The sequence below is a fragment of the Crenobacter sp. CS_VA4 genome (genome assembly GCF_055597485.1).
In genome coordinates this window covers 1-57,671 of sequence record NZ_JBVMAE010000015.1, presented here as the reverse complement: position 1 = coordinate 57,671, position 57,671 = coordinate 1, and the positions used below count along the sequence as shown (strand labels likewise).

47 protein-coding genes (1 of these 47 running past the window's edge) are annotated in these 57,671 nt (G+C 60.8%); 30 read left to right on the top strand and 17 right to left on the bottom strand.

Features of this window, described 5'->3' with window-relative positions; all coding sequences use genetic code 11:
* From ACZ2IA_RS14950 to kdpE, 11 genes are all read left to right on the top strand, one after another.
* A protein-coding gene (locus tag ACZ2IA_RS14950) for a lactate permease LctP family transporter (RefSeq protein ID WP_470293389.1) crosses the window boundary here: on the top strand, nt 1-760 show its final stretch. 935 nt of this gene lie to the left of the window's left edge; only the last 760 of its 1,695 coding nucleotides appear in the window; its start codon lies off the left edge, out of view; the stop codon is at nt 758-760.
* A gap of 318 nt (nt 761-1,078) precedes the next feature.
* Nucleotides 1,079-2,659, top strand: a complete 1,581-nt coding sequence (locus tag ACZ2IA_RS14945) for an ABC transporter substrate-binding protein (RefSeq protein WP_470293388.1) — start codon at nt 1,079-1,081, stop codon at nt 2,657-2,659.
* Between the two features lie 308 nt (nt 2,660-2,967).
* Nucleotides 2,968-5,826, top strand: a complete 2,859-nt coding sequence (locus ACZ2IA_RS14940; protein WP_470293387.1) for an EAL domain-containing protein — start codon at nt 2,968-2,970, stop codon at nt 5,824-5,826.
* Between the two features lie 13 nt (nt 5,827-5,839).
* Entirely contained in the window at nt 5,840-6,622 is a 783-nt protein-coding gene (locus tag ACZ2IA_RS14935; protein ID WP_470293386.1) for an iron-containing redox enzyme family protein, read from the top strand.
* 391 nt (nt 6,623-7,013) lie between these two features.
* Nucleotides 7,014-7,406, top strand: a complete 393-nt coding sequence (locus tag ACZ2IA_RS14930) for a molybdopterin-dependent oxidoreductase (protein WP_470293385.1) — start codon at nt 7,014-7,016, stop codon at nt 7,404-7,406.
* A gap of 261 nt (nt 7,407-7,667) precedes the next feature.
* Nucleotides 7,668-7,760 (top strand): K(+)-transporting ATPase subunit F, encoded by a 93-nt coding sequence (gene kdpF, locus ACZ2IA_RS14925; RefSeq protein WP_470293384.1) that lies wholly within the window; start codon nt 7,668-7,670, stop codon nt 7,758-7,760.
* Complete coding sequence (gene kdpA, locus ACZ2IA_RS14920) at nt 7,757-9,472, top strand: potassium-transporting ATPase subunit KdpA (protein WP_470293383.1); 1,716 nt, start codon at nt 7,757-7,759, stop codon at nt 9,470-9,472. The genes kdpF and kdpA overlap by 4 nt, the downstream gene beginning before the upstream one ends.
* A gap of 28 nt (nt 9,473-9,500) precedes the next feature.
* Nucleotides 9,501-11,567, top strand: a complete 2,067-nt coding sequence (gene kdpB / locus ACZ2IA_RS14915; RefSeq protein ID WP_470293382.1) for a potassium-transporting ATPase subunit KdpB — start codon at nt 9,501-9,503, stop codon at nt 11,565-11,567.
* Between the two features lie 21 nt (nt 11,568-11,588).
* The gene (gene kdpC / locus ACZ2IA_RS14910) at nt 11,589-12,203 is read left to right on the top strand and encodes a potassium-transporting ATPase subunit KdpC (protein WP_470293381.1); all 615 of its coding nucleotides are present in this window, start codon (nt 11,589-11,591) and stop codon (nt 12,201-12,203) included.
* Between the two features lie 152 nt (nt 12,204-12,355).
* A complete protein-coding gene (locus ACZ2IA_RS14905) occupies nt 12,356-15,031 on the top strand; it encodes a DUF4118 domain-containing protein (RefSeq protein ID WP_470293380.1) in 2,676 nt (891 codons plus the stop codon).
* Nucleotides 15,028-15,741, top strand: a complete 714-nt coding sequence (gene kdpE / locus ACZ2IA_RS14900) for a two-component system response regulator KdpE (protein ID WP_470293379.1) — start codon at nt 15,028-15,030, stop codon at nt 15,739-15,741. The genes ACZ2IA_RS14905 and kdpE overlap by 4 nt, the downstream gene beginning before the upstream one ends.
* A gap of 124 nt (nt 15,742-15,865) precedes the next feature.
* On the opposite strand, the gene ACZ2IA_RS14895 is transcribed toward kdpE, so the two are convergent.
* Nucleotides 15,866-17,500, bottom strand: a complete 1,635-nt coding sequence (locus ACZ2IA_RS14895; protein ID WP_470293378.1) for a diguanylate cyclase domain-containing protein — start codon at nt 17,498-17,500, stop codon at nt 15,866-15,868.
* Nucleotides 17,501-17,887: 387 nt separating this feature from the next.
* On the opposite strand from ACZ2IA_RS14895, the gene ACZ2IA_RS14890 reads away from it, so the two are divergent.
* On the top strand, nt 17,888-18,430 hold the full coding sequence (locus ACZ2IA_RS14890; protein WP_470293377.1) for a DUF1543 domain-containing protein: 543 nt from the start codon (nt 17,888-17,890) through the stop codon (nt 18,428-18,430).
* 51 nt (nt 18,431-18,481) lie between these two features.
* Here the strand turns inward: ACZ2IA_RS14890 and ACZ2IA_RS14885 are convergent, their stop codons facing one another.
* Nucleotides 18,482-18,691: a hypothetical protein gene (locus ACZ2IA_RS14885; RefSeq protein ID WP_470293376.1), complete on the bottom strand. Its 210-nt coding sequence runs from the start codon at nt 18,689-18,691 to the stop codon at nt 18,482-18,484.
* Between the two features lie 219 nt (nt 18,692-18,910).
* On the opposite strand from ACZ2IA_RS14885, the gene ACZ2IA_RS14880 reads away from it, so the two are divergent.
* The 3 genes from ACZ2IA_RS14880 (at nt 18,911) to ACZ2IA_RS14870 (ending at nt 19,673) form a co-directional block, all read left to right on the top strand.
* Nucleotides 18,911-19,108 (top strand): hypothetical protein, encoded by a 198-nt coding sequence (locus tag ACZ2IA_RS14880; RefSeq protein WP_470293375.1) that lies wholly within the window; start codon nt 18,911-18,913, stop codon nt 19,106-19,108.
* Nucleotides 19,109-19,175: 67 nt separating this feature from the next.
* A complete protein-coding gene (locus ACZ2IA_RS14875; protein WP_470293374.1) occupies nt 19,176-19,388 on the top strand; it encodes a DUF7230 family protein in 213 nt (70 codons plus the stop codon).
* Between the two features lie 159 nt (nt 19,389-19,547).
* Nucleotides 19,548-19,673 (top strand): hypothetical protein, encoded by a 126-nt coding sequence (locus ACZ2IA_RS14870; RefSeq protein ID WP_470293373.1) that lies wholly within the window; start codon nt 19,548-19,550, stop codon nt 19,671-19,673.
* 246 nt (nt 19,674-19,919) lie between these two features.
* On the opposite strand, the gene ACZ2IA_RS14865 is transcribed toward ACZ2IA_RS14870, so the two are convergent.
* Nucleotides 19,920-20,183, bottom strand: coding sequence for a hypothetical protein (locus ACZ2IA_RS14865; RefSeq protein ID WP_470293372.1), 264 nt, complete (start codon nt 20,181-20,183; stop codon nt 19,920-19,922).
* Between the two features lie 274 nt (nt 20,184-20,457).
* Between ACZ2IA_RS14865 and ACZ2IA_RS14860 the strand changes: the two genes are divergently transcribed.
* Complete coding sequence (locus ACZ2IA_RS14860) at nt 20,458-20,682, top strand: hypothetical protein (protein ID WP_470293371.1); 225 nt, start codon at nt 20,458-20,460, stop codon at nt 20,680-20,682.
* Between the two features lie 297 nt (nt 20,683-20,979).
* Here the strand turns inward: ACZ2IA_RS14860 and ACZ2IA_RS14855 are convergent, their stop codons facing one another.
* The 5 genes from ACZ2IA_RS14855 to ACZ2IA_RS14835 form a co-directional block, all read right to left on the bottom strand.
* A complete protein-coding gene (locus ACZ2IA_RS14855) occupies nt 20,980-21,858 on the bottom strand; it encodes a metallophosphoesterase (protein ID WP_470293370.1) in 879 nt (292 codons plus the stop codon).
* A gap of 272 nt (nt 21,859-22,130) precedes the next feature.
* Nucleotides 22,131-22,334 (bottom strand): cold-shock protein, encoded by a 204-nt coding sequence (locus ACZ2IA_RS14850; RefSeq protein ID WP_470293369.1) that lies wholly within the window; start codon nt 22,332-22,334, stop codon nt 22,131-22,133.
* 408 nt (nt 22,335-22,742) lie between these two features.
* A complete protein-coding gene (locus tag ACZ2IA_RS14845) occupies nt 22,743-23,000 on the bottom strand; it encodes a hypothetical protein (protein ID WP_470293368.1) in 258 nt (85 codons plus the stop codon).
* Nucleotides 23,001-23,826: 826 nt separating this feature from the next.
* Nucleotides 23,827-23,949 carry a hypothetical protein gene (locus ACZ2IA_RS14840; protein WP_470293367.1) on the bottom strand — a complete coding sequence of 41 codons (123 nt, stop codon included), beginning with the start codon at nt 23,947-23,949 and terminating at the stop codon, nt 23,827-23,829.
* A gap of 217 nt (nt 23,950-24,166) precedes the next feature.
* Nucleotides 24,167-24,472, bottom strand: coding sequence for a hypothetical protein (locus ACZ2IA_RS14835; protein ID WP_470293366.1), 306 nt, complete (start codon nt 24,470-24,472; stop codon nt 24,167-24,169).
* Nucleotides 24,473-25,439: 967 nt separating this feature from the next.
* Here ACZ2IA_RS14835 and ACZ2IA_RS14830 point away from each other — a divergent pair.
* The 4 genes from ACZ2IA_RS14830 to prmB all read left to right on the top strand — a co-directional run bounded on the left by ACZ2IA_RS14830 (nt 25,440) and on the right by prmB (nt 29,553).
* A complete protein-coding gene (locus tag ACZ2IA_RS14830) occupies nt 25,440-26,009 on the top strand; it encodes an aminodeoxychorismate/anthranilate synthase component II (protein WP_470293365.1) in 570 nt (189 codons plus the stop codon).
* Nucleotides 26,010-26,063: 54 nt separating this feature from the next.
* Nucleotides 26,064-27,095, top strand: a complete 1,032-nt coding sequence (gene trpD, locus ACZ2IA_RS14825; RefSeq protein WP_470293364.1) for an anthranilate phosphoribosyltransferase — start codon at nt 26,064-26,066, stop codon at nt 27,093-27,095.
* A gap of 87 nt (nt 27,096-27,182) precedes the next feature.
* Nucleotides 27,183-28,559: a phosphomannomutase/phosphoglucomutase gene (locus ACZ2IA_RS14820; RefSeq protein ID WP_470293363.1), complete on the top strand. Its 1,377-nt coding sequence runs from the start codon at nt 27,183-27,185 to the stop codon at nt 28,557-28,559.
* Between the two features lie 88 nt (nt 28,560-28,647).
* Nucleotides 28,648-29,553 carry a 50S ribosomal protein L3 N(5)-glutamine methyltransferase gene (prmB, locus tag ACZ2IA_RS14815; RefSeq protein WP_470293362.1) on the top strand — a complete coding sequence of 302 codons (906 nt, stop codon included), beginning with the start codon at nt 28,648-28,650 and terminating at the stop codon, nt 29,551-29,553.
* A gap of 64 nt (nt 29,554-29,617) precedes the next feature.
* On the opposite strand, the gene ACZ2IA_RS14810 is transcribed toward prmB, so the two are convergent.
* Nucleotides 29,618-30,238, bottom strand: coding sequence for a LysE/ArgO family amino acid transporter (locus ACZ2IA_RS14810; RefSeq protein ID WP_470293361.1), 621 nt, complete (start codon nt 30,236-30,238; stop codon nt 29,618-29,620).
* A 137-nt stretch (nt 30,239-30,375) separates the two neighbouring features.
* Here ACZ2IA_RS14810 and ACZ2IA_RS14805 point away from each other — a divergent pair, with 137 nt between their 5' ends.
* Nucleotides 30,376-31,281: a LysR family transcriptional regulator ArgP gene (locus ACZ2IA_RS14805; protein WP_470293360.1), complete on the top strand. Its 906-nt coding sequence runs from the start codon at nt 30,376-30,378 to the stop codon at nt 31,279-31,281.
* Between the two features lie 148 nt (nt 31,282-31,429).
* Here the strand turns inward: ACZ2IA_RS14805 and purL are convergent, their stop codons facing one another.
* Entirely contained in the window at nt 31,430-35,398 is a 3,969-nt protein-coding gene (gene purL, locus ACZ2IA_RS14800; RefSeq protein ID WP_470293359.1) for a phosphoribosylformylglycinamidine synthase, read from the bottom strand.
* A 144-nt stretch (nt 35,399-35,542) separates the two neighbouring features.
* Between purL and ACZ2IA_RS14795 the strand changes: the two genes are divergently transcribed.
* The 4 genes from ACZ2IA_RS14795 (at nt 35,543) to pgaC (ending at nt 42,456) form a co-directional block, all read left to right on the top strand.
* Nucleotides 35,543-35,881: a P-II family nitrogen regulator gene (locus ACZ2IA_RS14795; RefSeq protein WP_470293358.1), complete on the top strand. Its 339-nt coding sequence runs from the start codon at nt 35,543-35,545 to the stop codon at nt 35,879-35,881.
* Nucleotides 35,882-36,104: 223 nt separating this feature from the next.
* Nucleotides 36,105-38,543: a poly-beta-1,6 N-acetyl-D-glucosamine export porin PgaA gene (pgaA, locus tag ACZ2IA_RS14790; protein WP_470293357.1), complete on the top strand. Its 2,439-nt coding sequence runs from the start codon at nt 36,105-36,107 to the stop codon at nt 38,541-38,543.
* Nucleotides 38,544-38,545: 2 nt separating this feature from the next.
* Nucleotides 38,546-40,456: a poly-beta-1,6-N-acetyl-D-glucosamine N-deacetylase PgaB gene (gene pgaB / locus ACZ2IA_RS14785; protein WP_470293356.1), complete on the top strand. Its 1,911-nt coding sequence runs from the start codon at nt 38,546-38,548 to the stop codon at nt 40,454-40,456.
* Nucleotides 40,457-40,461: 5 nt separating this feature from the next.
* On the top strand, nt 40,462-42,456 hold the full coding sequence (gene pgaC / locus ACZ2IA_RS14780; RefSeq protein WP_470293355.1) for a poly-beta-1,6-N-acetyl-D-glucosamine synthase: 1,995 nt from the start codon (nt 40,462-40,464) through the stop codon (nt 42,454-42,456).
* Between the two features lie 107 nt (nt 42,457-42,563).
* On the opposite strand, the gene bcsZ is transcribed toward pgaC, so the two are convergent.
* The 5 genes from bcsZ to ACZ2IA_RS14755 all read right to left on the bottom strand — a co-directional run bounded on the left by bcsZ (nt 42,564) and on the right by ACZ2IA_RS14755 (nt 48,989).
* Complete coding sequence (gene bcsZ, locus ACZ2IA_RS14775; RefSeq protein ID WP_470293354.1) at nt 42,564-43,826, bottom strand: cellulose synthase complex periplasmic endoglucanase BcsZ; 1,263 nt, start codon at nt 43,824-43,826, stop codon at nt 42,564-42,566.
* A gap of 538 nt (nt 43,827-44,364) precedes the next feature.
* Entirely contained in the window at nt 44,365-44,481 is a 117-nt protein-coding gene (bcsS, locus tag ACZ2IA_RS14770; protein ID WP_470293353.1) for a cellulose biosynthesis protein BcsS, read from the bottom strand.
* A gap of 42 nt (nt 44,482-44,523) precedes the next feature.
* Nucleotides 44,524-44,835, bottom strand: coding sequence for a cellulose biosynthesis protein BcsS (gene bcsS, locus ACZ2IA_RS14765; protein WP_470293352.1), 312 nt, complete (start codon nt 44,833-44,835; stop codon nt 44,524-44,526).
* A 17-nt stretch (nt 44,836-44,852) separates the two neighbouring features.
* Nucleotides 44,853-47,024, bottom strand: coding sequence for a glycosyltransferase (locus ACZ2IA_RS14760; protein ID WP_470293351.1), 2,172 nt, complete (start codon nt 47,022-47,024; stop codon nt 44,853-44,855).
* Nucleotides 47,025-48,197: 1,173 nt separating this feature from the next.
* Complete coding sequence (locus ACZ2IA_RS14755; protein ID WP_470293350.1) at nt 48,198-48,989, bottom strand: outer membrane protein assembly factor BamD; 792 nt, start codon at nt 48,987-48,989, stop codon at nt 48,198-48,200.
* On the opposite strand from ACZ2IA_RS14755, the gene rluD reads away from it, so the two are divergent.
* The 5 genes from rluD to ACZ2IA_RS14730 all read left to right on the top strand — a co-directional run bounded on the left by rluD (nt 48,988) and on the right by ACZ2IA_RS14730 (nt 56,441).
* Nucleotides 48,988-50,088, top strand: coding sequence for a 23S rRNA pseudouridine(1911/1915/1917) synthase RluD (gene rluD, locus ACZ2IA_RS14750; protein WP_470293349.1), 1,101 nt, complete (start codon nt 48,988-48,990; stop codon nt 50,086-50,088). The genes ACZ2IA_RS14755 and rluD overlap by 2 nt on opposite strands.
* Nucleotides 50,075-50,875: a peptidoglycan editing factor PgeF gene (gene pgeF, locus ACZ2IA_RS14745; RefSeq protein WP_470293348.1), complete on the top strand. Its 801-nt coding sequence runs from the start codon at nt 50,075-50,077 to the stop codon at nt 50,873-50,875. Before rluD ends, pgeF begins: the two co-directional genes overlap by 14 nt.
* A gap of 499 nt (nt 50,876-51,374) precedes the next feature.
* Complete coding sequence (locus tag ACZ2IA_RS14740) at nt 51,375-54,239, top strand: ribonucleoside-diphosphate reductase subunit alpha (RefSeq protein ID WP_470293347.1); 2,865 nt, start codon at nt 51,375-51,377, stop codon at nt 54,237-54,239.
* 498 nt (nt 54,240-54,737) lie between these two features.
* Nucleotides 54,738-55,322 carry a hypothetical protein gene (locus ACZ2IA_RS14735; protein WP_470293346.1) on the top strand — a complete coding sequence of 195 codons (585 nt, stop codon included), beginning with the start codon at nt 54,738-54,740 and terminating at the stop codon, nt 55,320-55,322.
* 33 nt (nt 55,323-55,355) lie between these two features.
* Nucleotides 55,356-56,441, top strand: a complete 1,086-nt coding sequence (locus ACZ2IA_RS14730) for a ribonucleotide-diphosphate reductase subunit beta (RefSeq protein WP_470293345.1) — start codon at nt 55,356-55,358, stop codon at nt 56,439-56,441.
* 452 nt (nt 56,442-56,893) lie between these two features.
* Here the strand turns inward: ACZ2IA_RS14730 and ACZ2IA_RS14725 are convergent, their stop codons facing one another.
* Nucleotides 56,894-57,274 carry a hypothetical protein gene (locus tag ACZ2IA_RS14725; protein ID WP_470293344.1) on the bottom strand — a complete coding sequence of 127 codons (381 nt, stop codon included), beginning with the start codon at nt 57,272-57,274 and terminating at the stop codon, nt 56,894-56,896.
* Nucleotides 57,275-57,347: 73 nt separating this feature from the next.
* Nucleotides 57,348-57,671 (bottom strand): hypothetical protein (locus tag ACZ2IA_RS14720; RefSeq protein WP_470293343.1); only part of this gene is annotated, 324 nt, incomplete at its 5' end.

The following is a 57,671-nucleotide window of genomic DNA, read 5'->3' as shown; positions in this document are numbered from 1 at the left end:
CAAGGCCTGGTCGCCGTTCATCATCCTGACCGTGATGGTGACGATCTGGAGCCTGAAGCCGTTCAAGGCCTTGTTCGCCAAGGGCGGCGCGCTGGAGCACTGGGTGCTGAAGTTCCATGTGCCGCACCTCGATAACCTGGTGATCAAGGTCGCGCCTATCGTCGACGCGGCCAAGCCGTACGAGGCGGTGTTCAAGCTCGACCTGTTCTCGGCCACTGGCACGGCGATCTTCCTGGCCGCGCTGATCTCGATGGCGGTGCTGAAGATGAAGCCGCGCGACGGCGCGGCGACCCTTGTCGAAACCTTGGCCGACCTGAAGAAACCGATCCTGTCGATCGGCATGGTGCTGGCGTTCGCCTTCGTCGCCAACTACTCGGGGCTGTCGTCGACGCTGGCGCTGGTGCTGGCCGGCACCGGCGCGGCGTTCCCGTTCTTCTCGCCGTTCCTCGGCTGGCTCGGGGTGTTCCTGACCGGCTCGGACACCTCGTCGAACGCGCTGTTCAGCTCGCTGCAGGCGACCACCGCGCATCAGATCGGCGTGCACGACACGCTGCTCGTCGCCGCGAACACCACCGGCGGCGTCACCGGCAAGATGATCTCGCCGCAGTCGATCGCGGTGGCGTGCGCGGCGGTCGGCCTGGTAGGCAAGGAGTCGGACCTGTTCCGCTTCACGCTGAAGCACAGCCTGATCTTCTGCGCCTTCGTCGGGTTGATGACCTATGTGATGGCCTACTACCTGCCGGGCGTCGTTCCGCAGTAAGAGTCGCTCACAAACCCCTCCCGGCGTTGTTGCGCTGCCTTGCCGTACGACTTGTACTGTCTGCGGCAGCGCGACGAGCAGGACCGCTTCGCTGGGCTTTGTCAGCGACTCCAAAGTCGCATCAGCCCTGCTTCCGAACGGACCGCCACGGCGGTCCGTTTTTTCATGACGGTGCGCTACAGATCACCCGGATCTATGGTTATGCTGGCGGGGTGGTTGGTGAGAACTGACGATTCCACTACGCTATCGGCTGGCCGCCACGACCCGCCATCGGTTCGGCCAACCTTTACCCAACGATAAGAATCCGCCGGAGAACCCATGCGTCCGACCTCGATCGCCGCCCTTACCCTGCTTGCCCTGCCGCTATTGGCCAACGCCAAGGCGCTGACCGTCTGCACCGACGCCAACCCGGAAGGCTTCGACGTGGTGCAGTACAACTCGCTGGTGACCACCAACGCGTCGGCCGACGTGCTGATGAACCGCCTGGTCGAGTTCGACGCGGCCAAGAGCCGGGTCGTGCCGGGCCTCGCAGAGCGCTGGGACGTCAGCCCGGACGGGCTGAGCTACACCTTCAAGCTGCGCCGCAACGTCGCGTTCCATGCCACCGACTACTTCAAACCGAGCCGGCCGCTGAACGCCGACGACGTGCTGTTCAGCATCGAGCGGATGATCGACCCGAACCACCCCTGGTACAAGACCGCCGCCAGCTACCCGCACGCGCAGTCGATGCAGTGGCCGAAGCTGATCAAGTCGGTCGTCAAGGTCGACGACAACACGGTGAAGATCGAGCTCAACCAGCCGGACGCGACCTTCCTGTCGACGCTGACGATGGGCTTCGCGTCGATCTATTCGGCCGAATACGCCGACAAGCTCCTGGCCGCCGGCAAGACCGCCGAGCTGAACGCCAAGCCGATCGGCACCGGGCCGTTCGTGTTCAAGAGCTTCCAGAAGGACGCGGTGGTGCGCTACGCGGTCAACCCGCAATACTTCGGCGCCAAGCCCAAGGTCGATGCACTCGTCTACGCGATCACCCCGGACGCCACCGTGCGCGCGCAGAAGGTCAAGTCGGGCGAATGCCAGATCGCACTGGCGCCGAAGCCGCAGGACGTGCAGCAGGCGCGCGGCGACGCACGGATCAAGGTGGTGCAGACCCCGGCGTTCATGACCGCCTTCGTCGCGCCGAACAGCCAGCACAAGCCGTTCGACAAGGCCGAGGTGCGTCAGGCGCTCAACTACGCCTTCGACAAGGCCAATTACCTGAAGGTGGTGTTCGAAGGCACCGCCACCGCCGCCAACCGCCCGTTCCCGCCCAACACCTGGAGCTACGATAAGGCGCTGGCCGATTACGCCTACGATCCGGCCAAGGCAAAAGCCTTGCTCGCCAAGGCCGGTTACCCGAACGGCTTCGACACCACCATCTGGGTGAGGCCGACCGGCAGCGTGCTCAACCCCAACCCTAAGGCCGGCGCCGAGCTGCTGCAGTCCGATCTTGCCAAGGTCGGCATCAAGGCGCAGGTGAAAGTGATCGAATGGGGTGAGCTGATCAAGCGCGGCAAGGCCGGCGAGCATGATCTGCTGTTCATGGGCTGGTCGGGCGACAACGGCGACCCGGACAACTTCCTGACCCCGCAGTTCTCGTGCGCGGCGGTGCAATCGGGCACCAACTTTGCCCGCTACTGCGATGCTAAGCTCGACAAGCTGATCTCAGATGGCAAGCGCACCAGCAAGTTGGCCGAACGCAGCAAGCTCTACCATCAGGCGCAGAAGCTGATCAACGATCAGGCGCTGTGGCTGCCGCTCGCCTACCCGACCGCGTTCGCGCTGACGCGCAGCAATGTGAGCGGCTACCGCGTCAGCCCGTTCGGCCGGCAGGACTTCACGGCAGTTAGCGTCAACTGAACCCGTCTTCGTTCCCACCTCGACAGTCGGCCTCATGCCGGCTGTTTTTCTTTGCCACTATTGGCCGTGCCGATGTGATATGCACCTTGTTCGTAATGCGGTAAAAATCTATTCTAATGACATTACCCCATATCCAGCCAGCCGCTATGGCGCCAAACCGCCAGCAACCTGGATTTACGACACGGCAGCCCTTTGACAGCAACCATCCATCATTCATCGAGCCCGGCCACTCTGCCGGGCAGCAAGCCAACGGCCGGCAGCGCCGACTGCTCGTTCAGCCTTTTTCCCTTACGAGGTCGCGCGAAGGCATGATCAGCCAGCATAACAGCACCAATCGTCGTCTTCTCGGCATGGTCTGGCCCTTCGTGCTGGTCGTGGTGCTCCTGGCCGTGCTCAGCATCGGCAGCCTGAACGCGCTGTCCTCGGTGCGCGCCTACGTCGGTGGCGAGAGCCTGTGGTCGAAGGGGCAGAAAGACGCGATCTACTACCTCAACCAGTACGCCGAAACCCGCGACGAAGCCGATTACCAGCGCTACCTGGCCGCCCGTGCGGTGCCGCTGGGCGACCGTCGGGCGCGGCTTGCGCTCGATCAGCCCACCCCCGACCTCGACACCGCGTACCAGGGTTTCCTGCAAGGCCACAATCACCCCGGCGACATTGCCGGCATGATCTGGTTGTACCGTCACTTCCGCGCTATCAGCTACATCGACGAGGCGGTGCAGGCCTGGCGCGAGGGCGACCGTTATATGGGATTGCTGGCCGACGTCGCCGAGGGGCTGCACGACGGCATCACCGCCAACAGCCTGACCCCGGCTCAGCTCACGGCACTGCGTCAGCGTATCCAGACCATCAACGAGGACGTCTCGCCGATCGCCCAGGCGTTCACCGCCTCGCTCGGTGAGGCGTCACGCAAGACCCGCGACCTGCTGTTGTGGATCAACCTTGCCGCGGCGGCGGCGCTGATCCTGCTGGCGGTCTGGCGAACCCGCAAGCTGATCCGGCAGAACGCCGCCTTCGAGCGCGCGCTGCAGTTGAGCGAGGAGCGCTTCCAATTGGCGGTCAGCGGCAGCAACGACGGCATCTGGGACTGGGACATCAAGAACGGCACCATGTACTACTCGCCGCGCTACATGGAATTGCTCGGCTTCGCTCCGGGCGAGCTGACCAATGACATCACCTTGCTCGCCGACTATCTGCATCCGGACGACTACGGCCCGACCATCGCCGCGTTCAATGCCCACTTCAGCGGTCACCCCGGCTACGACGTCGAATACCGGATGCGCACCAAGTCCGGAGGCTATCGCTGGTTCCGCGCCCGCGGCCAGGCGCAGCATGGCGCCAGCGGCAAACCGCTGCGGATGACCGGCTCGTTCACCGACATCACCGACCGCAAGTTGGCCGAAGCGGCGCTGAGCGCCGAGAAGGTACGTGCCCAGGTCACGCTGGCGTCGATCGGCGACGCGGTGATCACCACCGATACCAGCGGTAGGGTCGAATACCTCAACCCGGCCGCCGAAACGCTGATAGGCATCACCGCCGGCGACGCGCACGGCCGGCCGCTGGCCGAACTGTTCCACCTTCTCGACGAAACCACCCGCCAGCACGAGATGCACCCGCTGGCACGGGTATTGGGTGCCAATGGATCGGAAAAAGCGATCAGCAACCTGCTGCTGGTCCGTCCTGATGAAAGCGAAGTGGCGGTCGACATGGTCGGCGCGCCGATCCGTGACAGCGTCGAGGGCATAACCGGCGTGGTGCTGGTCTTCCATGACATGACGCGCGAGCGCCAGTACATCGCCAGCCTGTCCTGGCAAGCCACCCATGACGCGCTGACCGGCCTCGTCAACCGGCGCGAGTTCGAGCAACGCCTGAAGCAGCTGATCGACAACCCGCGCCAGCCGAGCGGCGTACACTCGCTAATGTACCTCGACCTCGATCAGTTCAAGGTGGTCAACGATACCTGCGGTCACGCCGCGGGTGACGAGTTGCTGCGCCAGGTGTGCATGCTGTTGCAGCAGCACCTGCGCAAGAACGACACGCTGGCCCGGCTGGGTGGCGACGAATTCGGCGTGTTGCTGGAAAACTGTCCGCCGGAAACCGCGATCGGCATCGCCGAGGCGCTGCGCAACACCGTCAGCGACCTGCACTTCGCCTGGGGCGGTCGACCGTTCTCGGTCAGCGTCAGCATCGGCGTGGTCCACATCCAGGCGCGGCCGACCTCGCTGGAAGAAGTGCTGCGCGCCGCCGACGTCGCTTGTTATATGGCGAAGGAAAAGGGTCGCAACCGGGTGCAGGTATACCAGACCGACGACTCGGAACTGTCGTTGCGCTACGGCGAGATGGAGTGGGTGAACCGCATCCAACACGCGCTGGAAGAGAGCCGCTTCTGCCTGTACGCGCAGGACATCGCCGCGCTCAGCCACGGCGCACCGGAAAGCGCGCATTTCGAGCTCTTGATCCGCCTTCGCGACGAGCGCGGCGAGCTGGTGCCGCCGATCGCCTTCATCCCGGCGGCCGAGCGTTACAACCTGATGCCGCTGATCGACCGCTGGGTCGTAAAGACCGCCTTTTCCACCCTGGCGGAGCTGTTGGGCGACGAGGCGCCCTGCCCGGTCGCCACCTGTGCGATCAATCTGTCCGGCTCGTCGATCGGCGACGACCAGTTCCTCGGCTTTCTCTACCAGCAGTTCAAGCTCAGCGGCATTCCGCCGAGCCTGATCTGCTTCGAGATCACCGAGACCAGCGCGATCGCCAACCTGTCGAGCGCTTCGCGCTTCATGAACGAGCTGCGCTCGCTCGGCTGTCGGTTCTCGCTCGACGATTTCGGCGCCGGCATGTCGTCGTTTGCGTATCTCAAGCACCTGCCGGTGGATTACCTGAAGATCGACGGCAGCTTCGTCAAAGACATGCTGGACGATCCGATCGATCGCGCCATGGTCGAGGCGATCCACCAGATCGGGCACGTGATGGGCAAGAGCACGATCGCCGAGTTCGTCGAAAATGCGATGGTGATCGAGGCGCTGACCGTCATCGGCGTCGACTACGCCCAGGGCTACGCGATCGGCCGTCCGCAACCCTTTACCCGCGACTTCCTGTTAAGGCGCCGTTCGACGGCGGGCAATGCTGCCGCGCGTCAGGCGCCCAAAGGCAAGAACGTCATTTTCTGAATGGAGACTGTCCGTGAACAAGCAGTTTGTACGTGAAGGTGCGCTGATGGACATCTCCAGCTACCCGGCATGGACCCGGGAGCTGGTGGAGGCCTGCAGCGACAGCAAGAAACGCGTTGTGGAGCACGAACTGTTCAAGACGATGCGCGACGCCTCGCTCGACGAGGCGACGACGCGCCAGTTCTTGATCGGCGTCTGGCCTGTGATCGAACAGTTTCCGCAATACATGGCGATCAACCTGCTGAAAATCCGCTACGGCAATCACCCGGGGCAGGAAATGGCGCGCCGTTACCTGATCCGCAATATCCGTGTCGAACAGAACCACGCCGATCATTGGGTGGCGTGGGCGCAAGCCAGTGGCGTGGACCTCGCCGCCCTGCTCGAGGGCAATGTGCCGGTCGGCAGTGTGTCGCTCAGCCACTGGTGCTGGCACACCTGCGAGCGCGAGTCGCTGGCGGTGGCCATGGCGGCGACCAACTATGCGATCGAGGGCGCCACCGGCGAATGGGCGAGCCTGGTCTGCTCGCGGGACGACTACGAGGACAGCTTCCCGTCCGAGTCGCGCAAGAAGGCGATGAAATGGCTGCGCCTGCACGCCCATTATGACGATGAGCATCCGTGGGAGGCGCTGGAAATTGTCGTCACGCTGCTCGGCCTCGACCCGGCCCCCGGCGAGGTCGACAAGCTGCGCCGGGCCATCTGCACGAGTTACGACTACATGCGGATGACGCTCGACTACAGTCGGTTGGCTGGGGCGACCGCTCGGACGAGTCCGGTGATTCTCCAGGCGGCCTGATCCGGGCCACCCACTTCCCCCGCCCCGGCTGGTGCCGGGGCAAGACTTTTTGACCCGCCTCCGTTCGCCCACCTTCTCTTTTGTCATGAAAGTCATTGCGCATCGTTATATTTTTATTTATATTTCGATCGTTATATCAATAAATATATATCGATTGGCGAACTGCCCGCCCTCGCCCGCGCCACCCTGGGTGGCAAAGGGAAGGCAGAGGTCGCCGCTCCATGGAGAAACTCGGATGCCCCAATTCCGGCGCCTTCTCGCCGCCCTCGCACTTGCCGCCCTGCTGCCGTGCGCTCACGCCATGCCCAATCCCGTCGATGGACCGCGCTTCTCATCGCCGACGTTGACCCTGTCCGGCGACAGCACGCCGTGACAGCCGGTCACCCTCGACGTGGCCGCGCTCAAGGCCTTGCCGGCCGTCATCATTCGGGATGTCACGATTACCGGTCACGCCGGCATGGTGATGCGCAAGCTCGACTCGGTCACCGGAGTAAAGCTGACCACCCTGCTCGAAAAAAGCCGTGCCCTGCCGACCGAGCCAGACAACGCTAAGAAGCTCGCGGTGCTGGCGACGGCCGGCGACGACTATCGCGCGGTATTTTCCTGGCAGGAGCTGTTCAACAGCAAAAACGGTGACGGCGTCATCGTCGCCTACATGATCAACGGCCAGCCGATCGGCGTCGACGAAGGGCCGATCGCGCTGTTCTCGCTCAACGACACCCGTACCGGCCCGCGCCACGTCCGCTGGCTCAAGCGCATCGAGCTCAAGCAGCTCGCACCCTGACCTCTTCTCGTTTTCCTCTTCCCCCCTGTGCGCCACGTCTCGTGGCGCTTTTTTTTTGCGCCGATTTTTACAACTTTTTTATACGGGCCACGGCTCTTTTAACCCGTTTTTTGCGGTGCTTTCCCTACGCTCACGGTGTAATTCAACCACTCTGGAAAACAACATGTCGGACTTGATCTGGCTGGGACTGGGACTCGCGTTCGCGCTGTCCTGCATGGCCCTGGCTCATGCCTACGACGTTCTGTCGCGCAGGAGGAACGTATGACCGCCTGGTATATCTTCGGTGCCTTGCTGTCCCTGGGGCTCGCAGCCTATCTGATCGTCGCGTTGATCAATGCGGAGGATCTTGAATGACTAGCGCCTCTATTTTGCTGCTGATCGTCTTTCTGACGGTGCTCGGCCTGACCGTGAGGCCGATGGGTGCCTGGATGGCGCCGCTGGCCGAAGGGCGTTTCGGCAGTGCCGCCTTCGGACGTTTCGACAACCGCTTGATGCGCCTTCTGGGCGTCGACGGCGATGCCGGCATGGGCTGGAAGCAGTACACCATCGCGCTGATTGTCTTTAATGCGCTCGGCGGCCTTTTGCTTTACGGCCTGCAACGCCTGCAGGGCGGCCTGCCGTTCAACCCGCAGCACCTCGGCGCGGTGTCGGCCGATTCGTCGTTCAATACCGCGGTCAGTTTCGTCGCCAACACCAACTGGCAGGGCTATAGCGGTGAGACGACGATGAGCTATCTGACCCAGATGATGGGTCTGGCGGTGCAGAACTTCCTGTCCGCCGCCACCGGCATCGCCGTCGCCTTCGCGCTGATCCGCGGCTTCGCCCGCCGCGAGACTGCCGACGTCGGCAACTTCTGGGCCGACGTCACCCGCATCACCCTCTACCTGCTGCTGCCGATGGCGTTCATCATGGCGCTGGTGCTGGTCAGCCAGGGCGTGCTGCAGAACCTGTCGGGCTACGTCAGCTACACCGGTTTCGCCGGCCACGCCCAGAGCCTGGCGATGGGCCCGGTCGCCTCGCAGGAAGCGATCAAGATGATCGGCACCAACGGTGGCGGCTTCTTCAACGCCAACTCGGCGCACCCGTTCGAAAACCCGACCGCTTTCTCCAACTTCCTCGAGATGCTGGCAATCTTCATCATCCCGGCCGGCCTGTGCCATGTGTTCGGCCGTCTGGTGAAGGATACCCGTCAGGGCTGGGCGATCCTCGCGGTGATGACGGTGATCTTCGTGGTCTGCGCCATCGGCCTGGCTGTTTTCGAACAACAGGGCAACCCGCTGTTCGGCAAGCTCGGCATCGACCAACTGGCCAGCGCCTTCCAGTCGGGCGGCAATATGGAAGGCAAGGAAGTGCGCTTCGGCATTTCGGCGTCCAGCCTGTTCGCCGCGATCACCACCGCCGCCTCCTGCGGTGCGGTCAATGCGATGCACGACTCGTTTACCGCGCTGGGCGGTATGGTGCCGATGTGGCTGATGCAGCTCGGTGAAGTGATCTTCGGCGGTGTCGGCTCGGGCCTGTACGGCATGCTGGTACTGGCGGTGCTGGCGGTATTCGTCGCCGGCCTGATGGTTGGCCGAACCCCGGAATACCTGGGCAAGAAGATCGAGCCGTTTGAGATGAAGATGGTCGCGCTGGCGATCCTGGTCACCCCGACGCTGGTGCTGCTCGGTACCTCGGTGGCGGTGCTGATGAGCGCAGGGCAAGCTGGCGTCGCCAACCCCGGCCCGCACGGCTTCTCGGAAATCCTCTACGCCTTCTCGTCAGCCGCCAACAACAACGGCAGCGCCTTCGCGGGTCTTTCGGCCAACACCCCTTTCTATAACGGCATGCTCGCCGCCGCGATGTGGTTCGGCCGCTTCGCGATGATCGTGCCGGTGATGGCACTGGCCGGCTCGCTGGCGAAGAAAAAGATCCTGCCGGTCAGCAGCGGCACCATGCCGACCCACGACGCCTTGTTCGTCGTGCTCGTGATCGGCACCGTGCTGCTGGTCGGCGCGCTGACCTATATCCCGGCGCTGGCACTGGGCCCGATTGTCGAGCACCTGGGCCTGTGGGCCGGCCATTAATCGAGGCCATTGAGGAAGAAGACCTATCATGTCCCGTACCGCTTTACCCCTGTTCGACCCGACGCTGACCCGTCCGGCGCTGGTCGACTCGTTCCGCAAGTTGACGCCGCGGGCGCAGATCAAGAACCCGGTGATGTTCGTCGTGTACGCCGTCAGCCTGGTCGCGACCGCCCTATGGCTGCAGGCGCTGTTCGGCCACGGCGAGGCTCCGGCCTGGTTGATCGGCACGATCGCACTGTGGCTATGGTTCACCGTGCTGTTCGCCAACTTCGCCGAAGCGTTGGCCGAAGGGCGCAGCAAGGCGCAGGCCGAAAGCCTGAAAGGACTGAAGAAGACCGCCTGGGCCAAGAAACTGCACGAGCCGCGCTACGGCGCGGACTACCACACCGTGCCCGCCGACGAGCTGCGCAAGGGCGACGTGGTGGTGATCCAGGCGCCCGACGTGATCCCCTGCGACGGCGAAGTGATCGAAGGCATCGCCTCGGTCGACGAGTCGGCCATTACCGGTGAATCCGCGCCGGTGATCCGCGAATCGGGCGGCGACTTTTCGTCGGTAACCGGCGGCACCCGCGTGCTGTCCGACTGGATCGTGGTGCGCGCCACCGTCAATCCGGGCGAGACCTTCATCGACCGGATGATCGCGATGGTCGAAGGCGCCAAGCGCCGCAAGACCCCGAACGAGATCGCGCTGACCATCCTGCTGGTCGGCCTGACGCTGATCTTCCTGCTCGCTACCGTCACCCTGCTGCCGTTCTCGTTGTTCTCGGTGCAGGTCAGTCACAGCGGCAGCCCGATCGGCCTGACCGTGCTGATCGCGCTGCTGGTCTGCCTGATTCCGACCACCATCGGCGGACTGCTGTCGGCGATCGGTGTAGCCGGCATGAGCCGGCTGATGGGCGCCAACGTGATTGCCACCTCCGGCCGTGCGGTGGAAGCCGCCGGCGATATCGACGTACTGCTGCTCGACAAGACCGGCACGATTACCCACGGCAACCGCCATGCGACGAGCTTCCTGCCGGCCGCCGGCGTCACCGAGGCAGCAATGGCCGATGCAGCGCGCTTGTCTTCGTTGGCCGACGAAACGCCGGAGGGCAAGAGCATCGTCGTGCTGGCCCACCGGCTGCTGAAGCTCGAAGGCAGAGACGCCGTGCCGGACGGCGCGACCTTCGTGCCGTTTACCGCTCAGTCGCGGATGAGTGGGGTCAACGTCGGTGAACGTCACATCCGTAAGGGTGCGGCCGACGCGATCCGTCGCTACGTCGAAGCGGCCGGCGGCGAAATGCCGGCATCGGTCAACGCGCAAGTCGACCAGGTCGCCACCCGCGGCAGCACGCCGCTGGTGGTCGCCGAGGGCAGCAAGGTGCTCGGCGTGGTCGAACTGAAGGACGTGGTCAAGGCCAACATCCGTGACAAGTTCGCCCAACTGCGCCAGATGGGCATCAAGACGGTGATGATCACCGGCGACAACCGCCTGACCGCCGCGGCGATCGCCGCCGAAGCGGGTGTCGACGACTTCCTCGCCGAAGCCACACCGGAAGCCAAGCTCGCGCTGATTCGCCAGTACCAGGCCGAGGGCCGGCTGGTGGCGATGACCGGCGACGGCACCAACGACGCCCCGGCGCTGGCGCAGGCCGACGTGGCGGTAGCGATGAACAGCGGTACCCAGGCGGCCAAGGAAGCGGCCAATATGGTCGACCTCGACTCGAACCCGACCAAGCTGATCAAGGTGGTGGAAATCGGCAAACAGATGCTGATGACCCGCGGCGCGCTGACCACCTTCAGCCTGGCCAACGACGTCGCCAAGTACTTCGCGATCATCCCGGCCGCGTTCGCCGCGACCTACCCGCAGCTGGAAGCGCTGAACGTGATGGGGCTGACCAGCCCGGCCTCGGCGCTGCTGTCCGCGGTGATCTTCAACGCGCTGATCATCGTCGCGCTGATCCCGCTGGCGCTCAAAGGCGTGAAGTACCGCGCGCTCGGCGCCGGTGCCCTGCTGCGTCGTAACCTGCTGGTCTACGGCCTGGGCGGCATCCTGCTGCCGTTCGTCGGCATCAAGCTGATCGACATGATCCTCACCGGCCTTGGCCTGGTGTAACGAGAACAAGGAGTTTTTGCGATGAATACGCTGACTCATACCCATAGCCAAAACACCCGCCACTCGGCCATCCTGCGTCCGGCGCTGACCGTGCTGATCGCGCTGACGCTGGTGACCGGCCTGGCCTACCCGCTCGCCACCACCGTGGTCGCTCAGCTGATCATGCCCAATCAGGCCAACGGTTCGCTGATCGTCGATGAGAACGGCAAGGTGATCGGTTCGGTGCTGATCGGCCAACAGTTCGACAAGCCGGGCGAGTTCTGGGGCCGTCTGTCGGCCACCGGCGACAAACCCTACAATGGCGTCAACTCGGGCGGCAGCAACCTGGGCCCGAGCAACCCGACGCTGATCAAGGCCGTGTCGGCGCGCATCGCCGCGCTGAAGAAGGCCGACCCGAGCAATACCCAGCCGATTCCGGTCGATTTGGTCACCGCCTCCGGCAGTGGACTCGACCCGGACATCAGCCTGGCAGCCGCCTACTACCAGGTACCGCGGGTGGCCCGCGCGCGCGGCATCAGCGAGGCGCAAGTGCAGGCGCTGGTCGATCGCACCGCCAGCCGTCCTTGGCTGGGCTACTTCGGCGAGGCTAAAGTCAATGTGCTGGCACTGAACCGGGCACTGGCTAGCATGCACTAAGCCTTAAGCACTCGATGTACGACAAAGGTTGGCCGAAACCGTGAGGGTGCGGCCAACCTTGTCCCGTCTGGAACGTATCCTGAGCCTGCCGGCCAGCCCAACCGGCTCAGGATACGCTTGCCTCCACCCCACCTCCCTTCACTAGTCAAACCATGCCCTCTGACGACCTCCGCCCCGACCCCGACGCCCTGCTCGCCGCCAGCCAAGCCAAGCGCGGTCATCTGAAGCTGTTCTTCGGCGCCGCCCCCGGCGTCGGCAAGACCTACGCGATGCTCGCCGAAGCGCGCGAGCAACGCGCCGCTGGCCTTGCCGTGCTGGTCGGCTGGGTCGACACGCATGGCCGCGCCGAGACCGAGGCACTATTGGTCGGTCTCGATCGGCTGCCACCACGTCAGCAGGACTATCGCGGCAAGACGCTCGCCGAATTCGATATCGACGCCACGCTGGCGCTCCATCCGGCGCTGGTGCTGGTCGACGAACTGGCGCACAGCAACGCCCCGGGGAGCCGTCACCCGAAACGCTGGCAGGACGTCGAGGAGCTGCTCGCCGCCGGCATCAACGTCTACAGCACACTAAACGTCCAGCATCTGGAAAGCCTCAACGAGGTGGTCAGCCGCGTCACCGGGGTGCGCGTCGGCGAAACGGTGCCGGACACCGTGTTCGACCGGGCCGACGAGATCAGGCTGGTCGACCTGCCGCCGGACGACCTGCTCGGTCGCCTGAAGGCCGGCAAGGTCTACCTGCCCGAGGTCGCCGGCCGTGCCGCGGAGAATTTCTTCCGCAAGGGCAACCTGATCGCGCTGCGCGAGCTGGCACTGCGCCGCACTGCCGATCGGGTCGACGACCAGATGCGCGCACACCGTCAGTTGCAGGCGGTGCGTACACCGGTCTGGCCGACCCGCTTCGGCTTCCTGCTCCTGGTCGACGCCCACGGCGGCGACAGCACGGTACGCAGCACCGGCCGGCTCGCCGACACGCTCGGCGCACAGTGGCATGCGGTCTGGTTCGACCGGGGCAACGTCTCGCGCAACGAGCGGGAAAAAGCGTTGGCGGCGCTGGCCTTGGCCGAGCAACAAGGCGCCAGCACGCTGGTGATCGGCGAACACAACCGCGCAGCGGCGCTGGCCGACTACGCACGCCGCTACAACCTATCGATCGTGGTGTTGCCTCGGTCACGGCGTCGCTGGCCATTTGGTCTCGGCATGGCTACCGACCTGCTGAACGAACTCGGCCAGCGCGCCCCCGAGCTCGACTGCCTGGTGTTGGCCGAAACGCCGAGCTCGCCGCACTCCGAGCCACCGCGCGTGCGCGAGACGTTCGATCTGCGGCCGCGCCGCTACTTGTTGGCGGCCGCTGCCTGCGTGGCGGTGACGATCGCGATATGGCCGCTGGAAGGGGTGCTCGAGCCGACCAATTTGATCATGCTGTATCTGTTGGCCGTGCTCGGCGTCGCGCTACGACTCGGCCGCGGGCCGGCCGCGCTGGCGGCGGTGCTGTCGGTGGCGAGCTTCGACTTCTTCTTCGTATCTCCGCGGTTTTCGTTCGCGGTCAGCGACGTCCAGTACGTGGTCACCTTCTTCGTGATGCTGGTGGTCGGCCTGGTCGCCGGCCAACTGGTCGCCCGGCAACGTCAGGAAGCCGCGCGCGCGCGCGAACGCGAGGCGCGTACCCGCTACCTGTACGAGATGGCGCGCGAGTTGTCCGCGGCGCTGCTGACCGAGCAGGTCACCGACACGGCGGCGCGCTTTCTGAAGGCCAGCCTCAATGCCCACATCGCGCTGTGGTTGCCCGACGAGCAGGAGAAGCAGCTGGTGCCGCATAGCGATCAGGCCGTCGGTCCGCACGGCGACGCGGCGATCGCCAAGTGGTGCTTCGACCACCAACAGATCGCTGGTTTCGGCTCGAACACGTTGCCGCTGGCGCCGGTGCTGTATCTGCCGTTGAAGGCGCCGATGCGCACCCGCGGGGTGTTGGCGGTGCTGTTGGCCGACACCTCGCCGCTGCGCGACCCGGACAACCGCCGACTGTGCGAGGCGGTGGCGGCGCTGATCGCCCAGACGCTGGAGCGGCTGCACTACATCGAAGTGGCGCAGTACACCTTGCTGTCGATGGAGTCGGAGCGCTTGCGCCATTCGCTGCTGACCGCGCTGTCGCACGACCTGCGGACGCCGCTGACCGCGCTGTCCGGCACTGCCGAGTTGCTGGCGCGCCAGCTCGGCACGCAGCCGGACGAAGCCGCGCTCGCCTGGAACATCGTCGAACAGACCCGCCGCACGACCCGCCTCGTCACCAACCTGCTGGAAATGGCACGGCTGCAGGCCGGCAGTGTGGTGTTGCATGAAGATTGGCTGTCGGCCGAAGAGCTGGTCGGCAGCGCGCTGACCGCGCTCGATGCGCCGCTCGCCGCTCGCCAGGTGACGCTCGATATCCCAGCCGACTACCCGTTGCTGTTCGGCGATGCGGTGCTGCTCGAGCGGGTGCTGGTCAACTTGCTGGAAAACGCCGCCAAGTACAGCCCGGCCGGCAGCGAGATCGGCATCGATGCGACGGTGGATAATGGTGAGCTGGAACTGAGTGTCTGGGATCATGGCCCGGGGCTGCCGCCGGGCGACCCCGAGCGGCTGTTTGCACCGTTCAGCCGCGGAGAGCGCGAGTCGGCGATTGCCGGGGTCGGCCTTGGGTTGGCGATATGCCGTACCATTGCCGAAGTACATCGAGGTAAACTCACCGCCTCGAACGGCCCGGCCGGCGGGGCGCGCTTTACGCTCAGCCTGCCGCTCAGGCCACAACCCGAACTCGACCCGCTCGCCGAGGAACCGCTGTCATGACCGCCGCCAGCCTGCTCGTCATCGAAGACGAAGCCGCCATCCGTCGTTTTATCAAGAGTGCGCTGGAAAGCGAGGGCTACAAGGTCTGGGAGGCCGACACGATGGCGCGTGGCCTGATCGAAGCCGGCACCCGTCAGCCCGACGCACTGGTGCTGGACCTGGGCCTGCCGGACGGCGACGGCCTGACGCTGCTGCAGGACTTGCGCAGCTGGAGCCAACTGCCGGTGATCGTGCTGTCGGCCCGGGTGGACGAAAGCGACAAGGTCGCGGCGCTTGACGCCGGTGCCGACGACTACCTGACCAAACCGTTCGGCGTGGCCGAGCTGCTGGCACGGGTGCGGGCGCTGCTGCGCCGCCGTCCCGGCTCGGACAAGCCGGAGGAATCGCGGGTGACGCTCGGCGAGGTGACGATCGATCTGGCGCTGCGCCAAGTCAGTCGCGGCGGCGAGCCGATCCACCTGACGCAGATCGAGTACCGGCTGTTGGCGCTATTGATCGCGCACCGTGGCAAGGTGCTGACGCACCGCCAGATCCTGAAAGAGGTCTGGGGGCCGCACCATGTAGAGCACAACCACTATCTGCGCATCTACATGGCGCACCTGCGTCAGAAACTGGAAGCCGACCCGGCACGGCCGCGCTTCCTGACCACCGAAACCGGCATCGGCTACCGCTTGACCAACGATGCGGCCAACCTGCCCGACGCCGACTAAGAGCCACTCACAAACCCCTCCCAGCGTTGTTGCCCCGCCTTGCCGTACTTGTACTGTCTGCGGCAGAGCGACGAGCAAGATCCCTACGCTGGGCTTTATTAGCGCCTCTGATAGCGCCTCTGACTCAGCGACCGTGTGGAAACGCCGGTGCGTTCTTCCCCGCCTGCTTCACCTGCAGCATCGCCCGGTCGGCACTGTCGATCAGGCTGACCGCATCTTCGCCGTGGTACGGATACAGGCTGATACCGACGCTGGCCGACACGCTCAGCGACACGCCGTCCTTGTAGCTGATCGGCTCGCGGATGCAATCCAGGATAGCCGTGATAAACGGCAGCATGTCGAACTCGTCCGGCGTGTTTTCCACCAGGATCACAAACTCGTCACCGCCCAGCCGGGCGATGGTGTCGCCGCTGCGCAGCCGGCCGCTCAGCCGTTGCGCCACCGCGATCAGCACGTGGTCGCCGGCCAGGTGGCCGTGCGTATCGTTGATCGCCTTGAAGTCGTCGAGGTCGATGAACAGCAGCGCGATCGTCTTGCGCTGCCGGCGCGACAGGTCGATCGCGTGCTCCAGCCGCGACTGCAGCAATAAGCGGTTGGGGATGCCGGTCAGCGAGTCGTAGTGCGCCAGCTGGTAGAGCTGCGCCTCGTTCTGCTTGAGCAGGCTGATGTCCGAAAATACTCCGACGTAATGCGCCCACTCGCCGGCCTGCCCGCGCGTGCCGCTGATCGATAGCCAGGCTGGGAAGGTCCCCCGGTCGCGGTGACTGAACCACACCTCGCCCTGCCAGGCGCCCCACTCGCCCAGCTGCTCAGACAAGGTCAGGAAGAAATTGGCCGGCTGGCGTTCGGCCAACAGCAAGGCCAGCGACTGGCCACGGCAGTCGGCCTCGGCATGCCCGGTCATCTGGGCGAAGGCCGGGTTGGCGCTGAGCAGGTTCAGCTGCCGGTCGGCGATGAACACCCCCTCGCACATGTGTTCGTATACCTTGGCCGCCAGCCGCAGTCGCTCCTCGGTGCGTATCCGTTCGCTGATGTCCTCGACCATGGAAATGAAATAGGCGGGCTTACCACCAGAGGTGTGCACGAGCGAGACGGTTAGCTCCACCCAAACGATGCTGCCGTCGCGCCGGATGTAGCGCTTGTTCAGGGTGTAGCGCCGAATCGTACCACCGAGCATCAACTCAACATGCGCCAGATCGGTCACCAAGTCGTCCGGGTGGGTGATATCGCGGAATGCCAACCGCAGCAGTTCGTCTTCGCTATAGCCGGTAATATCGCAAAAGGTACGATTGACGCGCAAAAATGCCCCATCGGGCAGGACGTGACAAATCCCGAGCGGGGCATCCTCGAAGGTCGCCTGGAAGCGCTCGCGCTCCTGTTCCAGCGACTGGATCAGCGCCTGCGCACGCAAGGCGCTTCGGTTGAGTGGGGACGCCCGTCCGCGCAACCGGAATGGCGTACGCACCTCCATCAGGAAGGCGGGTTTGTCATCGTCGCGGCTGGCTTGCGTGCCGCAGCACAGCCGCCCGACCTGCGGGATGTCGATGGTGCAACCGGCGGGCGACCGTGCGGTGTAGTCGGGCTCTCGCGGCCAGCGGGCGCCAAGCCAGTCCGGCACGCTGGTTAACGGTCGTGACGCATCCACTCCCAGGCTGCGGCGCAAGGCGGCATTGACGTCGAGCAGGCGCCAGCCTGCATCAACCAAACCCAGCGGGCGGGCGGCCAGCCGGAGTAAGGTGTGCTCCAATTGATCTGACATGGTGGGCTCTTTTTCGCGACCGCCACGGGTGGCCGCCGCTTCGAGTTTTTATTGCTTTCGGTGTAGCACGCGCCATGCAACAATCACAGTCCGTTATCACATAAACCATTAATTCATATCAATTTGGAATTATATTGCCGGGGGTTGGCGTTTTTAACCCGAAGAGCGGTTTTCTCGTCCACGCCAATGCGGATTTCATGCCATTTTCAACTGATGCAATACGGATTTTTGGGCGCCGTTCGTCGCTCGCCCTGCGTCCATACCAGTTCTCATCGGCAACACGCTATTACAGGCTCTGCTGCCATACCACTTTTGTCAGCCTGACAGCCGCTCATCGACGCCGTAATATGCAGTGTCAATAAATCGATCATCTAGTTGAGGGTTGCGATGAGACTGTTTGCGGCCTATCTCGGCGGGCGCGCGCCGAAAAGTCATATCGAGCTCCACGACGTCGTTTTCGTCGTCGGCAATACCATCGAGGAAACCTACTTTCAGTTGCTTGAGCAATGGTTCGGCAGCCCGGAGGGACTGCATATCGACTCCTGGCTGGAGCTCGACATCGTCGACGGCTATCGCATCGGTCTGTCGGCTACCCCGCCGGCCGATGAGCAGCCGGCGCTCTATTACGTGAACCTGGGTGGCTATCTGAACGGCAAGTTCACCGAAGTCCACGAGTCGGTGTTTCTGGTCAGTTCCGACCGCCAGGAGGCCAAACATCGTGCCAAGGAAGTACTGCTGACTCAGCATCTGCACGTGCATGTCGACGACTCGCTATTGGTCGATGACTGCATCCGGGTCAGCGAAGCGCACGGGGTATATGTCACGCTGACACCCACTGACGAACTTAGCCAGCAACAGCCACACAACAGCTATCACAAACTGCCGGCCGAAGTCATCGCCGCCTTCAAGGAACGCCTTGCCGCCGTCTGACCCTGCTCCCTTGGCAAACAGCCGACCCCGGGTCGGCTTGCCGGGCGCAAGTCAATGCCGCGTCAGCGCCGCCAGGTCGGACAGCATTACGTCGCCGCTGATGTCGACCTGGAAACGTTCCGACAGTGTTTTCACGAAATCGGCGAGCATATTGGCGTTGGCCACGCCGTCGCCGCTGTGCATCAGAAAACCGGTCGGGTCGGCCTCAACCGCCTTGGCGGTGATACTAAGCGCCAGCGCGTCTGCAAGGTTCTTTTTCACGATGCTCCCTTTCGCTGCCATTGCCCCCTGGTTTCAGCATACAAAAAATGCCCTGCACCGCCAGTGACCGACGTGGCAGCGACAACCCGGCCCAGCCTCCTTGTTGCAGAACTGAGTCACCACTTCCCAACGCCGCCGGCCCCAATGAACCCATTCCCTTGCAGTCTGCAAACTCTTTGTCATGATGATATTTCGTTACCAACTTGACAGGATTGCGAAATGGCCAGCTACGTTGTGCAACAAGAACATGATATGTCTGGGGACTTTGTCGGCTGGTCGGTGTACGAGTCGGGTGGCGTCCGCAAGGCCGGCCCCTTCCCGCTTTTCGCGATCGCCGACGATGAGGCCTATCGCCTCGCTCTGCACGATCCCGAATCGCTACTGCGGCAGCACCCGGACCAGAACCTCACGCTGTAGCCGTGATCTGCCGATTGGTTTCGCTGTTGTGCGACAATGCCGGCTCAATACCTCACGGAGCCGAGCCATGGCAAAACTGAAACGGGTCAACCCGGTCGCCAAATTCGCCCAGCAACTGCAACGCTGCGCGGCATTCCGGGACAGGAAGAAGCAGGCCAAACAGGGCTACGCCAAACACAAGAAGCGGGAAGTTTTCAACTTCCCGCTTTCTTTTTGTCCGTGGTCCGTCGCTCGTTCGGAAAAGATGCCGCTGGCACCGCTTGTCGGCCTTATCGGTTGACTGATCGGCTGCCCCACCCACAGCCGCCAATCAACGCCCCGCCTGCCTTGACTTCGCTCTTAGTATCGGCATGAATGGAAGTTGTTATAGCTGTTGTTAGCAAACGCACTTCGTGCGGTCGAATGCCGATGCTGCACTCAATGAGGAAGGAGGGCTTCGATGATCGCCACCCAGAAAATTGCCCGCCTCGTCCCACGCCTACGTTTCCACAACGACGCGTGGCGGGGCGACCTGCTTGCCTGTGCAATCGGCCTCCTGATTGCGCTGGTGGTGCTGCTCTACTGAGCCGCGGGATCTTCCGTCGGCCACCATCTAGCCAAGCTTCACGAGTTCGGAGACACGACCCGGCGCACACGCTATACGTCGGTTAGGATCACGACAGGCAAACGACCCGCATTCTTACCCGAGCGCAGAAATGCCCCGCTCGCTCGGGGGCATGGCCAACAGAACGAGGCTACGCCGAGTTTCTGCAAAGCCCACGACAACGAGGCAACAAAAAACCCGCCGAAGCGGGTACTCGAAGATTCAGATTCAGTGATAAAGCGGCGGCGGATTAGAAATTCCACGGTACCGCAAGTGGTGGCCAGCTAACAAATCGGGGGGAAGTTCGCATTCGTTTTGCCGGCAGATCAACGCACCGACTGCGACCAGGCGCCACAGTTCTTCATGCGTCAGCCGGGGGGCCGCCTCGGCCAGGCTTTCGGCCAACAGCGCGGCAGCATGCATTCCGGTCAGGTTGCCAGGGACAGCTCCTTCCCCTCGTACCATCATTTCGAAGATATCCAGAGCGTTCATCGGCGGCGCTCGCTTCGGTAGTGGACGAGCACTAACTATAGGTCATGGGGCGTGGACAGTCGGTCGATGCGACGAAAGGCTATGGCTATGGCCGGCGGCCAAGTTTTTTCCTGCACCATATCCCCCCAAACGGGTCACCGGGTTCCTGGGCTACGGCTTCGTGCAGCATGACGGGCTCCAGAAATGACAAAGCCCCGCAGAAGTCTGCAGGGCCAAATGGGGCGATGTTGTGAGACCATCTAGGAGTTGATTCCACCACCTTGATGAAAGATTCATGAGCACGCTAGCCGACCAGCTTGAAGAAATGTTCCTCAGCGAAAAAGTCACCTGCCTATCCCCCAAGTTTGCGGCCACTTTGACGGGACAGGACGTCGAGCTTTGCTCGACCGCTCTTTCTGAACTAGTCGAGCGTGGAGTGTTGCTCAGCAATACCTCCAAGAGCTCGAATGGTGAAGGTGTCGTCACACAACAGACTACCTACTTCCTTCGTGAAGACTGAGCTCTACTAAGGTGATATGCCGAAGGCCCCGCGCGAAAGCACAAAGCCGTGTTTTGGTGCAGGGCATCTCAGACTCAGCCCCGCGGAAGTCATCCACTACGGATTTGCGCATCCTAGCAACCGGCTGTTACCCAGCGATGACATGGATTTCAGCCCGCTGATGGCTGGATCCTCGGTACGCAGCGCTCCGGCAAGGCACAGGACACCGTAGTGTCCTGTGCTCTTACCAGCATGATGCTGACCTGACCACCGTCTGGCCGGCTGGCAACGGCTTGGCTAGCTCATTGGCGGCCTTGGTCATGCGTTCACCGAAGTCGCTTCAAGGCTCCGCAAACAGATGGCTGTCAGGGATTTGCCGTAGACGGCGCCGGTGTCGATGTAGATCACGTTGCCTAGGAGTTCCGGCTCATAGCGCGGGGTATGCCCTACGATCAACGCCCTGATGTCGGGTATGCCGCTCTCGTCGCGCCCCATGACCCGGTCTCGGCTCCATTGCGCATACATCTGCAGGTTGTTCTCGATATGCCCGAGGGCCAATGCGTCAGTGAACTGCGCCCAGGTCGGCAGAGGACAATCGGCGTGCACGATCCCGATTGGGCCCTTGGCGGTGGCCACTTCGATCGCCAGCGGCAGCCCGCTGAAGGCGTTCCGATAGGCGTCCTGCTCGGGCCGTGATGCACGAATGAACCACATCCCGCCGATGCTCTCGTAGAACCCCTTCGATACCCAGTCCTCGAGATCAGTATCAAGCGCCATCTGTTCATGGTTGCCACGTACGCTGAAGAACCACGGCTTTGCGAGCCAGGCCAGCACCGCCTCTGAATCTGGCCCGCGGTCTACCAGATCGCCAACAGAGAACAGCCTGTCGGTGGCCTCGTTGAACCCGATCTTCTGCAGCAGCTTTTCCAGTAGGCCGAAGCAGCCATGCACATCGCCGACTACCCAGTCATTACCCTGTGCATTTGTCTCGTATCGCTTAAGCATGTTCGCTCCCCCTGTCTTCCGCTCCCGCCGCGCTGCAATCTTGTCTGATGCGGCGAGATCGAACCGTGGGCACTGATCGTGCTCTACACTCTTAAACTTACCCGCTGTGTCGAACCGGCACTGGCCGAAGCCGTGCTTTGCCAGCTGGCCGGCGCCTTTCAGGCTCAAGTTGGCGCAGTCGAGGCACTTCATGCGGCGACCTACCAGAGCAGCCCGGAGAATGGCGCAAGGAGGATCAGCCAAAACCACCGTCCGGCCGGCTCAAGTACCGCCCGCGTAGCGCTACTGCCGGTTCTCATGAGCCGCATCGCTGAGCGTCCTCTCGTGGCATGGCCGATGGCAAGACACGTCCGGGTGTCACCAGGAATGGTCTCGGGAGGCCCGTTCACCGAGGGTCAAAGCGATGGGAAAAATGCAAAAAGCCCCGCAGAGCGGGGCTTTTTTTTACAACGATCGAGCTGCGCTTAAAGCGGCTGGATGTTCGTTGCTGCCGGGCCTTTTTGGCCCATGCCTTTAGTGTAGCTTACCTTCTGGCCATCATGCAGCGACTTGAAGCCATCAGCTTTGATTTCCGAGAAGTGAGCGAACAGATCATCGCCGCCGGCGTCCGGGGTAATGAAGCCAAAGCCTTTTGCATCGTTAAAGAATTTAACGGTACCGGTTTCCATAATGTATTCCTTATTTCAGATGAAGAGCAGATGCTCGGAGTGCACGATGATCAAGGAATAGATATTGAAACAATGGAGTACCGCTTTTGGAGAGGCAACGATGTAACGATATAGATATGGTACTTGAAAATCCTGCTGGGACTGTTATACGCGCTCAAACCAAGCGAGTCAATCAGAATCCGAAATTACTTTCCTGCTCCAACCGCAGCAGTGCAAGCACGAGAGCGTTGTCTGGTCGCTCAATACGCTGACACGGGAAGCTGTGAGCCAGCCGCCGAGGCGCTGAGCCGGAAAGACAGCACTAACACCGCGCCGCACTGATGCCATCCTCGCATCCTCGAATCCGCTTAAAAAGGACATCAGGCTCGCTGCTGGCCGGATTGTGAATTGCCCCCAGCCGCACATTGGCTAGGCGTTTTTATGACTGGTGATTCTTCGTTTTATTTGAACGGGCGGCCGGTTCTTCCAGGTACCGTTCGAAGGCATGGTGTCGGCAACATAGTGCGTCTTCAAAATTCCGCACAGCTGTCCTTCTTCGATTCGAATCGAATACTCGGCCAAAAGCATCTCTTTTACGTCTTGGGTGCTGATTGTTGATTCTGTGGAGCTCTTGAACAGAGCGTCAGCCACCTTCCTTACCAGTAGATCGATCACTGCGGTAGCCATGGTCATTCCTTTTGACGTGAAGCTTGAGGCTACCACACCTAAGACCCTACAACTGGCCGCTCCCACGAGCGGTCATCCCTGAGGGGCGACCCTCCGACCAACGCAGCACAACCGGAGATGCCGTCCTCTAAAAAGCCGGCTCGGCCACTCACGGATGGTCTCATCAACGGGGCACAGCGATGGGAATCCGCTATGCTCAAATTGATAGACAAATGGACAGGTGACGGTCGGGTCAACAAATTGATCGCCAGCTTGCAGGAGCGCGGATTTAACCGCGTCGACGTCTAAGGCTGAAGCTAGCTAAGGGTGAACGCCATTAGCTGACGATCTAGGAGGTTCTGATATGCGCACCCACTCCAAATACCACGCCGCCGCCCCAAGGGCTCTACACGAGTACAGAAGGATCGTCGGCCGGTACTCTATCCCAATCTGCAACCCACGAGTGGCTGCTAAGCGTCGAAGCAATCGCCGCCGGTTGGACGAGCTGATTGATGTGGAGTACTACGCTCACCAAGACGACTTCTAGCCTCTAGTCTCAAGCCCCCACCGACACCGCCCTCTACCTGGAGGGGGCGTTTTCATTTTCCCACTTACCCAAAGCAGTAAGTCGCTCCGAATGCGCGGCAATAGAGTCAGCCCGGTCTTTGCTGCCTCGGCTTCAACCAAACTCGCCCGCGAGCGGGGGTGTCTACGTATCCTGCAACGGCGGCGTCAGTGCTGTCTGGCGCTACGCTACAGGCAAACACAGCAAGGAGTTCTAGCGCTGACCTGTCCCTTCTTCGGCCACCGCCTACCAGCCATGGCCGCGTACCAGCTCAACGTCGGTTCAGTGGATGTGCAGCACTTGGCCGCCCATCGGGCGAATCAGCCGCGCCTCGTCGGCGGTGCGAACGTCACTGATTACCACGTCACGGCCTTGTACCAGCATGGTGCCGAGGCGGCAGGCCATCTGGCGCCCCCAGCAATCCTGGGCGACGGTGTTGTGACGGTCCTCTGTGACCCATAGCCGCAGGATCTCGCGAGGCGATGGGCGCGGCTCAGTTCGTCGAGCAGATTGGTCTCTGGCCAGAGGGCGCCGCCCGCTGCGGCGCATCGTCTGATCGATGGCGAGTGGGGTGGCCGACCCGGCGGCGTCAGCTTAATGGTGCTCGCTCCAAGGGAGCACTCTATATGTCGTCAGATCGTTCGGGAAAACCGTCTCGAAGTAGGATAGGGCCACCTATGGATCGAGCTACGTCCTCCGCGTTGTTCAGGTAGTACTCGACAGTCCGTTCTATCGCTTTGTCAGAGGGGCGTTTTGGCCAAATCAAGCTGATTTGGCCGTGCATTTCATCCTGCCAGAAACTGATTGCTACCGAGTAGTTCGAGCTTTCCGAGCCTTCCGAGCTTGGGATCGTAGCCTCAGGTGAGTGGACCTGGTACAGAGTCACCTTGCCACCGATGATGGCTCTGAGCTGTTTGTTGAATTCCATATCAACTCCTCAATGAACGGCCGTTGGCATGGTCGCTATTTGGCATGGCCAATTGTTCAGTTTCGCACTATTCGCCCTGCTCCGTGCGGGGGTTTTTGTTTCCTAAGGGGGAACTTGGAAGGCCACGAAAAAACGGGGCTGTACCTGTTGCTGCTGGGTGCGTTGATTAGCCTTGGCTGCTTTTGATTTTTATCCTATTGACATTTATAAGTTGAATATTTTATTCCATTGATGTCCTGCAGTCGCTCTGGAAAACGATCGCGCTGTTCAACACGGTGGTCTATCTGATCAGCGGCTTCGCTGGAGCTCCTATGGCATTGCGGACGTCAATGTTGGGGTCAGCCCCGCCATGACGATAGCGTTCCTCGCGATGTTCATGGCGGTCGTGGCTTGGATTTTCAAAACCGGATATCGACTCAAGACCTAGCTCTTCGACCCCTGTGCGAATCTGACCTGCCGATCATGCCATGCGGTGCGCACAGTGAACCGGCCGTATCGGACAACTGCGGCACCGTGGCCGTTGAAATACTCGACCATGCCGTCGGTTTGTGGGTGGCACGGTTTGGTCGGGCGATGGTCAATGTTCAGGGCGGCACAGCGGGTCAAACGCATGTTCGCCGCTGTGGTGTTTCTGCTTGTTGAAGAGCCGGTCGCAGGCTTCCTTCAGGCCGAGGGTACGGCCGAGCTGGACGTAATGGCAAAGCCGCCACACATTAAACATGCCTCTTAAAATGAGGCACTAGAACATCCTCTACCAATCACCTTGGCCCAAGTGCACGTGAGCTCGCTTTCTTCGGGTATCATTTACTAATGACACTTGGGGAAGGCTCTCGGATGCTCACCCACCCTGCCCTAGCCAAGATGAAAATGGCTAGGGCCCGCGAAGCAAAAAGCAGGTACATAAGCGGGTATCAATCGGCGGCGGCATATCGATCCACCCCTTTAAATTCAATAGGATACGCTTAATATGCTGTTGATGATCGACAACTACGACTCGTTCACCTACAACCTTGTCCAGTACTTCGGCGAGCTGGGCCAGGACGTACAGGTGTACCGCAACGACGAAATCACCCTCGAGCGCATAGCCGAACTGGCTCCGCAGTACCTGGTCATTTCCCCCGGCCCCTGCTCGCCCAACGAGGCGGGCGTGTCGGTAGCGGCCATCCACCGTTTTGCCGGCGAAATCCCGATCCTGGGCGTCTGCCTCGGCCATCAGAGCATCGGCCAGGCGTTCGGCGGCAAGATCGTCCACGCGCAGACGCTGATGCACGGCAAGACCTCGCCCGTGCAGCACAAGGACGTCGGCGTGTTCCGTGGCTTGCCCAACCCGGTGACCTGCACCCGCTACCACAGTCTGGTGATCGAGCCGAGCAGCCTGCCCGACTGTCTGGAAGTGACCGCCTGGACCGACGACGGCGAGATCATGGGTGTGCGGCACAAGACGCTGGCAGTCGAAGGCGTGCAGTTCCACCCGGAGTCGATCCTGACCGAGCACGGCCACAACATGCTCGGCAACTTCCTCAAAGAACACGCCTGACACGCGGTTGAGCCACTCCGCGAGTCACGATAACGATACTGGAGACGCCAAAGCATGATTACCCCACAGGCCGCGCTGAACCGGCTGATCGACCAGAACGAACTGTTTTACGATGAGATGCTCGACCTGATGCGTCAGATCATGCGCGGCGAAGTGTCGCCGGTGCTGATGTCGGCGATTTTGGTTGGCCTGCGCGTCAAGGTGGAAAGCGTGTTGGAGATCGCCGCCGCCGCCACGGTGATGCGCGAATTCGCCACCCCGGTGCCGGTCGCCGACCGCACCCATCTGATCGACATCGTCGGTACCGGTGGCGACAAGGCGCGCACCTTCAATATCTCGACCACCGCCATGTTCGTCGCCGGCGCCGCCGGCGCACGCGTCGCCAAGCACGGCAACCGTGCGGTGTCGTCCAGCAGCGGCAGCGCCGACGTGATCGAATCGCTCGGCATCAGCCTGGCGCTGACGCCCGAGCAGGTCGGCCGCAGCATCGACGAAGTCGGCCTCGGCTTCATGTTTGCGCCCAACCACCACAGCGCGATGCGCCACGTCGCCCCGATCCGCAAGGAACTGGGTGTACGCACCATCTTCAATATTCTCGGCCCGCTCACCAACCCGGCGCAGGCCGAAAACCAGCTGATGGGCGTATTCCATCCCGATCTGGTGGGCATTCAGGCGCGCGTGCTGAAGGAGCTGGGCAGCCGCCACGTGATGGTCGTGCACGGTCGCGACGGCCTCGACGAGATCACCATCGCCGACAAGTCGCTGGTTGCCGAGCTGAAAGACGGCCGCATCGAGGAATATGAACTCGATCCGCGCGAGTTCGGCTTCGCGCTGACCGACGATCTCAAAGCGATCCGCGTCGATACCGCCGAAGAGTCGCGCCGCATGGTGCAGTCGGTACTGGCCGGCTCGCACGGCCCGCACCGCGACATCGTGATCTTGAACGCCGGCGCGGCGATCTACACTTCTGGCGTCGCCGCCACCTTGGCCGAAGGCATGGAACGTGCCCGCGATGCGGTCGACAGCGGCCGCGCCCGCCATAAGCTATATGAACTGGTACAATTCACCCAGTCTCTAGCCGCCTGACATCCACGGCGATAAGGTTCGGCCAACATTGTTGGCCGTTTTTGCAGGCGGCGACGCTGTCATCACATCACTACAAAGCGCTAAGCAATGCACATTCCCTCCAAAGACATTTTCAAGGCGTATGACATCCGTGGCGTGGTCGGCAAGACGCTGACCTCGGAGGCGGCCGAGCTGATCGGCCGCGCGATCGGTAGCGAAGCGCAGGCGCGTAATGTCAAGGTGATTGTCGTGGGTCGCGACGGCCGCCTGTCCGGTCCGGATCTGGCCGAGGCACTGGCGGACGGCATCCGCGCCGCCGGCATCGACGTGATCGACGTCGGCCGGGTCGCCACGCCGATGCTCTACTTTGCCGCCTATAAGCTGGAAACGCTGTCGGGCGTGATGGTGACCGGCAGCCATAACCCGCCGGACTACAACGGCTTCAAGATGATGCTGGCCGGCGAAACACTGGCCGGCGACGCGATCCAGGCGCTCTACCAGCGCATCAAGAGCAAAGATTTCACCGAAGGTGACGGCAGCTATAGCACCCACGACATCGTCGAGGCGTATCTGGAGCGCATCACCTCCGACATCCACCTGTCGCGCCCGATGAACATCGTGGTCGACTGCGGCAACGGCGTGCCGGGCGCGTTTGCGCCGGTGCTGTACCGCCGCCTCGGCTGCCGCGTACGCGAGCTGTTCTGCGACGTGGACGGCACCTTCCCGAACCACCACCCGGACCCGGCCAAGCCGGAGAACCTGCAGGACGTGATCGAGGCGCTGGCCAAGACCGACTCGGAAATCGGCCTGGCCTTCGACGGCGACGGCGACCGCCTCGGCGTGGTCACCAAGGACGGCACCATCATCTGGCCGGATCGCCAGCTGATGCTATTCGCGGCCGACGTGCTGGAGCGTCATCCGGGCGCCAAAGTGATCTACGACGTGAAGTCCACCCGCCTGCTGGCGCCGTGGATCCGTGAACACGGCGGCGAACCGGTGATGTGCCGTACCGGCCACAGCTTCATCAAGGCCGCGATCAAGGAAACCGGCGCGCTGGTCGCCGGCGAGATGAGCGGCCACGTGTTCTTCAAGGAACGCTGGTACGGCTTCGATGACGGCCTGTACGCCGGCGCGCGCCTCCTGGAAGTGCTGTCGCAGGTCGAAAACCCGAGCGAACTCTTGAACGCGTTGCCGAACGCGGTATCGACGCCGGAGTTGAACCTGAAGATGCAGAAGGAAGGCGACAATCACGCGCTGATCGCCAAGCTGCAGGAAACCGCACAGTTCGACGGCGCCGACGAGGTAATCACCATCGACGGCCTGCGCGTCGAGTACCCGGACGGCTTCGGTCTGGCCCGTGCGTCCAACACCACGCCGGTGATCGTGCTGCGCTTCGAGGCCGACAACAAGGACGCGCTCGAACGCATCAAGGGCGACTTCCGCAAGGTGCTCGCCACCGCCACCGACGCCAAGCTGCCGTTCTGATCGCACAAGAGGTTGGCCGAACCGCCAGCCTTGAACCACACTGGGGACATGGCCCGCGCCGTGTCCCCGTTGCATTGAAAGGAACCTTATGTACGCTCAAGCCGTCAGCACGCTGACCACCGTGCGCGACCTGCTGCGCTTTGCTGTGTCGCGCTTCAATGAAGCGGGCCTGACCTTCGGGCACGGCACCACCAACGCCTACGACGAAGCGGCGTACCTGATCCTGGCGACGTTGAAGTTGCCGATCGACCAGCTCGAGCCCTACCTCGACGCCCGCCTGCTCGAGATAGAGATCAAGGACGTGATCGACGTGATCGAGCGTCGCGCGGTCGAACGCGTGCCGTCCGCCTACCTGACCCACGAAGCCTGGCAGGGCGAGTTCAGCTTCTACGTCGACGAACGGGTGATCGTGCCGCGTTCGTTCATTTACGAGCTGCTCGGTGAGCCACTGGCGCCGTGGATCGAGCACGGCGAGCTGGTGCATCGCGCGCTCGACCTGTGCACCGGTTCCGGCTGCCTGGCGATCCAGCTGGCGCATCACTACCCGGACGCCGCCGTCGACGCGGTCGACATCTCGCTCGATGCGCTGGAAGTGGCCGGCATCAATGTGCAGGGCTACGGCCTGGAAGACCGGGTCAACCTGATCCACACCGACCTGTTCGAAGGGCTGGAAGACAGCTACGACCTGATCATCTCCAATCCGCCGTACGTCGACGCCGAGTCGGTCGAGGAGTTGCCGGAAGAGTATCTGCACGAGCCGGAACTGGCGCTCGGTTCGGGCATCGACGGCCTCGACGCTACCCGGGTGATCCTGGAAAAGGCCGCCGACTTCCTGAATCCGAAAGGCGTGCTGCTGGTCGAGATCGGCCACAACCGCGACGTGCTGGAAGCGGCCTTCCCGACCCTGCCGTTCGTCTGGCTGGATACCAGTGGTGGCGACGGCTTCGTGTTCCTGCTGACCCGCGAGGACCTGCTGGCCGCGCGCGGCGAGTAATCACCTCCCCGCACAATGCAAGACGCCGGCTTCAGCCGGCGTTTTTGCTTACTGGAAACCCTCACTAAAAACCGAAATTGCGCAACAGGATCGCGCCGGTCAAGAGCATTACCATCCCGATCACCAGGTCGAGCACCCGCCAGCTCGCCGGCTTTTCGAACACCGGCGCGAGCTTGCCGGCAAAGAAACCGATCGCCACGAACCAGGTAACCGACGCGCTGATGCTGCCGAGGATGAAACTGAACTGTGAGCCCGGCCCATACGCCGACGACAGGCTGCCGATCAGCACCACGGTATCGAGCCACACATAGGGGTTGAGCAAGGTCACCGCTAGGATGGTCCGTACCACCAGCCTGCGGTCGCGCTCGACGCTGTCGCCCAGCGTCAGCCCGGACGGCGCCAGCGCGGCGCGGAATGCCTTGTACGCCAGCCAGAACATGAAGCCGGCGCCGAGCCAGGTCACCGTCTTCACGAATAGGGGCCACCCAGCGATCAGGCTGCCCATGCCGAACACGCCGGCACTGATCAGCAGGATGTCGCAGACGACGCAGATCGCCACGATCGGCACCACGTGGCTGCGACCGAGTCCCTGCCTGATGACGTAGGCGTTTTGCGGGCCGATGCCGATAATCTGGCCGGCGGACAGCATCAGCGCCGACAGATAAACACTGGGATTGAAAAACATGATGGAGCAACGGTCGTCAGCCGTGTGAGTCTAGGGAATGGCTCATAGGCTACGTCCATCGGTTTGTTGCATCAAACTGATTGTTTTACTATTCCATTAGCCAAATTAATTCCCATCTCGGGCGGAAGGAAACCACCGTGTTCGACCCGCGTCACCTGCAAGCCCTGTCCGCCGTGGTCGAGTCAGGCGGCTTCGACAAGGCGGCCAGCCAGCTATTCATTACCCAGTCGGCGGTGTCGCAACGCATCCGCCAGCTCGAAGACAGGATCGGTCAGCTGGTGCTGACCCGCACCACCCCCGCACAGCCGACCGCCGCCGGGCGCCGCCTGCTGCAACACTTCCGGCAGCTGTCGCTGATGGAGGCCGACCTGCTGGACGCGCTGCAGCCGGACAACGACGCCAACCAGTACACCACGCTGGCAATCGGCGTGAACAACGACAGCCTGGCCAGCTGGTTCCTGCCGGCGATCGCCCCGCTGTTGGCCGAACGCCGGGTGCTGCTCGACGTGATGCTAGACGATCAGGACTACACTCACGAGCTGATGCGTCAGGGCCATGTGATCGGCTGTGTCAGCACCCGTGCCCAGCCGATCCAGGGCGGCAACAGCGCGCCGCTCGGGGTGATGCGCTACCGCTGTCTCGCCACCCCCGCCTTTGCCGCCCGCCACTTCCCCGACGGCCTGACACAAGAGGCGCTGGCCAATGCGCCGGCGATCGAGTTCAGCCACAAGGACGACCTGCACAGCGAATACCTAGCCGACAAGCTCGGCTATCACGGCAGCTACCCGCGCTTTCTGCTGCCGAATCCGGCGAGCTTCATCGACGGCACCAAGCTAGGCTTCGCGTACAGCCTGCTGCCCGAGCTGATGCTGGGCAACGAGCTGGCCGACGGCGAGCTGGTCGACCTGACCCCAGGTCACCATGTCGACCTGCCGCTCTACTGGCACCACTGGCGGGTCGAGTCGGCGCTGGTTGAGGCGCTCGCCGGCACGCTGCTCGAACACACCCGCCGGGTATTGAGGCCGATGCCGACGGTCAGTTGAGCGCCTGATTCAGCTCGACGGCCATCCTGACGCCTAACTTGAATCAGACGTTGGTCGACCCCCCTGTTCGGCCAACCTTGGCACTCTCCGGACACAAAAAAACGGAAGCCCGCGGGCTTCCGTTTTGTTTGCTGCCAGTCTGGGCTGCTTAGCCAACCCACTTGCGGGCGCTGGCGAACATGCGGTACCAGCCGCCCAGCTCCTGCCAGTCGTCCGGGTGCCAGCTGTTCTGCATGGCGCGGAACACCCGTTCCGGGTGCGGCATCATAATGGTGAAGCGACCGTCCGGCGTGGTGACGCCGGTGATGCCTTGCGGCGAGCCGTTCGGGTTGAGCGGGTAGGTCTCGGTCGGGTGACCGTTGCCGTCGATGTAGGACAGCGCCGTGGTCACCTTGTTGATCGCGCCCGGTGCGAACACCGCGCGGCCTTCGCCGTGGCTGACCACCACCGGCAGCTCGCTGCCGGCCATGTCGGCCAGGAAGATCGACGGCGATTCGGCCACGCGCACCATATTGAAGCGCGCCTCGAACTGCTCGGACTGGTTGCGATGGAAACGCGGCCAGTACTCGGCTCCCGGGATGATCTCGGCCAGGTTCGACATCATCTGGCAGCCGTTGCACACGCCGAGCGCGAAGGTGTCGCTACGCTTGAAGAAGCCTTCGAACTGGTCGCGGGCGCGGGCGTTGAACAGGATGCTCTTTGCCCAGCCCTCGCCGGCGCCCAGCACGTCGCCGTAGCTGAAGCCGCCGCAGGCGGCGAGACCGGCAAACTCCTCGAGCGAGCGGCGACCGCTGATGATGTCGCTCATGTGCACGTCGACCGCCTCGAAGCCGGCGCGGGTGAACGCGGCGGCCATCTCGACCTGACCGTTCACGCCCTGTTCGCGCAGTACCGCCACACGCGGACGCTTGCCGGTCGCGATGAACGGCGCGGCCGGGTCGGTGTTGACGTCGAAGCTCAGATTAGCGGACAGGCCCGGAGTCTTCGGGTCGGACTGCAAGGCGAATTCGCTGTCGGCGCAGGCCGGATTGTCGCGCAGGCGCTGGATCTGGTAGCTGGTCTCGGTCCAGGCGCGCTGCAGGTCGGTACGCGACTCGCTGAACAGCTCCTGACCACGGTGCGTGATCACCAGGCGGTCCTTGCTGTTGATCTTGCCCAGCACGAACAGCTCGCGGCCGATGCCGGCGCTCATGAAGCGGGCGATCACCTCGGCGGTGTCCGCCTTCTTCACCTGCAGTACCGCACCCAGCTCCTCGTTGAACAGCACGCGCATGATGCGGCCGTGGGTCGCCTGTTCGGAACCCGGCTGCACGAAGTCGTCGTTGATGCGCTGGGCGTTCTGGCGCTCGATCACCAGCTCCTGCAGGTCGATGCTGACACCGACGTGACCGGCGAACATCATTTCGGCCAACGTCGTAAACAGACCACCCTCCGAACGGTCGTGGTAGGCGAGCAGCATGTCGTCGCGCAGCAGGGACTGAACGGTGTTGAAGAAGGTCACCAGCTGCTGCGGGCTTTCCACGTCGGTGGCGCGGCCGTGCGGGTAGTTCCACACCTGGCCGAACGCCGAGCCGCCCAGACGGCAGCGGCCGTAACCCAGGTCGATCAGGATCAGGTCGGTGTCCTTGTCGCCCTTCAACTCCGGGGTCACCGACTTGCGCACGTCTTCCACCGGCGCGAAGGCCGACACCACCAGCGACAGCGGCGAGGTAACGGCTTTCTGCTCACCGTTGTCCTGCCACACCGTCTTCATCGACAGCGAGTCCTTGCCCACCGGGATGCTGACGCCGATTTCCTGCGACAGCAGCGACACCGCCTCGACGGTCTGGAACAGCTTGGCGTCCTCGCCTGGATAGCCGGCAGCGGCCATCCAGTTGGCCGACAGCTTGACATTGCCGAGGTCGCCGATGAACGCCGAGGCGACATTGGTCAACGCCTCGCCCACCGCCATGCGGCCCGATGCAGCGGCCGAGTACAGCGCGGTCGGGGCCTTCTCGCCCATCGCCATCGCTTCGCCGCGAACGCTGTCGAAGCCCATCATGGTGATTGCCGCATCGGCGACCGGCACCTGCCATGGGCCGACCATCTGGTCGCGGTAGGTCAGGCCACCGACGGAACGGTCGCCGATGGTGATCAGGAACTGCTTGCTTGCCACGACCGGCAGGCGCAGCACGCGGTAGGCCGTTTCGCGCAGCTCGAAGCGCGAGGCGTCGAACACGCGGAACTCCGGCTCCTGCGAGGTGACGTCGCGCACCATCCGCGGCGGCTTGCCGAGCAGTACGTCGAGCGACATATCGACCGGGCTGGCGTCGAACACATCGTCGCGTACCTGCAAGTGGCCGTCGTTGGTGGCGGTGCCGATCACCGCGAACGGGCAGCACTCGCGTTCGCACAGCGCGCTGAAGCGCTCGAGGGAATCCGGCAGGATCGCCAGCACGTAGCGCTCCTGCGCCTCGTTACACCAGATCTGCATCGGGCTCATGCCGTGCTCTTCGAGCGGCACCTTGCGCAATTCGAAGATCGCGCCACGACCGGAGTCGTTCACCAGTTCCGGCAGGGCGTTCGACAGGCCGCCGGCGCCGACGTCGTGGATCGACACGATCGGGTTCTTGTCACCCAGCTGCCAGCAGCGGTCGATTACTTCCTGCGCCCGGCGTTCGATCTCCGGGTTGCCACGCTGCACCGAGTCGAAGTCGAGGCTTTCGGTGTTGGCGCCGGTGTCCATGCTGGACGCCGCCCCGCCACCGAGGCCGATCAGCAGACCCGGGCCGCCCAGCTGGATCAGTAGCGCGCCTTCCGGGATCTCGTGCTTCTCGATCTGCTGCTGCTGGATGTTGCCGACACCGCCGGCCAGCATGATCGGCTTGTGATAGCCGCGCATCTCGCCGTCGACTTCCTGCTCGAAGGTGCGGAAGTAGCCGGTCAGGTTCGGGCGACCGAATTCGTTGTTGAACGCGGCGCCGCCGATCGGGCCCTCGATCATGATCTGCAGCGGCGAGGCGATGCGGCCCGGCCGGCCGTATTCCGGCTGGTCGGCACGGTACGGCTCCCACGGCTGGGTGAAGCCCGGGATGTTCAGGTTCGACACCGAGAAGCCGGTCAGGCCAGCCTTCGGACGGGCGCCGCGACCGGTCGCGCCTTCGTCGCGGATCTCGCCGCCCGCACCGGTGGCGGCGCCGGCGAACGGGGCAATCGCGGTCGGGTGGTTGTGCGTCTCGACCTTCATCACGATGTGGGTCGACTCGCGGTTGAAGCCGTAGCTGTGCGTCTGCGAATCCGGGTAGAAGCGGTCGATGAGGCCGCCCTCGATCACCGAGGCGTTGTCCTTGTACGCCACCAAAGTGCCTTGCGGATTGGCCTTGTGGGTGTCGCGGATCATGCCGAACAGCGTCTTGTCCTTCTGTTCGCCGTCGATGATGAACTGGGCGTTGAAGATCTTGTGACGGCAGTGTTCGGAGTTGGCCTGGGCGAACATCATCAGCTCGACGTCGCTCGGATTGCGGCCCATACGGGTGAAGCTGTCGACCAGATAATCGATCTCGTCGTCGGACAGCGCCAGACCCAGCGACTGGTTGGCCGACTCGAGCGCGGCACGGCCGCCGTCGAGGATGTCGACGCTGGCATGCGGTTGCGGGGCGATGTGGCTGAACAGCTGGTCGGCACCGTCGAAATCGCCTAGCACGGTCTCGGTCATGCGATCATGCAAAAGGCTCGCCAACGTCGTGCGAGCCTCTTCGGTCAGTGCCTGTGCGGACTTCACCCAGAACGCGGTGCCGCGCTCGATCCGTCGGATCTGGTTCAGACCGCAGCGATGGGCGATATCGGTAGCCTTCGACGCCCAGGGCGATACGGTGCCCAGGCGCGGCACTACCAGGAAGAGTTCGGCTTCGCCGTTTGGCGCCGCCTGGCTCGCCGGCGCTTCGCCCCCGGACGTCAAAAGACGGGTCAGGGCATTGACGGCGGCGGCGTCAAGTTCGGCACTGCTTTCGGCAAAATGCCAGTATTCGGTGTGGAGGGAAAGCTCGGGCAAACCGGCGGCCTTGGCCAATTCGAGCAGTTTATCGAGGCGGAACTGGGAAAGGGCACGACCGCCCCTCAGCTTGAGTACCTGGGACATGCGTCACTCGCGACAGGTGTGTGGCAGGGAAGCTGTATATGATAACCCAAAACCCCCCGCCACGACTAAGCCTCGCCCGCCTCACGCGTTGCCAGCTAAAATCATGTCGCCATTCTAAATCATCAGCTGCAGGAGTCGTTTTACATGAAGAAAGTCGAAGCCATCATCAAGCCGTTCAAACTCGACGAAGTGCGCGAAGCGTTATCTGACATCGGCATCAACGGCCTCACCGTCACCGAGGTCAAGGGCTTCGGCCGCCAGAAGGGGCATACCGAGCTGTACCGCGGCGCCGAGTACGTGGTGGATTTCCTGCCCAAGGTGAAGATCGAGGTGATCCTGCCGGACGACCTGGTCGATCGCGCGATCGACACCATCGTCGCCACCGCCCGCACCGGCAAGATCGGCGACGGCAAGATTTTCGTGACTCCGGTGGAGCAAGTGGTGCGCATTCGCACCGGTGAAATCAACGAACAAGCGATCTGACCCCTTCGCCGGCCCACCTTGGCCGGCGACTTCCCTTCTTAGCCATCAGGCATGCTTTTCATTTTCCTCGTTCGGCCCAAAAGACTATTAAGCACTGTAGTAGTCGTTTGGCATTCAGCTGTCTCTCGAAATGCATTTGTCGTTTATCGCTGGCTTGTCATATAAATATTAAATAATATTAAACACTTGCTGTTACTAGATATAACAAGGGGCGATCCAACCAATGTCCAGTCCATTACATTACGGACTTGCAGCCGGACTACTTGTCACACTCGGTGTTTATGCACAGGCAGAACCCCCTCTCTGGAAGCAAACAGCCTACGGCAACGCCATCCAGGCTGCTCGCAGCGGCCAGCCCCAGGCGGCACTCGACATGCTGGAGGCCGAGCAACGCAAGGCGTCATTGACCGGTCAGTTGCTCGACGATTACCTGACACTGCTGGTCTGGGCCGGACGTCAGGACGAGGCATTGCAGAAATCCCGAGCGATCGACCCGGCGGCCCTGAATCCGGACGCCTTGGCCCTACTGGGCCGCAGCGCGCGCGACAAGCGCGATTACGCCTACGCCATCGCCCTCTACCGCCAAGCCCTTGCCAAGTCGCCCTCCGCCGACCGAAGCGCCGGCCTCGCTCTGGCCCTGTCCGATAGCGGCGACAGCAAAGCCGCCCTGACCACGCTCGACGCCGCGAAGACCGGCACTCCGAAGGAAGCGCTCGAGCTGGTTCGTGCCCGTGCCTACACCCTTGCCCACTCACCGGACCTGACCGGTGCCTTGCGCTACCTGCAAGCCTGTCGTGAACGTTACCCCAATGACCCTGACCTGGAGCGCAGCTACACCGAGTTGCTGCTGCGCCTCGGCGCCCCGCAAAGCGCGAGCCTGTCACTGAAACAAAGTCGCCTCACCGACCAGGACTTGAGCAATCAGGTCGAGCTCGACCGGATCGCCCATGCGAGCCGCTGGGGCGAGGCCGAAGAGCGCTCCGAACAGGGTGATGCCCACTACAAACTGATCGACCAGGCGCTGGCGGCCAACAGCACGATCAGCAGCCAGTTGCCCGCCGACGCCAGTCGCCAGCAGCTGATTGCGCTGGCCGACCGCTTGGTGCTGCTGCAACAGCGCAACCGCTCGCGCGAGGCCGTCCAGCTCTATGAAGAGCATCGCAGCGAGGCACTGCCCCCGTACGCCGAGGCGGCCGTCGCCGACGCCTATCTCAGCAACGACCAGCCCAAACGAGCGATCGACCTCTATCAGCACGCCCTGGCCAACACCCCGGTCAAAGACACCCCGCTCGACTGGCTGCTCGGCCTGGTCAACGCCTACGAGGACGCCGGCCAGGCCGACAACGCCGAAAAGGCGATGGAGCAGATCAAGGCGGATACGCCCCGGGTGCGCTATGACGCCCCGAGCAAGCAGAATCGCTACAACCCGGACTATGGCCGGGTAATGCAGGCCGATGCGATGCTACAGGCCTATAACAACCGCACCCAATTGGCTCAGCAAAAGCTCGACGGCATGCTCGACGAAGCGCCCTATAACGCCGAGTTGCGCAGCAATCACGGTGCACTGGCCCTGTTGCGCGGCGCGCCGCGGGAGGCAGTCGGCATCTATACCCGGGTGCTGGTCGACGAGCCCGACTACAGCGACGCCAAGATCGGCCTCGCCAGCGCCCAGATCAACAGCTATCAGTTCGCCGCCGCCGAGAGATCGGTCGCGGCAGCCAACGCCGCCGCACCGGACCGCAAGAGCACGCAGAAGCTCGACCAGGAGTGGTACTGGCAGAACCGTCCGGAGCTGGTAATCGACTCGGGCAAGGATCTGAGTGGCGGACGCGGCGCCGGCCAGTCCAACGAATGGAACGTCGAAACCCGGCTCTATAGCTCACCGATCGACTACAACTGGCGGATTTTCGCCCGCGCCTACGACAGCCGCGCCTCGTTCGACGACGCCCCGGACGCCCGTCGCGACACGGCCGGTGCCGGCGTCGAATACCGTTCGGCCAAGCTGACCGGCGAGGCGGCGCTGACCACGGCCACCGATGGTAGCGGCCGAGTCGGCGGTTTCGTTGCCGGCGCCTGGACGCCGGACGACCATTTGAGCGCCGGTCTGCGCCACGAGGAAGACACCGACGCGATCCCGATCAAGGGGCGACTCACCGACGTACACGGCCGTAATACGGGGGCGGAGCTGGGCTATCGCGTCGACGACACCCGCCAGTTCAACGCCACCGCCAACACCATCGGCATGAGTGATGGCAACCGCCGGAATGTGATCGGCGCCACCTGGACCGAGCGCTGGTATGCCGGGCCGACCTACCGGCTCGACACCATTCTGTCTGTCTACGCCAGTCAGAACCGCGATATCCCCACAGCCCAATATTTCAATCCGCAAAGTGACCACGAACTGGGTCTAACGGCACTGCAGGACTGGCTGCTCTGGAGAAACAGCAATGCCACCCTGCACCACCGGCTCGGCCTCTACCTTGGTAGCTACAATCAGCAGGGTTTCGGCAGCGGCACCTCCTGGCTGGCGTTCTACGAGCAGGAGTGGGCCTGGGCTTCGCGTGCCGCGCTGCGTTACGGCTTTGCCCGCAACAGCCATCCGTATGATGGTGACAGCGATACGGGCAACCGCATCTACATGAATCTCGACTGGCGCCTCTGACCATGACACGTCATCCATTGCTCAACAAACTGATTGGCGTCTTGCTGTTGGCCATGCTCGCACTAACCCAGCCAGTCCAGGCGGCGGCCGACTCGCGCCTGATCATTCTTTGCTACCACGAGGTAGTTCAGTACGCCCCCATCGACGACCCATACGCCGTCGACACTAACGGTCTGGTCAAGCAACTGGAATGGTTACGTGGCCGCGGCTATCACTTCGTCAGCATCGACGACATCCTGGCCGATCGCGCCGGCAGCCGCCCCTTGCCGGACAAGCCGGTGCTGCTGTCATTCGACGACGGCTACGAGAGCGCCTATACCCATGTGTTCCCGATCCTGAGGCTCTTCAAGGCACCCGCCGTGATCGGGCTGGTCGGCAGCTGGCTCGATGCTCCGCCGGGTAGCGAAGTCAATTTTGGCGGCAAGAAAGTACCTCGTGATAACTTCCAGAGCTGGGAGCAGATTCGTGAAATGCAGAACAGTGGCCTGGTTGAAATCGCCAACCATACCTACGACCTGCACTATGGCCAGATTGCCAACCCTCAGGGCAATGAGGAACCGGCGGCCAGCACCCAGCGCTATGACTTGAAAACCGGCCGTTATGAGAGTCGCGACCAGATGCTGGCGCGTGTCCGCGCCGACTTTGTCCGCAACTCCGCGTTGCTCAAGCGGAAAACCGGCAAGTCGCCCAGGGTGATGGTGTGGCCTTACGGCAGCTACACCCAGGAGCTGACGGACATCACCACCTCACTAGGCATGCCGATCACGCTGACCCTCGACGACGGCACCAATCTGCCGAGCACTCCGCTGTCTAGCCTGCGCCGGGTCTTGATCGACGCCAGCCTGACACTCAACGACCTGGCGTACATTTTCAAATCACAAGAGAGCGCCCCGAATGGCGTGCCGCTGTCGCCGAGCCGGATAATGCGGGTCAGCATCGACAGCATCTACGACCCTGACCCGGAGGTGTTCAATACCAACCTCGGCAAGCTGCTCGACCGAGTGCAGGCAATGGGCCCCAGCGTGGTTTACCTCCAAGCCTATTCCGACCCGGCCAACACCGGCAGTGCTCAGGAGCTCTATTTTCCGAACCGCCACATGCACGTTCGGGCCGACCTGTTCAACCGAGTGGCCTGGCAGTTGCAGACCCGTACCGGTGCGCGAGTGTACGCCTGGCTGCCACTGTTATCCTTCCGAGTGCCCGCCAGTGCCAATGTCGACCCGGCCAACCGCTTGTCGCCCTACTCGCCAGCTGCCCAGACGGTATTGAAGGATATTTACGAAGACCTGGGGCGCTCGTCCCGCTTTAATGGGCTATTGATGCAGGACGAGGGTCCGCTCAACGATCAGGAGGATGCTAGCCCGGATGCGCTGCACGCCTACCAAGCCTGGGGCTTGCCCGGCAGCCTGGAGGAAATTCGCAAAGACCCCCACCTGCTGGAGCGCTGGAGCGAAGGCAAGACCGAGCAACTCAATGCCTTAAGCCTGGAGTTGGCGAAAGTGGTACGACGTTATCAGCCCGCGCTGATCGTCGCGCGCACCCTCAACCCGGACGTGGTATTGCATCCCGAGTCCCAATCGTGGTTATCGCAGTCATTCGACAAGTCGTTGAGTAACTATGATTACATTGTAATAACGGCATTGCCGCGCGGCGTCGAGAGCGATATGCAGACACTGTTCAACAAGGTGGCAAACCGCCCTGGCGCGCTGGATAAAGTCGTGTTCGAGCTGCCGAGTCGCGATAGCCGCAACAATGCCCCGCTGCCGAACGATACGATGACCAAACGCGTGATCGACCTACACACCTGGGGGGCTCGAAACATCGCCTACGGTCCAGATGACCTTTTTCATGACGACCCTGCCTTGGCGAGCTTTAGGCGCGTGTTCTCGATGAAAAGCGAGCCGGAGCGTTGACCGCCATGTTAGCCATTTTCGAAACCCTTAGCGGCAACCCACTGCAGTGGCTGTGGGCGCTATTGCTGGCCTATGCTTTTTACTATCCACTGTTCATGGCCTATCTGTGGATGGTCGGGGCGTTGCATTACTATTTCCACTACGAGCGCAAGGACGCGCCACTAGACCAGCCTCCCGACCTCGACTACCCGCCGATCAGCGTGCTGGTACCTTGCTACAACGAAGAAGATAACGTCTACGAAACCATCCACTTCGCCCTGGCGCTCGACTACCCCGAGTTCGAGGTCATCGCCATCAACGATGGCAGCAAAGACCGTACCGGCGCCATTCTCGACGAACTGGCCGGCATTCACCATGGCCTTCGCGTGGTGCACTTGGCCAGCAATCAGGGCAAGGCGGTGGCGTTAAACTCCGGTTGCTTGCTGGCCCGTCACGAGCACCTGCTGTGCATCGACGGTGACGCGCTACTCGACCGCCATTCGGCCAAGTGGCTGATGCGACATTTCGTTGGCAGCCCGCGTGTCGGCGCGGTCACCGGTAACCCGCGGGTGCGCAACCGCACGACACTACTCGGCCGACTGCAGGTAGGCGAGTTCACCTCGATCATCGGCATGATCAAGCGCGCCCAGCGCACCTATGGCCGCTTGTTTACCGTCTCTGGGGTGATCGCTGCGTTTCGCAAGACTGCGCTGCACCAGATCGGCTACTGGAGCGACGATGTCTTGACCGAGGATATCGACATCAGCTGGAAGATGCAGCTTAGACACTGGGACGTGCGCTTCGAACCCAAGGCCCTGGTCTGGATCCTGATGCCGGAAACGCTAAAGGGGTTCTGGAAGCAGCGGCTGCGCTGGGCGACGGGAGGCTCTCAAGTGCTACTGCGCAATATTGGTATCGTTCTGCACTGGAAAAGCCGTCGCATGTGGCCGGTGTACGCAGAGTACTTTCTGAGCGTGGCTTGGGCTTATCTGATGGCAGCGTTGATTGCGATCTGGCTGGTCGGTCTGTTTGTGCCATGGGACTACTGGCTACGCTTTGCTTCGCCGCTGTTGCCGGGCTGGAACGGCATTGTGCTGGGCACCACCTGTCTGTTGCAGTTCGGTATCAGCAAATGGCTGGATGGCCACTACGATCGCGGCCTTGGTCGTAACTACTTCTGGATGATCTGGTATCCGCTGGTCTACTGGCTGATCAATGTCGGCACCACCACGGTGGCTCTGCCTCGAGCGATTGCACATCGCCGTGGCAAGCGCGCCCGTTGGGTAAGCCCAGACCGGGGGGGTCAGAGCATGAGCGTTTCCCCCGACAATCTGATCATCGACGCCGGGCAGCAACAGACCTTCCTGCAGCGATTGGTGTCGATATCGCTGACCACCCTGCTCTGGCTGTTCTGGGTGTACTTGTGGATGCCGCTGATCAGTCTGGTGGGCTGGTATTTCGGCTTTCGGCTGTTCTACGATGAGATGGTGCTGCGCGAGGGCTGGTACAGCCTGATCAAACTGCTGATGCTGTACACGCTGGTGGTGATGGTAACGGGCGGCGCCTTGATCGTTTGGGCGCGCATCAACTGCTACCGTTTCAGCGGCAAGGAGCGACGCATCCAAGTCCCGAGCGTATCGTTAGAGACACTGGCCGGCGATTTCTGCACGCCATCGGCCGACGTCACTGCCTGCCAGCAGAGCCGAATCACGGTGGTGCACCACGATCAGGAAGGCCGGGTCGTCAAGATCGAGCCCCGCGCACTCCTGGGCGCGGAAGGCTCAACACCTCCCAGTGCGCGCTGGGGTCCGAGACAAATTCGTCCCACCATAGGCCAATCACTCAGTAAGCCAGCTGGCATGCAGCGTGATTCGTACCCTGCCCTTGTTCAAACCGGCTACGCAATGTGCCGAGGCCGGCAAACCAGACATGCTCTCCCGCTCAACAACCCAGCAGTATCAACTTGGCCTGTCCGTACTGTTCAAAAAATAGCGTTTTCATCACGCACAAGATACTACTAGGCGCCATGTGGTGATCCTATTGGAGGCGCGCCAAACAGGCTTGTGAAATAGCGGTACTACGAGGTTTTGTTAGTGGGGAAACTGTCCAGTCCCGGGTGGCTGGACAACTAACTTCGGGGCATTACGAGGCACCCATTAATATCAAACTTATATCGATGTTCTGCCCAGCCAAACCCAAATAGCGCCAAGTTTTTATCATAGTATGTCAGTGTGGACCACTCGTTGCTTTCCTCTATTTCCCGTTGCACATGCGACAATACCTTCGAAGCTAGTTGAATATTGCCTTCAGAGACTAGGAACGGAAAAATCGCTGCCGAGAAGCCAATCGGCGCGTAACCAAAAGCTTCCCCTGATTTAACATTGACGTAGTGTGGCACGTAGCCTCTGCTTGCTGCCGATGTGGACATTCCCGCAAGCGACACCATGAGTTGCCGATATGCAGGGTCTTCTTGGTTCAGCATCCCCACCCAGAGATATGTTCTTATTGCATCATATCCCCCAGTGGGGCCTTTTGTAGACTCAAAAGAATATCCTGTTATTTCATCAAATTTGCACCAGTCTGGTGCAAATCCAACGGGAGAGCAGGCAACGAGAAGGTTGATTTGATTGATGGCGATGGATTGCCAAGGGCCTTCTGGTTCGCTCAGAGAAAAACGCCTCAACAGCTGAACTGGAGCGTAGCTCGGATTCAAGAGATAAGCATGGTCTTCAAGGCGGAATCCATTCCTTCCCGAAATATGCAAGAAGCTACCATTTTTTAATTTTACTATTTCATGGGATTTAATAGTAGCAAGTAGCAGCTTGCCAAGTTCCTGATATCGAGGCTCATCCCATAGACGTGCCGCTTCGAGCAAGGAATAGGCCATCCAGAGGTTAGCGTCAGCAGCAGAGTTCGCGTCAATCACCCCCCAGCTACCATCTTTCTTGTGGCCCCAAAGCCATACCGGTGGCAGTGAACGGTCAGCCCAAAGGTGCGCTTGCATCCATTGCAATATGCTTTCAAATCGGCGTCTGTCGTTCGCTACGAGTGAAAAAAACAGGCCATATGCTTGGCCTTCCGACGTAGTACGTGCTTCCTGTGCCCACTCGATGACCCGACCATCTGCTGCCACTGCTTCGCTGGCGTAGCGCTCCCACAAAGGCCATGTAGAATCTGTAGGATATGCCAATGCCGCTGGGAGGCCTCCTCCAATAAGAACGGCAATGCAAAGACTGCGAACCCGTCTACTGGTCACCACTGAACCAAAAAAAACAAACACCCCTATCCTCAACGAATTGAGTTTATCAAGCAGTCGCTCAAGTAGTGCTCCAGCGACTAGACAACCCGCAGCTGTACGGAGCAAGTTTGCGTATCGATTAATTATGCTCATAAGGTTTTCCAGCCAATTGCTACTGCACATGGATTATGTCCAGCCATTCGAGTAACTGGTGCGGATGCTGCCCCAGCAAGGCTGAGGCACTAGTGTTGCCACCGCTCCGAAAAGAAAACACTATCCCACGAGTTTCATGATTTTCTTCCTTGTGGGGTAGCAAAATGGCATTGGCGATAACAAATAACTTGAAATGAACCAAAAGAAGTGTAATCGAGTATGAGTAGAATAAGCTGATTCAGCTGGGTAACCATAGCTCTATCGAATCAAGTTTCCATGATAAAATGCGTCGCTGGTATGATTTATGCCCTGCTGCTGATGAAAATTTCATTGAACAGAAGTACTTGAGGTCATGGCCGCCGGCACGCCTAAGCAAGACAGTCTAGTGACTTATTTTTATTGTAATCCGGTTCTTCGCCCAGGTTTTGGACGTGATTTATACATTATGATGGACTAAAAAGACAAAACTTTGCTTAGTTCCATCCCGCCGTAAACGATCGGGGTTGACCGTTTGTCTTATTAACTCTGCTACTAAATCCTAAAGCAAGTGCACACCCACCTTTATCCCTGTGAGAACAAGCCCCACTTCGGTGGCGTTATAGTCTGGGTCGCCATGTTTGACTACTTCGAGACCTGCCCATGCCTCACCTGTCATCCTGTTGTCGCGATAATGTAGGCCTATGGAAGACTCAACCCATCATGTCTCCCAGGTCCTTTGCACCCCTAGCACTGCTTCAACCGCTTGGCTCTTAACCTGGACCGTAGTCCCATTTGAATTGTAACGATAGTGGTAGTCACTGATTACAAGTCGCTGCGTCAGATGTTGACTTGAAAAAAAAAGCGAGGCCAGGCCTAAATATTCGTAGCGCTCACCTTGCTCAGCGAATGATGCGCCTGCAAAAACCAAAGGTTGAGCTGCAATTGCTGGGTTGTTGAACAGCAGTGCGCAAGCGGTGACCGTAATTTCTAATCCATGAGAAAACAACTGATTGGTCGTTTTATTGCACATCCTATTGCCTCCTATGTCTATGCATTTGTCGTTGATGAAGCAATGCTGTAAAGATGAATTTGCCCGGTAGGGGTTTCCAGCTTGCCGCTGGGGCTCAGGCTGATGTGCTGTTCATTGTGACCACCAGACAACCTCTGCCTGAGTATTCCCTCTGCATTTTTTCCGAGATCAACATGACTAACAACCATGTATAGCGCATCACCCGAAGCTCTTTGGGCGTAAGCAATAGCTACTGGCACCTGTGGCTCGTTCCGTCGGATCAGTAAGCCGGGTGCCCATCGCAGCTGAGAGGCTCGTGGTTCGACGCCTTGCCGGTGCGCCTCGATTAACCGTGTCAAGGGAGGAGGATGAAACTCTCTAAGTTGCCCCAACTCGAACTGAAGGCTGCTGCCAAAAAGAAACGTTTCTAACGTTTCTAATGAGTGGCTCTCCTCTGCAGTGCTCCATTCAAAGTGCAAGCCAAGTAGGCTACCGCTCTTCTGTGTCGGTGAATCGTCACTGCTGACAAAGGTGACAACTGCCTTGCCTCGAACAACAACGCCGGGAAGGTGAATCTCCACATAGACTCTGTCATCAGGCGATATAGTTTGGACAGCTTCGCCCTTATATAGCGCTCCGTTCGATGACAAGTCGGAAGTCAACCCAAAATAAGACTGGCCGCGCAGTGTCAGCATGATGGGAATGTGTAGCGGGAAACGGTATTCATTTCGTTGATTTTTTGCGCGTTGGCGACTGAACCAACTAAGAACTCCCGCAGTTCCCACCGTAGTGGCTGCCCAAAAAATATTTGCGATTCCCGCACCTACAGGGATGGTGCCGTTTCGCATCCGGAACAGGCCTACCGGGATGCTGACTACGGCAAGTAGTGCGACGAAGAGTGGCGGGGAAAGCCAAAGCCAAGCTTTCCCAGTGTGCGATAGATCTTTGCTGGTCACGGAGAAATCCATTTTCTTGCGAAAAAGTCCTACGGCCGTCGACATAAACGCAAAAAAACGCACCATTGCATACTGCTCGCTTAGGAAAAATGCCCCATAACCTCTTCCTAATTCGAGGTATAAAATTATAGACAGAAGGTAATATAATGAGAATAAAGTGGTGAATTTTCCCATCGGTGCAACGATAGGGAGTACGCCAAAGAAGAATACAGCCGGTGGGGTTAGGAAAAAAATTAGCTTTTGCCATCCCTCGAAGTAAATGAGTATCGATGCCAAATAGTTTACTCTTTGCGCAAGCGATAGGCCCGGGGCGAATATAATGCGCTCCTGCCTCCATACCTGCATGCCTCCTGTGCCCCAACGTATTCTTTGTTTGAGGAAGGGCTCTATGCTGTGCGGGGCTAGTCCGTAAGCTAAGGATTCAGCATGATACACTGAGCGGTATCCTTGCTTGTGAAGTTTTATGGAGGTATGGACATCCTCTGTGACCGTCCCGGTGGCAAAACCATTGATAGCATCAAGTGAAGACCTGCGTATTAATGCACAGCTGCCGCAGAAGAAAGCTGCATTCCAAGTATCCTTGCCTCGCTGGATAACTTTGAAAAACAGCGATTGCTCGTTCCAAAATCTCGTGCCTGTCAATCGGTGATTGAACGAATCAACGTTATAACAGTCCTGCGGCGTTTGTACGAACGCCACTTTGTGGTCGTGGAAATAGCCCAGCGTCTTCAATAAGAAGTCTTTGCGAGGCGCATGGTCCGCATCAAAGATGGCGATGAACTCTCCTGTGCTGTATTGTAGAGCGTTGTTTAAGTTCCCAGCCTTCGCATTCGTGTTTTCACTCCGTGCTAGATATGAACAACCCAGCTCGGTAGCTAGCGTGCGCATTTCTTCGCGATTGCCATCGTCTAAAAGCCATGTAATATGTGGATAATCCATGTTCTTTGCGGCAAGGAGCGTCCGACGGACCAAGTCGACAGATTCGTTATAAGTCGGTATGAATACATCGACCATCGCGTTAGGCATAGGAGGTTGGGCACTCCGAATGCTTAATCGATAGGTCATCATGGCACACATTAAGCCGGTCACGAAGCCAAATAGCTCAGCGACATACAACGGGACAGAGATCAGTGCAACGTTCCAATTAACTGTGGTTATACGCCAGCTCAAATACCAGAGCCCGCTCGCTGTATATGCAATAACTAGCCAAGTGACGTAGTGCGGTGGCCGCTCAATGGTAAGGGTCTTATTCATGTTCCTGATAACTCCCACTCATGAATGCCATTCAAGCCCATGTGCTTGTCTTTATCGCCTTTAAGCTGTGTCCCAATTTGTTAGCCAAAATGAGGCGCCTACTTCGGCTGCCCCCCGGTCGGGGTGAACCTGATGAAATATGCATTGGTCCAATATGAGCTTTCATGCAGCGGCACTACTAAGCCACTTTTTAAAGATACTTTTCTTATGAAATTTCGATGATCGATGTTTGCAATTATCATTTTCTTTCACGATAATTGCAGATTTTGTCATATTAATTGATCGGGTGAGTATGGTTATAAAGGAATTCTTTGTTCAGCTTCGTATTTGATCGTGATGAACTTAACATAGACATTGTCTTCGAGTTGTTCAATGGATTTCGCTGGCCGCTCGACCCGATGGCCGCATTCGAAATGCCGCGGTCTCGCCACTGATCTTGCCCAGATATTCCTGGCACCCTCATTAGCTGACAATTACAGCCTATGTAGGTAAAAATGACGTTCTCGGAAAGCATGACGCTCACTACTTCAAAGCAGGCGAGGTCAAAACCAAGCAATCCGATCTGGACATCGAAAAGAGCCTCGGCGCATAACTCGAAGGAGTCTTTGTGACGTATGCCTTGATCAAAGTGCACGGTGATTCTTGAACACTGGCGGGGTGATTGTTGGCCTTAGAACCGCTAACAAAAGCTGGTGAAGCAATTCTGCTCGTCGCGCTGCCGCAGATGGCACCAGGAGTACGACAAGGCAGAGCGACAGCGTCCGAAGAGTTTTGTGAGTAGCTCTTAAGACGTCAGAATGAGTGCTGTCGATGTGACTGGGATGGCTCCGCTAGCGGGCGATTGAGTGATTGACAACTATTTGAAGAACGGGCGCATGCCTCATTAATGGAACGCGACTCGAGGAGAAGCCCGACAGGACGTGTTCAAATATATTGAAACGGTTTACAACTAGAGCGCCATCGCTCTGCATGAATTATCTGAGCACAAACAATACGAAAACTTGCTCAAACAGCATAACCACTACGAAGTGGCAGGCGTTCTTCGCTGGTAGCCTCATCATAGGGCGATAGGGCCATATCAAGACGGATGGCTGTGCTGTGAAACAAAACTTGGCAAGTCAAAATGAAAAAACCCGACGATTGCGCGTCGGGTTTTTCGTTTTGCCGGAAGGCTTACTTCCAGAACTTCCACCACGGCATTTCTTCGACCTGCCACGGCGCCTTCAGGTAAGCGCTTTGCGGGTAGTTCATGGCCAGCACGCGCCGGGTGTCGTCGCGCAGCGTGTCCATGCCCAGCTTGTCGTAAGCGGTTACCATGATCGCCAGTGCCTCTTCCGGGTACTTGGTGTTGGCGTACTCCTTCACCACACCTTGTGCGCGATTGGCGGCGGCAAGGTAAGCGGACCGCTTCATGTAGTAGCGCGCCACGTGCATTTCGTAGCCGCCCAGCGCATCGACCAGCCGGGCCATCTTGGCCCGGCCGTCGGCCGAATACTGGCTGTCCGGGAAGCGGGAGGTCAGTTCGCGGAACGCCAGGAACGCCTCGCGCGAAGCCTTCGGGTCGCGCTCGCTCATGTCCTGACCGGCCCACTTCGACAGCAGGCCCGAGTCGTCGTTGTAGTACACCAGACCCTTCAGGTAGTACATGTAGTCGAGGTTCGGGTGTGCCGGGTGCAACTTGATGAATCGATCGGCCGCGGCAATGGCTTGCTCCGGTTCGCCGGCCTTGTACTGGGTATAAGCCAGGTCCATCTGAGACTGTTGAGCGTAGCGCCCGTAGGGGTAGCGTGCTTCCAGCGTTTCATAGAGCTTGACAGCACGGGTATAATTACCACTGTTCAACTCATCTTTTGCTTCGGTGTACAGTTTTTCCACTGTCCATCCGCGCGTTTCGTCGTACGGCTCCGTGGACGCACATCCGGCGAGGGCCGCCGTCACCAACATAGCTGCTACGATTTTTTTCATGACCGATCCTTACGCAGATTCCGACGATTATAACGATCTCTCGGAAAATGAGACATCCGCACCGCGCGAACTCGTCGTTCCGTCCGAATTGGGCGGTGAACGCCTTGACGCCGCGCTGGCCAAGCTGTTACCCGATTACTCCCGCAGCCGCCTGACGGCCTGGATCAAAGACGGCCAAGTCCTGGTCGACGGCGAGGTCGTCCTCCCCAAGACCAAGCTCTTGGGCGGCGAGCGTCTGCTCGTCACCGAGACCCTGTCCGACGAGGTACTCGCCTACCAGCCGGAGCCGCTGGAACTCAACGTCGTCTATGAGGACGACGCGATCATCGTCGTCAACAAGCCGGCCGGCATGGTCGTGCACCCGGCGTCCGGCAACTGGACCGGCACCCTGCTCAACGGCCTGTTGCACCACTACCCGATGCTGGTCCAGGTGCCGCGCGCCGGCATCGTGCATCGCCTCGACAAGGACACCAGTGGCCTGATGGTGGTCGCCAAGACACTGCAGGCGCAGGCCGACCTGGTGCGCCAGCTGCAGGCGCGCACCGTCAAGCGCATCTACCGCGCGGTCGCCGACGGCAACGTGCCGTACGACGGTAGCATCGACGCCAACATCGGCCGTGACCCGCACAATCGCCTGAAGATGTCGGTGGTGAAGTTCGGCGGCAAGTCGGCGGTGACGCATATGCGCGTGCTGGAGCGCTATACCAGCCATTCCTACATCGAGTGCCAGCTGGAAACCGGCCGCACCCACCAGATCCGCGTGCACATGAAGGAGGCGCGCCACCCGCTGGCCGGCGACCCCGTCTACGGCAACCCGCGCCACCCGATGAGCGAAACCGTCGCCGAACTGGTCAAGGGCCTGAAGCGCCAGGCGCTGCACGCCTTCTCGCTGGCGCTGATCCACCCGGTGACCGGCAAGGAAATGAGCTGGAAGTGCAAGCTGCCGGACGACATCCGTCACCTGCTCTCCGTACTGCGCGACGAATCCGGTATGGCCAGCGGCCACACCACCGCCCGCCCGAGCTGGGCCGAGGATGAGAGCGACGAGGAGTGGGACGACGACGATTACGACGTCGAGGTGCACTATGTCCGCGAATAAGCCCGGTGACGGCGTCAAGCGCATGGACGAGGCGCTGGGGCTGGCAGCAAGCAACCCGGCCGACTGGCTCACCGCCAGCTGGCCGGCGCCGGCCAATGTGCGCACGCTGATCACCACCCGCGCCGGCGGCGTCAGCCAACCGCCGTTCGACAGCCTGAACCTCGGCCGGCACGTCGGCGACGACGACGCGGCCGTCACCGCCAACCGTGCCAAGTTGGCCGAACGGGTGCCGGCAGAGCCGGCGTGGCTGAGCCAAGTGCACAGCACCGTCGTGGTCGACGCTGCCACCGTCGGCACACCGGCGCCGAAGGCCGACGCGAGCGTCAGCCGCCAAGCCGGCACCGTGTGCGTAATCATGACCGCCGACTGCCTGCCGGTGCTGCTGACCGATCGCGCCGGCAGCGTGGTTGGTGCCGTACACGCCGGTTGGCGTGGTCTGTGCGATGGCGTGATCGAGGCAACGGTTGCCGCGATGCAGGCCGCCCCGCTCGAACTGATGGCCTGGCTCGGCCCGGCGATCGGCCCGGACGCGTTCGAGGTCGGCGAAGAGGTTCGCGCAGCGTTCATGGCGCACGATGTTCGCGCCGACGCGGCGTTCGAAGCGATTGGCGACGGCAAGTACCTGGCCGATATCTACGCCCTCGCCCGCCAGCGCCTGGCCGCACTCGGGGTGACGCAGGTCTACGGCGGTGAGCACTGCACCGTGCTCGAACGCGAGCGTTTCTTCTCCTACCGCCGCGACCGTATCACCGGCCGCATGGCCAGCTGCATCTGGCTGGCGTCGTAAGCCGTTCCAGGTTGGCCGAACAGCGCTTCGGCCAACCTTCTTCCCTCCCCCGCTCCCCGTCAGCAGCCTCAGCCTCGTTTTCGTCGTTAAGTCGCCGGTTTTCATGCAAGCGTCGTAACCGCGCCACAGGCCCGTTGCCACAACATCTTGTGGCAAATCCGCACAACCGTCGAAACCCTGTCATATCAGGGCGCTAGCCTAGTCGCGAAAAATTGCGCAAATCGGGCCAACTTTTTTCTTTGCCCCGCAAAGCCAATAAGGGCGCGGCTTTCGCGATATTCGTTGAGTGTCAAGACTTGTAGCCGCCCGCGCAGAACACTAGAATTTGCGGCCGTGCTGGATTAAAACAGTACATATTGTGGTTACGCACAATCCACACACAAGTTTTTAACAGACTTGTCCACAGCCCCGTCGGGCAGGACAGGTTGCCCGGATCGCCGGGTGCTGCCGCATCACGCTGCCGTATCAACCGAACTCGCAATAACAGAGGCCAACCACTATGCAATTGACCACCTTTGAAGGGCACACTGCTGCCGAGCTGGGTCGTTCCGCCGCACCGCAGGACGACTACAGCCAGTACAAAACCATCCGCCGCAACGGCGCGGTCGTGCCGTTCGAACCGGTCAAGATCTCGATTGCGATGACCAAGGCGTTCCTCGCCGTGGTCGGTGCGCAGGGCGCGACCTCGGCTAGCATCCGTGACAAGGTCGCCAGCCTGACCGAGAGCGTGGTGTCGGCGCTGATGCGCCGCAAGCCGGAAGGCGGCGCGATCCACATCGAAGAAATCCAGGACCAGGTGGAACTGGCGCTGATGCGTTTCGGCGAGCACGACGTGGCACGCGCCTACGTGCTGTACCGTGAAGACCGCACCCGCGAGCGCGCCGCTCGCGGCGAAGCGCTGCACCAGATCACCATCAACGTGATCCGCAAGAACGGTAAGAAGCAGGCTCTGGACATCGCCCGTCTGCGCGCCACCATCGAGTCCGCCTGCAAGGGCCTGGCCGAGACCGACGCCGACGCGATCCTCAGCGAAACGCTGAAGAACATCTACGACGGTGTGCCGGAAGAGGAAGTGAACAAGTCCTCGATCCTGGCGGCCCGTTCGCTGATCGAGAAAGACCCGGCGTACAACTACGTCACCGCTCGCCTGCTGTTGAACAACATCCGCCTGGAAATCCTCGGGGAAGCGGTCAGCCAGGAAGAAATGGCCGAGCGCTACGTCAGCTACTTCCCGACCTTCATCAAGAAGGGTATCGACGCCGAGCTGCTCGACGAGAAGCTGGCCGAATACGACCTGAAGAAACTGGGCGCCGCGCTCAACGCCGACCGCGACCAGCAGTTCGGCTACCTCGGCCTGCAGACCCTGTTCGACCGCTACTTCCTGCACGTGGATGGCACCCGCATCGAGATGCCGCAGGCGTTCTACATGCGCGTCGCGATGGGCCTGGCGCTGAACGAAGTGAACCGCGAAGAGCGCGCGATCGAGTTCTACAACGTGCTGTCGACCTTCGACTTCATGTCGTCGACTCCGACCCTGTTCAACTCGGGCACCCGCCGTTCGCAACTGTCGTCGTGCTACCTGACCACCATCGCCGATGACCTCGACGGCATCTACGAAGGCATCAAGGAAAACGCCCTGCTCTCCAAGTTTGCCGGCGGCCTGGGCAACGACTGGACCCCGGTGCGCGCGATGGGCTCGCACATCAAGGGCACCAACGGCAAGTCGCAGGGCGTGGTGCCGTTCCTGAAGGTGGTCAACGACACCGCCGTCGCCGTGAACCAGGGCGGCAAGCGCAAGGGCGCGGTGTGCGCCTACCTGGAAACCTGGCACGCCGACATCGAGGAATTCCTCGAACTGCGTAAGAACACCGGCGACGACCGCCGCCGCACCCACGACATGAACACCGCCAACTGGATTCCGGACCTGTTCATGAAGCGCGTGATGGAAGGCGCCGACTGGACGTTGCTCAGCCCGTCCGAGTGCCCGGACCTGCACGACCTGTTCGGCCAGGCCTTCGAGAAGCGTTACAACGAATACGAAGCGAAAGCCGCCCGCGGCGAACTGAAAGTCGCCAAGAAGATCCCGGCTCTGTCGCTGTGGCGCAAGATCCTGACCATGCTGTTCGAAACCGGTCACCCGTGGGTCACCTTCAAAGACCCGTGCAACATCCGCAGCCCGCAGCAGCACATGGGCGTCGTTCACAGCTCCAACCTGTGCACCGAGATCACCCTCAACACCAACGAGGACGAGATCGCCGTGTGCAACCTGGGTTCGGTCAACCTGGTGAACCACCTGAAGGGCGGCAAGCTCGACAGCGACAAGCTCAAGCGCACCATCACCACCGCGATGCGCATGCTCGACAACGTGGTCGACATCAACTTCTACCCGGTGAAGAAGGCGCGCAACTCCAACCTGAAGCACCGTCCGGTCGGCATGGGCATCATGGGCTTCCAGGACTGCCTGCACAGCCTGCGTATCGCCTACGGCTCGGACGCGGCGGTCGAGTTCGCCGACGAGTCGATGGAAATCGTCGCCTATCACGCCTACTGGGCATCGAGCGAAATGGCGCAGGAACGCGGCCGCTACCCGTCGTACAAGGGCTCGCTGTGGGATCGCGGCATCCTGCCGCACGACAGCATCAACCTGCTGGCGGCCGAACGCGGCGGCTACCTCGACGTGGATCGCACCGAGCGTCTGGACTGGAACAGCCTGCGCGAGCGCATCAAGACCCACGGCATGCGCAACTCGAACTGCCTGGCCATCGCCCCGACTGCGACCATCGCCAACATCATCGGCGTATCGGCCAGCATCGAGCCGACCTACCAGAACCTGTTCGTCAAATCGAACCTGTCCGGCGAATTCACCGTCACCAACGAATACCTGGTGCGTGACCTGAAGGCGCTGGGTCTGTGGGACGAAGTGATGGTCGCCGACCTGAAGTACTTCGACGGCAGCCTGGGCCGCATCGACCGCGTACCGATGCACCTGAAAGACCTGTACGCCACCGCCTTCGAAGTCGAAGCGAAATGGCTGGTCGACGCCGCCTCGCGTCGTCAGAAATGGCTCGATCAGGCGCAGTCGCTCAACCTGTACATGGCCGGCGCCTCGGGCAAGAAACTGGACGAGCTCTACAAGCACGCCTGGGTTCGCGGCCTGAAGACCACCTACTACCTCCGCACCCTGGCGGCCACCAGCGCCGAGAAGTCCACCGGCCGCGGCGGCGAGCTGAATGCGGTACCGGTATCCGGTGGCGTCACCGCCTACCAGTCGGCCCCGGTAGCGGCACCGGAAATCGACAACACCCCGGCGACCGACGCGAAGTTCTGCTCGATCGACAACCCGGATTGCGAAGCTTGCCAATAAAACAAGCGATGCAAAACGCCCTCTGCCGCCCTAGGCGGCAGAGGGCAAGTTCCGCCCGAAACATCAGCAAAACAGCCGCAGCAAGGTGTATAGCAGTAGTGCAATCCCCAACTGAGCCGCATTAATAAGAAAGCGAGGCAAGGAATGGTTTCGTACTACGTGAATACCCAACCTCAGCCGAACGGTGATCACGAAGTCCACCGATCCGGTTGTAGCTACCTGCCCGACGAGCCCCACAGGGTTTTCCTGGGATCGTTTGCCGACTGTCACGAGGCGGTTCTATCGGCGAAACGGCACTTCCCGAGGTCGAACGGCTGTTTGTTTTGCTCTCGGGATTGCTATACCGGCTAGCTGTATCGTTTAGCACTTATCAAGCTTGGCCGAATGTCCTTCGGCCAAGCTGCCATCCTCAAGCCGATCTAGCCGGTCGGTTTCGGGATGGTTCGATGCCCGGCGCACCGCGCCGGCCCCGACCGGACCCAGGTAAGGAGTAGTGCTATGCGCCGCACCCTGCTGCTGATCGCCGCCCTGCTGTTGGCCGGTTGCACCACGACGGCCACGCAGTTGCACGGCAGCCTGACCCCACCGCCGGGCCAGGCCTATGCCATCGTGTCGCTGACCGGCCGGGCGTTCGTCCCGGACACCGCCACGGTGCAGGCCAACTGGAATGGTCTCGACAACGGCAGCCACGGCACCGCCTACGCCTCGTTCGCCACCGACACCGTGTTCGGCGAACAAGGGATGTCGCCGGTCGAGGGCCGGCTGGTGCTGCTGAAGCTCGCGCCGGGGCGCTACCAGATCGGCGGCGTCTGGGTGTGGTGGGCCGACGACACCGGCTTCATGGCCTATCGCTGGGCCAGATACTTCCGGATCGACGCACCGTTCGAGGTGAACGCCGGCGAAACCGTTTATCTGGGCGATATCTGGGTCGACATGTCGAACCTGCCCGAGCTGCAGCTGCGCAACGAACAGAAGCGCGACTTCGGCCATATACATCGTGTCTGGCACGTGCCCGACACCTCGGCGGTGAGAACCGAGCTGCTGGTTAATAGCCACCCCGAACTCGCCGGCCCGGGATACTGACAACACACTGAATAAAGAAAAGGATTCCGTCCCATGCTGAATTTCGAAGACCCGATCGTCGCCGGTGGCAGCGCACACGCCAACTCGATGACCGAGCACGGTACCGCTCGCGTCAACGTCGTCGACAAGCGCGTCATCAACGGCCAGACTGACGTCAACCAGCTGGTGCCGTTCAAGTACAAATGGGCATGGGAAAAATACCTGGCGCAGTGCGCCAACCACTGGATGCCGCAAGAAGTGAACATGCAGCGCGACATCGAACAGTGGAAAACCGGCCAGCTGTCCGAAGACGAAATGCGTCTGGTGAAGCGCAACCTGGGCTTCTTCGTCACCGCCGACAGTCTGGCCGCCAACAACATCGTGCTCGGCACCTACCGCCAGATCACCGCGCCGGAATGCCGCCAGTTCCTGCTGCGCCAGGCGTTTGACGAAGCGATTCACACCCACGCCTACCAGTACATCGTCGAATCGCTCGGCCTCGACGAAAGCGAAGTGTTCAACGCCTATCACGAGATCAAGTCGATCCGCGACAAGGACGAGTTCCTGATCCCGTTCATCGACACCCTGACCGACCCGGAATTCAAGACCGGTACCACCGAAAACGACCAGAAGCTGCTGAAGAGCCTGATCGTGTTCGCGTGCATCATGGAAGGTCTGTTCTTCTACGTCGGCTTCGTGCAGATCCTGGCGCTGGGCCGCCAGAACAAGATGACCGGCGCCGCCGAACAGTACCAGTACATCCTGCGCGACGAGTCGATGCACTGCAATTTCGGTATCGACCTGATCAACACCGTGAAGCTGGAAAACCCGCAACTGTGGACCGACAGCTTCAAGGACGAGATGACTGCCCTGTTCCAACAGGCCGTCGAGCTGGAATACGCCTACGCCGAAGACACCATGCCGCGCGGCGTGCTGGGCCTCAACGCCAGCATGTTCAAGGAATACCTGCGCTTCATCGCCAACCGCCGCATGCAGCAGATCGGCCTCGAGCAGCTGTTCCCGGGCGTGACCAACCCGTTCCCGTGGATGAGCGAGATGATCGACTTGAAGAAAGAGAAGAATTTCTTTGAGACGAGAGTGACTGAGTACCAGACTGGTGGGGCGTTGAGCTGGGATTGATTAAATTTTTCGTCGCGCGACAGATAATCTTGCAAAAACGACACACAATTTTGCAATCAGCGACACATATTCTTGCAACCCCTAGTTTTTTGTCGAAAAAAGGCCTCGCATTTGCGAGGCTTTTTTTACTACCACGTTACCATCCATCTTCCTGTACAAAGCTTCCCGGCAGCCGTAAAGGAAGGCCCGTCAGCGAGGTAAGGACAGCAAAATCACAAGAAATCAGCGGCAATAGCAACCTTCTGTATCCAAGGTGCGTTATTGATGTCCTGTTTGCCGCTCGATCATGATCTCCGCCGAGAACATTGGTCATGATTCCATGGTCTCTTTGCCTGTTCAGTATCTTATCAGTCCGGCAGTATTTCTAGCCTTAAAATAGGAAGGTACTAGGACCGCTATCAGGATTGCCTTGGTCTACTAGTTGATTGTAGGAAAAAGATCTTGTACTTTCATTATGGGTAGCTTGTCGTCCAAGGCTTCACTGTTTCAACTGCGCGGCGGGATTTCTTTGTCCTCTGCTTGCACACAGGTCTCCATTGGGCGATGAGTTCTTGCTCATACTCCTCGGCGTACTGAAACTCTTCTTCTCCAATTTCTGCAATATAGACGGTGAAGCCGGAACGAAGTAGCCCAATAAGCAGATGTTGATAGCCCGCATTGTATCGGGCTGAGTTTTGATAGCCCACTTTTTGCTTGGGGCCAAAGAACTTTGCCTTGCCAATATAGAAAGGTTTGTCTCCATCATTCGGATGATGAAAGACGTATAAACAGTAAGCCCTGGATAGTGCCCCATTGAAACTTTGAAAGTTGAATGGTTGCCAGTTCAGTTTCATAGTGATGACTAAGATGAATTGGGCTGTGCTATTTTTACAGCATAGCAAACGGCTGGTCCACTTGAGGCTGACTTTAAGATGGTCTGTTAAGTGGCTGTAAAACCCGAGTTCTTGAATCTAATTGAAACTCAACTAGCATATCTGTCACTCTTTCGTGTAGCGGAATAAGTTCTTCAATTACCGAAATTTTATATTTGCCGAGGTACATTGCGGACGCCTCAATATAAAATAGTATGCTAGTCAAGACCATGTTTAGTGAGAATGTATACTGCTCAATTTCAACGGATTCAGCGTAACCATCCACTTCAATTACCCTTGACTGTTGGCGCTCACTGAAAATTGACCAGATAACCGAGGGTTTGCTCATTGAAAATTGACCAGGGTGACTAACCATCCC

Bases quoted from the DNA above. Each gene is read 5' to 3' on its own strand.
- ACZ2IA_RS14895 (WP_470293378.1), bottom strand. From the start codon at position 17,500: ATGTCAGATCAATTGGAGCACACCTTACTCCGGCTGGCCGCCCGCCCG.
- ACZ2IA_RS14945 (WP_470293388.1), top strand. From the start codon at position 1,079: ATGCGTCCGACCTCGATCGCCGCCCTTACCCTGCTTGCCCTGCCGCTA.
- ACZ2IA_RS14880 (WP_470293375.1), top strand. From the start codon at position 18,911: ATGGCCAGCTACGTTGTGCAACAAGAACATGATATGTCTGGGGACTTT.
- pgaA (WP_470293357.1), top strand. From the start codon at position 36,105: ATGTCCAGTCCATTACATTACGGACTTGCAGCCGGACTACTTGTCACA.
- ACZ2IA_RS14860 (WP_470293371.1), top strand. From the start codon at position 20,458: ATGAGCACGCTAGCCGACCAGCTTGAAGAAATGTTCCTCAGCGAAAAA.
- ACZ2IA_RS14755 (WP_470293350.1), bottom strand. From the start codon at position 48,989: ATGAAAAAAATCGTAGCAGCTATGTTGGTGACGGCGGCCCTCGCCGGA.
- ACZ2IA_RS14865 (WP_470293372.1), bottom strand. From the start codon at position 20,183: ATGAACGCTCTGGATATCTTCGAAATGATGGTACGAGGGGAAGGAGCT.
- ACZ2IA_RS14740 (WP_470293347.1), top strand. From the start codon at position 51,375: ATGCAATTGACCACCTTTGAAGGGCACACTGCTGCCGAGCTGGGTCGT.
- bcsZ (WP_470293354.1), bottom strand. From the start codon at position 43,826: ATGAGCATAATTAATCGATACGCAAACTTGCTCCGTACAGCTGCGGGT.
- ACZ2IA_RS14850 (WP_470293369.1), bottom strand. From the start codon at position 22,334: ATGGAAACCGGTACCGTTAAATTCTTTAACGATGCAAAAGGCTTTGGC.
- ACZ2IA_RS14940 (WP_470293387.1), top strand. From the start codon at position 2,968: ATGATCAGCCAGCATAACAGCACCAATCGTCGTCTTCTCGGCATGGTC.
- ACZ2IA_RS14820 (WP_470293363.1), top strand. From the start codon at position 27,183: ATGCACATTCCCTCCAAAGACATTTTCAAGGCGTATGACATCCGTGGC.
- kdpF (WP_470293384.1), top strand. From the start codon at position 7,668: ATGACCGCCTGGTATATCTTCGGTGCCTTGCTGTCCCTGGGGCTCGCA.
- ACZ2IA_RS14735 (WP_470293346.1), top strand. From the start codon at position 54,738: ATGCGCCGCACCCTGCTGCTGATCGCCGCCCTGCTGTTGGCCGGTTGC.
- rluD (WP_470293349.1), top strand. From the start codon at position 48,988: ATGACCGATCCTTACGCAGATTCCGACGATTATAACGATCTCTCGGAA.
- ACZ2IA_RS14725 (WP_470293344.1), bottom strand. From the start codon at position 57,274: ATGAAACTGAACTGGCAACCATTCAACTTTCAAAGTTTCAATGGGGCA.
- ACZ2IA_RS14870 (WP_470293373.1), top strand. From the start codon at position 19,548: ATGATCGCCACCCAGAAAATTGCCCGCCTCGTCCCACGCCTACGTTTC.
- bcsS (WP_470293352.1), bottom strand. From the start codon at position 44,835: ATGTGCAATAAAACGACCAATCAGTTGTTTTCTCATGGATTAGAAATT.
- pgaB (WP_470293356.1), top strand. From the start codon at position 38,546: ATGACACGTCATCCATTGCTCAACAAACTGATTGGCGTCTTGCTGTTG.
- kdpB (WP_470293382.1), top strand. From the start codon at position 9,501: ATGTCCCGTACCGCTTTACCCCTGTTCGACCCGACGCTGACCCGTCCG.
- ACZ2IA_RS14840 (WP_470293367.1), bottom strand. From the start codon at position 23,949: ATGGCCTGCCGCCTCGGCACCATGCTGGTACAAGGCCGTGACGTGGTA.
- pgaC (WP_470293355.1), top strand. From the start codon at position 40,462: ATGTTAGCCATTTTCGAAACCCTTAGCGGCAACCCACTGCAGTGGCTG.
- ACZ2IA_RS14760 (WP_470293351.1), bottom strand. From the start codon at position 47,024: ATGAATAAGACCCTTACCATTGAGCGGCCACCGCACTACGTCACTTGG.
- pgeF (WP_470293348.1), top strand. From the start codon at position 50,075: ATGTCCGCGAATAAGCCCGGTGACGGCGTCAAGCGCATGGACGAGGCG.
- ACZ2IA_RS14830 (WP_470293365.1), top strand. From the start codon at position 25,440: ATGCTGTTGATGATCGACAACTACGACTCGTTCACCTACAACCTTGTC.
- ACZ2IA_RS14905 (WP_470293380.1), top strand. From the start codon at position 12,356: ATGCCCTCTGACGACCTCCGCCCCGACCCCGACGCCCTGCTCGCCGCC.
- prmB (WP_470293362.1), top strand. From the start codon at position 28,648: ATGTACGCTCAAGCCGTCAGCACGCTGACCACCGTGCGCGACCTGCTG.
- kdpC (WP_470293381.1), top strand. From the start codon at position 11,589: ATGAATACGCTGACTCATACCCATAGCCAAAACACCCGCCACTCGGCC.
- kdpA (WP_470293383.1), top strand. From the start codon at position 7,757: ATGACTAGCGCCTCTATTTTGCTGCTGATCGTCTTTCTGACGGTGCTC.
- ACZ2IA_RS14795 (WP_470293358.1), top strand. From the start codon at position 35,543: ATGAAGAAAGTCGAAGCCATCATCAAGCCGTTCAAACTCGACGAAGTG.
- ACZ2IA_RS14810 (WP_470293361.1), bottom strand. From the start codon at position 30,238: ATGTTTTTCAATCCCAGTGTTTATCTGTCGGCGCTGATGCTGTCCGCC.
- ACZ2IA_RS14845 (WP_470293368.1), bottom strand. From the start codon at position 23,000: ATGGCTACCGCAGTGATCGATCTACTGGTAAGGAAGGTGGCTGACGCT.
- bcsS (WP_470293353.1), bottom strand. From the start codon at position 44,481: ATGACAGGTGAGGCATGGGCAGGTCTCGAAGTAGTCAAACATGGCGAC.
- ACZ2IA_RS14875 (WP_470293374.1), top strand. From the start codon at position 19,176: ATGGCAAAACTGAAACGGGTCAACCCGGTCGCCAAATTCGCCCAGCAA.
- ACZ2IA_RS14890 (WP_470293377.1), top strand. From the start codon at position 17,888: ATGAGACTGTTTGCGGCCTATCTCGGCGGGCGCGCGCCGAAAAGTCAT.
- purL (WP_470293359.1), bottom strand. From the start codon at position 35,398: ATGTCCCAGGTACTCAAGCTGAGGGGCGGTCGTGCCCTTTCCCAGTTC.
- ACZ2IA_RS14730 (WP_470293345.1), top strand. From the start codon at position 55,356: ATGCTGAATTTCGAAGACCCGATCGTCGCCGGTGGCAGCGCACACGCC.
- kdpE (WP_470293379.1), top strand. From the start codon at position 15,028: ATGACCGCCGCCAGCCTGCTCGTCATCGAAGACGAAGCCGCCATCCGT.
- ACZ2IA_RS14855 (WP_470293370.1), bottom strand. From the start codon at position 21,858: ATGAAGTGCCTCGACTGCGCCAACTTGAGCCTGAAAGGCGCCGGCCAG.
- trpD (WP_470293364.1), top strand. From the start codon at position 26,064: ATGATTACCCCACAGGCCGCGCTGAACCGGCTGATCGACCAGAACGAA.
- ACZ2IA_RS14835 (WP_470293366.1), bottom strand. From the start codon at position 24,472: ATGGAATTCAACAAACAGCTCAGAGCCATCATCGGTGGCAAGGTGACT.